A 50198-nucleotide genomic window follows, 5' to 3' on the forward strand; every position below is an offset into this window, starting at 1 on the left:
GCAATTTCACGCTGTTCTGGTTCGGGCGGCTGACCGCGACGTTCGCGGTGCAGATCGTCTCGGTCGCGGTCGGCTGGCAGGTGTACGACATCACCCGCGATCCCTGGGACCTCGGCCTCGTCGGGCTGATCCAGTTCCTGCCCGCGATCGCGCTGGTGCTGTTCACGGGCCAGGTGGCGGATCGCTTCCCGCGCCGCCTCATCATGGCGGTCTGCGTCGCGGTCGAGGCGGTGGGAGCGCTTGCCTTGGTGGCCGTCGCGCTGATGGAGACGCCCTCGGTCGGGTTGATCTTCTGCGTGCTGTTCCTGTTCGGCGTCGCGCGCGCCTTCTTCTCCCCGGCGAGCTGGGCGATCGTGCCGAGCCTCGTGCCGCAGGCCGCGCTCGCCAACGCCATCACCTGGGGCTCGTCCGCCTGGCAGTTCGCCACGATCGTCGGCCCGGTGACGGGCGGCCTGCTCTATGGCCTCGGCGCGCCGGTCGCCTATGGCGGGGCGGCGGCGCTCTTGATGGCGTCCTGCGTCCTCAACCTCATGATCACCTCCCCGCACGTGCGACGGACCCTCGAGCGGAACTGGGACTCGCTCGCCGCCGGCTTCCGCTACGTGTTCACCGAGAAGGTGGTGCTCGGCGCGATCTCGCTCGATCTCTTCGCCGTGCTGCTCGGCGGCGCCTATGCGCTGATGCCGGCCGTCGCGCGCGACGTGCTCGACGTCGGCCCCTGGGGGCTCGGCATGATGCGCGCCGCGCCCGGGATCGGCGCGATCGCGGTCGCGGCGCTGCTCTCCGTGCGGCCCATCACCGATCGCGCCGGCCACATCATGTTCGTGTGCGTGGGCCTGTTCGGGCTCTCGGCGGTGGTGTTCGGCCTGTCGCAGACCGTGTGGCTCTCGATCGCCTCGCTCGTGGTCATGGGCGGGGCCGACATGGTGAGCGTCACGATCCGCGAGACCCTCATGCAGCTCTGGACGCCCGACGAGGTCCGCGGGCGGGTCAACGCCGTCAACATGATGTTCATCGGCGCCTCGAACGAGCTCGGCGAGTTCCGCGCCGGCGCGATGGCGTCGGTGATCGGGGTGATGCCCGCGATCATCTTCGGCGGCGTCGGCGCCATGGCGGTGGCGGGACTGTGGGCCTGGATGTTCCCGCAGTTGCGGACCGCGCGGTCGCTGGAGAAGCGCGAGGGGTAAGGGCCCGCTTGCCCTCCGGGCTCCGGCGCGCCAAACCCTGCGGCGAGCTTCCGCAGAACAAGAGAGCGCTCCGAGATGACCGACCTGCCGACCGAGATGACCTATGTGAGCGCCTCCGGCGACGGCGGGCCCGAGGTGCTGGGGACGGCGAGGGGCCCGGTTCCGACGCCCGGCGACGGCGAGGTGCTGATCGAGGTCGCGGCCGCGGGCGTCAACCGGCCGGACGTCATGCAGCGCAAGGGCATGTATCCGCCGCCGCCCGGCGCCTCGTCGATCCTCGGCCTCGAGGTGGCGGGCAGGATCGTCGCCGTCGGCAAGGACGTGAAGGGCTTTGTGGTCGGCGATCAGGTCTGCGCGCTGCTGACGGGCGGCGGCTACGCCGAATACGCGGTGGCCCCGGCCGAGACCTGCCTCGCCTTTCCGAAGGGTCTCACGGCGGTCGAGGCGGCGGCGGTTCCCGAAACCTTCTTCACCGTCTGGGCCAACGTCTTCGACCGCGCCGGCCTGAAAGCGGGCCAGAGCTTCCTCGTCCATGGCGGCACGTCGGGGATCGGCTCGACCGCGATCCAGCTCGCGGTCGCGCGCGGCGCGACGGCCTACGCCACCGCAGGCGGACCCGAGAAGGTCGCGTTCTGCGAAAAGCTCGGTGCTGCGCGTGGGATTGATTATCGGTCCGAGGACTTTCAGGCGGTTCTGAAGGAGGAGACCGGCGGCAAGGGCGTCAACGTCATCCTCGACATGGTGGGCGGCGAATATACGGGCAAGAACGTCAAGAGCCTCGCGCCCGAAGGCGTGCTGGTGCAGATCGCCTTCATGCAGGGGCCGAAGGTGCAGATCGACCTCACCCCCATCATGCTGAAGCGCCTCACCGTCACCGGCTCGACGCTGCGCGCGCGCCCCGTCGCCGACAAGAAGCGGCTCGCCGAAGCGCTGCAGCGCGAGGTGTGGCCACTGATCGAGGCGGGCAAGGCCAAGCCCGTCGTGCACGCGACCTTCCCGCTGGAGAAGGCCTCCGAGGCGCACGCGCTCATGGAGGAGAGCTCCCATATGGGCAAGATCGTGCTGACGACTGGCAAGGGCTGAGCGGGCTTTCTTGCGCGCCTGAACCGCCGCCCACATGCCCGCGCCTTCGCGCGGGCATCCACGACTTGGTCGTTCGGCGCCGCGCTCTGTGACCAAATCGTGGATACCCGGCTTCGCCGGGCATGACGGCGCAGGTTCAAGCGCCATCTCACGGTCCCGCGCCTGAGATGGCGGCGCCCGCTGTTCAAAATTTCATCTAGCGCAGATGTCTAGAATTTATATCGTCGCCCGGTGAGGCGGCTTGGTAAGGCGCGTCTCTGTCCGGAGCCTCGCCTTGACCGTCTTCACCGCAGCAGCCGTGCAGTTCGAGCCGACCATGTTCGAGAAGGAGCGCAACGTCACGCGCCTGCTCGACCTCGTGCGCGAGGCCGCGGACAAGGGCGCCAAGCTGATCGTGACCCCCGAAATGGGGACCACCGGCTATTGCTGGTTCGACCGCGACGAGGTCTCCACCCAGGTCGAGACCATTCCGGGCGCGACCACCGACCGCTTCGCCGCGCTCGCCAAGGAGCTCGGGCTCCACATCGTCGTCGGCATGCCGGAGGTCGAGCCGGCCACCGGGCTCTACTACAACTCCGCGGCGCTCATCGGTCCGGAGGGGCTGGTGGGAAAACACCGCAAGTCCCACCCCTACATCTCCGAGCCCAAATGGGCGGCGCCCGGCGATCTCGGCCATCAGGTTTTCGAGACCGAGCTCGGCCGCATCGCGCTCCTGATCTGCATGGACATCCATTTCGTCGAGACCGCGAGGCTCGTGGCGCTCGGCGGCGCGGACGTGATCTGCCATGTGTCGAACTGGCTCTCCGAGCGCACGCCCGCGCCCTACTGGATCAGCCGGGCGTTCGAAAACTCCTGCTACCTGATCGAGAGCAACCGCCGGGGTCTGGAGCGCACCGTCCAGTTTTCCGGCGGCAGCTGCGTGATCGAGCCCGACGGCGCGATCGCCGCGGTGATCGACGGCGGCGACGGCGTGATCACGGCCGAGATCGACACCGACCGCGCGCGTGAGCGCGTGGTGCTCGGCGAGCCGACCTTCGCGCAGCGCCGCCCGGATCTCTACCGCGAGCTTCCCACCGGACAGTCCGGCTGGAATCCGCTCGACTTCTTCAGCCTCTACGGCCACCGTCCGCTGCCGGCGGGCAGGCGCTCGAAGATCGCGGCGGCGCAGTTCGCGCCGAGCTCGAACGTCGCGGCGAACCTCGTGAGGATCGCCGAATTCGCGGGAGAGGCGGCGGCCGAAGGCGCTGCGCTGGTCGTGTTCCCGGAGCTCGCCGTCACAGGTCTCGAGGATCCGGCCTCGCGCGCGGAAGGTCTTTCGGGCGTGTCCGTCACGCGCCTGCTGGCGCTCGCCTCGAAACTCAAGATCCACATCGTGGCGGGGCTCGCCGAGCAGGACGGCGAAAAGATCTACAACTCCGCGGTTCTCGTCGGGCCCGAGGGCTTCGTCGGGTCGTACCGAAAGATCCATCTCGCGAGCCGCGACCGCGGCTGGGCGAGCGCGGGCGACAGCTGGAAGGTCTTCGACCTGCCGCTTGGCCGCGTCGGCCTGCTGATCGGCCACGATGCGCTGTTCCCGGAGGCCGGACGCATCCTGGCGCTGCGCGGCTGCGACGCGATCGCGGTTCCGGCGGCGATCGGGGGCCAGTTCAGCTTCGGGCACGCCGGCACCGACGTCGCCCAGAACTTTCCGATCCCGACCGGCGCGGACCCGTTCCACTGGCACCACTTCCGGGCGCGGGCGGGCGAGAACAACGTGGTGCTGGCTTTCGCCAACGTGCTCGACGAGGACGCCGGCTATCCGGGCAAGAGCGGCGTGTTCGGGCCGGAAACCTTCGTGTTCCCGCGCACCGAAGCGATCGTGTTCGAAGGGGAGGGGGTGGCGGTGTCGGAGATCGACACCTCGAACCTCGACACGCCCTATCCGACGAACCCGATCCGCCGGAAGGATCTCGTGACGATGCGGCTGCCGCACCATTACGTCCCGCTCGCCGTCGAGGCCGGCAACGAGCAGGCGGCGGCGGTCGCCTGAGGGGGGCGACTTCCCGAGTCATAGAGCCGCGACGCGGACCGCCTCCCTCCCCCTTGTGGGGAGGGTAAGGGTGGGGGTGGCTCAGAATTGGTCGCCACGGTTCAGCGTCGAGCGGCGTCGCCGTCTTCGCCCTTTCCGAAACACCCCCACCCCCGACCCCTCCCCACAAGGGGAGGAGAGACGGCCTCAGGCGATGCCGTCGATGGTGCCGTCTTCGAGCAGCTTGATGTTGGCGGAGGCCGGCACCTTTGGCAGGCCCGGCATCGTCATGATCTCGCCGCACACCACCACGACGAAGCCCGCGCCTGCCGAGAGCCGCACCTCGCGGATCGGCAGCGTGTGGCCTGTCGGCGCGCCGAAGGCGGTCGGGTCGGCCGAGAACGAGTTCTGGGTCTTGGCGATGCAGACCGGGAACTTGCCGTAGCCGGCCTCTTCCCATTCCTTCAGCTGCTTCTTGACCGAAGCCGGGGCCGTGACCTTGTCGGCGCGATAGATCTCCTTGGCGATCTTCTCGACCTTCTCGAGCAGCGGCAGGTCCTCGTCGTAGAGCGGCTTGAAGTTCGAGGGTTCTTCGCCTGCGATCTTGACGACCGCGCGCGCAAGGTCTTCCGCGCCCTTCGCGCCGTCCGCCCAATGCTTGCAGACCACGGCCTCGACGCCGAAGTCCTCGCGCACAGCCTTCTGCAGCGTGTCGATCTCGGCGTCGGTGTCGGCGAAGAAGTGGTTGATGCCGACCACGACCGGCACGCCGAACTTCTTCACGTTCTCGATGTGGCGGCCGAGATTGACGAGTCCGGCCTTCAGCGCCTGGACGTTCTCGGTCTTGAGGTCGTTCTTGGCCATGCCGCCGTGCATCTTGAGCGCGCGGACGGTCGCGACGATCACCACGACGTCGGGCGAGAGGCCCGAGAAGCGGCACTTGATGTCCATGAACTTCTCGGCGCCGAGATCCGCGCCGAAGCCGGCCTCGGTCACGGTCCAGTCCGCGAGCTTCATGGCGGTCTTGGTCGCGATGACCGAGTTGCAGCCATGCGCGATGTTGGCGAAGGGCCCGCCATGGATGAACACCGGCGAGCCGTCGATCGACTGCACGATGTTGGGGCGCAGCGCGTCGCGCAGCAGCACGCCGAGCGAGCCTTGGGCGTCGACGTCCTTGGCGGTGATCGGCTTCTTGTCCGGCGTGTAGGCCACGACGATGCGGCCGATGCGCTCCTCGAGATCCTTCAGGTCGTTCGCGAGGCAGAAGATCGCCATGATCTCGGACGCGACCGTGATGTCGAAGCCGGCCTCGCGCGTGTAGCCGTTGGTCGGCGCCCCGCAGCCCGAGATGATCGAGCGCAGCGTGCGGTCGTTCATGTCGAGCACGCGGCGGAACACGATGCGGCGCGGGTCGATGTTGAGCGGGTTGCCCCAGTAGAGCGAGTTGTCGACGAGCGCGGCCAGCAGGTTGTTGGCGCTGGTGATGGCGTGGAAGTCGCCGGTGAAGTGCAGGTTGATCTGCTCCATCGGGATGACCTGCGCCTTGCCGCCGCCGGCCGCGCCGCCCTTCACGCCGAACACCGGCCCGAGCGAGGGCTCGCGCAGGCACATGATGGCGTTCTCGCCGATGTGGTTGAGCGCGTCGCCGAGGCCCACCGTCGTGGTGGTCTTGCCCTCGCCCGCGGGCGTCGGCGAGATCGCGGTGACGAGCACGAGCTTGGCGTTCTTCTTCGCCGGCAGCTCGGCGATGAAGCGGTCGTCGACTTTCGCGATGTGCTTGCCGTGAAGGTGAAGCGCGTCTTCCGGAATTCCGGCCTTGGCGGCGATCTCGGCGATGGGCTTCAGGGTCGCCGCGCGGGCGATCTCGATGTCGGTCGGCATGGTGCGCGGGCCTCCGGCGGCGGGAAACGGGGTCCGGCCCATCGGCCGGGCGGCCGTTTTGCCGCGTCGGAGGCGGCTCAGCAACCCGAAGGCGACCGGCTAGAGGCTTCTCGCGACGAAGGTATTAAGGGCGCGCCGGAACCGTGCGAGGCTCAGCGAAGGCCCGCGGCCGCGCCGAAAAACTGGCTGGCGGCGACGACCACGATCCCGTCGAGGCAAGAAAGAGCGAGCGCGAGCAACGGCGTCAGCGCGGCGACGGTGGCGGCGGCGCGACGGGTTCCGAACCCGGTCCGGAAGTGAGCTGCGCGGCGTGCGATCGCGGCCATGGATGCGGCTCCGGTTGCAGGGCGGCGACGCGCGAAGGCGGCCGCCGGCTCGTGGCCAGAGGCTGCCTCGCAAATCTTAGCGAAAGATGACCGCGGCCAGGGCCGCGGCCACCGTCAGTCGCCCGTACGGGCCGAGGACATGCCGTTGCGCTGGGAGATCTGGCCCGCGGTCTGGCTGAAGCTCTCGGCGGTGTCGCCGATCGCGAGCGTCGGCTCGCAGCGCGGCGTGCAGGAGAAGCTTTCGCGCTTCGCCCCGCGCTGCACCACCATCGTGCCGTCGTTCGCGCGGCGAACGTTGACGATGGTTTCGCTCAGCACGGCGCCGGCGCCGTCGAGCAGCATGATGTTGGTCGACCCGAAGCTCTTGCCCGTCACGATCATCACGCCGTTCTTCTGCGTGGTGGCGTCGGCGATCAGCGGGTTGCCGATGACGACCGTCGCGACGCCGGCCGGCGCCCGCACCACGCTCGCGCGGTCGACGGCCACTTCGAGCGAACCCGGCTCGGGGGCTTCGACCGCCTTTGCAGGCGTAAGTAGTAATACGGACAGGACGGCTGCGGACCAGACCGAAGTCCTGAGCAACGTGGCCATAGCGTCGATCCCTAACATTCGATGCCCGCATCAAAGCCGATTTGGGTGAACGAATGCCTAAGATCAGCTTCGTGGATGCTGGGGCCCGCGCCGGAGTCGGTCTCAGCCTGACCGCGGAGGCGGATCGACCATCGGCGTCCGACGACTGACCGCCCCCACGGGCAGATGGCGACCGAGATGACGCGATGATTTAATTGGAATTAATCATAATGAACTTGGCAAGAATGCTTTAACCGTGAAAGTCATGAATTTAAATCACATACGAGTTGCTTTCGGCATTAACCTAATCGCAAGGCGGCGGGGGTAGATTGCACTCGTTCCCGGTGGACCGACGACGACAGAAGGACACGGGACAAGTGCTGTCGCAAACCTCTGTGAACCTGGAGTTCCACCATGATCAAGGCTTTCGTCAAGAACGAGTCCGGCGCCACCGCGATCGAGTACGGCCTGATCGCCGTCGGCATCGCAATCGCGATCATCACCGTCGTTAAGGGCATCGGCACCAGCCTCAACAGCGCCTTCACCAAGGTCAACAGCAACCTGCAGTGATCCGCGTCCCCGCAAGGGGCCGGCCTTCACGCAGATCCTGACGCCTCGTCAGGCCGCTGGACAAAAGGACCGTCGCTTCCCCTGGGAGCGACGGTCTTTGTCGTTTGTGGCCCCCGCGTTTGCGCTTTCTTAGCGCCTGCCGGTCAATGCTTCGCGCTCGATGCGTCCAGCAACGTCGGACTTCAGCCATGCTTGAAATCTTCGTCGTCGCGGTGATCCCGGCCCTCATCGTCACCGCGGCGGTCTCCGACCTGATGACGATGACGATCCCCAACCGCCTCGTGCTCGCGCTGGTGGCGGCCTTCGCCGTCGCGGCGCCGCTGTCGGGCATGGCGGCCGGGGAGCTCGTCTCCCATCTCGGCGCGGCGTTTCTCGTGCTTGTGATCGGCTTCGCGCTCTTCGCTCCGGGCTGGATCGGCGGCGGCGACGCCAAGCTTGCGGCCGCGATCGCGCTCTGGCTCGGCTTCGAGCCGCTGCTCGCCTGGTTCGTGTCCTTCGCGATGCTCGGCGGCGCGCTCACCCTCGGCATGCTCTACTACAGAGAGCGCCCGCTGCATCCCGCGCTCGGCGGCGTCAGCTGGCTCGCGCGGCTCCATCACCCAAAATGCGGCGTGCCCTACGGGATCGCGCTGTCGGCCGGCACGCTCGCGCTGTGGACGGACACCTCCTGGTTCTCGGCGTTGAGCTGAGCCGACGGGCAAGTTTTCGTCAATCGCTTACAATAACGATTTGTTAGAGACGCTTGTCGAGACGACGTTAACCATGAATTGACGTTTCAGTGGTCCTCTTTGCGAGACGGTTCAGGCCAGGTTTGCAGGCCTCGACGCTCGGGGGACTAAATGAAAGCGGCTCAGCTCGTGGTTCTGGGTATCGCGCTGACGGCGGGAGCCGGCGCGGCGATGCTCGCCGGCGGCTCGAACGAAGAGCAGCCCGCTCCGGTCGTCGAAGCGCGTAACCCCAACATGGTCGACGTTCTGGTCGCGGCCAAGGACATCGAGCTCGGCGGCGCCGTGAGCGCCGACGACCTGCGCTGGCAGGCCTGGCCGCGCGACGCCGCGAACGCCGTGTTCGTGCAGCGCGACGCCGCGCCGGAAGCGGTCCAGAACACCGCCGGATCGATCGCCCGTTCGCCCTTCGTGGCCGGCGAGCCGATCCGCCCCGACAAGCTCATCAAGGGGACGGGCTCGGGCTACATGGCCGCGATCCTGCCGTCCGGCATGCGCGCCATCTCGATCGAGATCTCGCCCGAGACCGGCGCCGGCGGCTTCATCCTGCCGAACGACCGCGTCGACGTGCTGCTGACCCGCAAGGTCGCGGGCCGCAACGGCCGCGACGAGAGCTTCACCGAGACGCTCGGTGAAAACATCCGCATTCTCGCCATCGACCAGACGGTCGAGGACAAGGACGGCGCGAAGGTCGTGGTCGGCAAGACCGCGACGCTCGAGCTCTCGCCGGCCCAGGCCGAGCGCATCTCCCTGAGCCGCCAGCAGGGCGTCATCGCCCTCGCGCTGCGCTCCCTCGTCGATTCCGGCCCGACCGCCGTCGACCCGAACGACGCCACGCCCCGCAAGCGCGGCGACACGGTCACCGTCGTGCGCTTCGGCGTGCCGAGCCAGGGCGGGCAGTGAGCATGGCCCTCAACGAACGTTCTCTTTCGCGGAAAGGCTTCGCGATGACCGACCACCACCGTCGCGGCTTCAGGGACGCGCTCGGGCGGACCCTGCGGGCCGCCCTCGTCGCGACCACCGCGCTCGCGGTCGCCGCGCCCGTTCCGGCCTTCGCCGCCGACCCCGCCTATCTGGCCGCCGACGGCGCGGGCCAGGACGGCGGCCGGGTCGAGCTCGGCATCGGAAAGTCCTACGTCGTCACGCTGCCGCGCGACGCCAAGGAAGTCTTCGTGGCCGATCCCGCGGTCGCCAACGCCGTCGTCCGGTCGGCCCGCAAGGCCTATCTGATCGGCGCCGGCCCCGGCCAGACCGACGTGAAGTTCCTCGACGAGAACGGCCGCGAGATCGCCTCCTACGAGGTCTCGGTGTCGCGCGACGTCGGCTCGATCCGCTCCTCGATCGCCCGCTCGATCGACGGCGGCCAGGTCCGGGTCGAGGGCGTGGGCGACGGCGTCGTGGTCACGGGCTCGGTGAAGTCCGCCCAGGAAGCCCAGACCGCCATCGACATCGCCGCCGGCTACATGGCCGATCCGAAGAAGGTCGTGAACGCGCTCAAGATCGAAGGCCAGGACCAGGTTCTCCTGCGGGTCAAGGTCGTCGAGATGAAGCGCGAGATCATCAAGCAGCTCGGCATCGACTACGGCTTCAACGGCGTCGCGGCCGGCGGCGTGAAGTTCCTCGGCAACGAGGTGATGAACCAGGGCAAGAAGCTCGCCTCGTCGTTCCCCTTCGGCGCCAACAACTCCTCGCCCGGCGGCAATCTGCTCGCGACGGTGGGCCTTGGCGGCGGCACGCTCTCGGCGCGCCTTCAGGCGATGGAGCGCGCGGGCGTCGTGCGCACGCTCGCCGAGCCGAACCTCACCGCGATTTCGGGCGAGAGCGCCAAGTTCCTCGCCGGCGGCCAGTATCCGTTCCCCGGCCCCTGCACGATCGACGACAGCGGCCGATGCACCCGCACGGTCGAGTTCAAGGACTACGGCGTCGGCCTGAACTTCACGCCTGTCGTGCTCTCTAGCGGCCGCATCAGCCTCAAGGTCGCGACCGAAGTCAGCGAGCTCGACGCCGCCAACGGCATCCAGGACAACGGCCTCATCATCCCGGGCCTGCAGGTCCGCCGCGCCAACTCCACCGTCGAGGTGCCCTCGGGCGGCTCAATCGCGATGGCCGGCCTCATCCAGCAGCAGACCAAGCGCTCGCTCGCCGGCTGGCCCGGCCTGACGAAGCTGCCGGTGCTCGGCGCGCTGTTCCGCTCGAACGACTACCTCAAGAGCGAGACCGAGCTCGTCATCCTCGTCACGCCGTATCTCGCCAAGGCGACCTCGGCCGACAAGCTCGCAAGCCCCGACGACGGCTTCGCGGAGCCGTCCGAACCCTCGGCGGTCTTCCTCGGACGTCTGAACCGCCTCTACGGCGTCCCCGGCCAGATCGACCCGCACACGGTCGGTCGTCGGGCCGGCTTCATCATCGATTGACGCGCGCACCGAACGGAGTTCCGAAGATGACCTCGCATCGTCGCCCGTCCTCGCCGCGCCTCGGCCTCGCGGCCCTCGCCTGCGGCGCAGGCCTCGCGCTCGGCGGCTGCCACGCCGAACGGATCGTGGCGGACAGCTACCCCACCACGGTCGCCCAACGCCACCCGATCGTGCTCGCGGAAGGCTCCACCCGTCTCGACCTGCCGGTCGGCGCGGGCGCCCAGGGCCTCACCTCGCGCCAGAAAGAAGACGTCCGCGCCTTCGCGGCGGACTGGCGCAAGAACGGCCGCGGCCCGATCGGCATGATGGCTCCTGCCGGCGCCTTCGGCGCGACGGCGGTGCGCTCGGCGCTCGCCTCGGCGGGCGTCCCCGCGACCCAGATCGTCAGCCAGCGCTACACGCCGGCCGGGCCCGAGGAGATCGGGCTCGTCAAGCTCGGCTACGTCAAGCTCAAGGCGCAGGTGAGCCACGCCTGCGGCCTCTGGCCCGACGACCTCGGCTCCGGCGGCGGCGACCTCTACGGCGCGACCGAGAACCGCGAATACTGGAATTTCGGCTGCGCCAACCAGCAGAACCTCGCCGCCCAGGTCGCCGATCCCGAAGACATCGCGCGCCCCCGCGCCGAAGCGCCGATCTACGCGGCCCGCCGCCAGACCATCATCGAGAAGCATCGCGAAGGCGGCGACACCACGACCGGCTACCGCCAGGCGGACGCGGTCGTCAGCGACGTCGCGAAGGAGTGAGGGGCATGAAGGATCTGCTTGGCGGCCAGACGCCGCCCTCCGCCCAGCCGGCGGCCGACACCGTGATCGCGCCGCTGCCGCGCGTGTCCATCCAGGCGTTCTGCGAGACGCCCGAGATCGCCCGCCTCGTCGAGCAGGCGACCTCGGACCGCCGCATGGAGAAGGCGCACGTCAAGGTCCAGATGGGCGGCGGCCTCGCGGCCTCCGAGGCCTACAAGACCGCGCCGACCCCCAACGTCATCATCATCGAGGGCGACAATCACCGCGAGCGTCTGCTCGAGACCCTCGACCGTCTCGCCTCGGTCTGCGACAGCGACACCAAGGTCGTGGTCATCGGCCAGGTCAACGACGTGCTGCTCTATCGCGAGCTGATGCGTCTCGGGATTTCCGACTATCTCGTCCCGCCGCTCGGCGTCGTCGATCTCGTCCGGGCGCTCTCGGAGATCTTCCACGCGCCCGGCGCGAACCCGGTCGGCCGCAACATCGCCTTCGTGGGCGCCAAGGGCGGCGTCGGCGCCTCGACGATCGCGCACAACGTCTCCTGGGCGATCGCGCGGCAGCTCAAGATCGACAGCGTCGTGGTCGATCTCGACCTCGCTTTCGGCACCGCGGGCCTCAACTTCAACCAGGACCCGCCCCAGGGGGTCGCAGAGATCGTGTTCGCGCCCGACCGCGTCGACGCGGCGGTGGTGGACCGCCTGCTGTCGAAATGCACCGAGCAGCTGTCGCTGCTCGCCGCGCCCGCGACGCTCGACCGGGTCTACGACTTCCACGAGGACGTCTACGACCCGCTGATCGACATCCTGCGCGCCAACGTCCCCTGCGCGGTGCTCGACGTGCCGCATGTGTGGACCGCCTGGTCCAAGCGCGCCCTGATCGCCGCCGACGAGGTGGTGATCGCCGCGACCCCGGACCTTGCGAATCTGCGCAACGCCAAGAACCTGATCGACCTGCTGAAGATCGCCCGTCCCAACGACAGCGCGCCGAAGCTCGTGCTGAACCAGGTCGGCGTTCCCAAGCGCGCCGAGATCAAGCCGGCCGACTTCGCCAAGGCGCTCGACCTTGAGCCGTCGGCCGTCATCCCGTTCGATCCGCAGCTCTTCGGCACGGCCGCGAACAACGGCCAGATGGCCGCGGAGACCTCGCCCTCTCACAAGATCAACGAGATCTTCCTCGACCTCGCCAAGCGCCTCACCGGCAAGAGCGAGGCGAAGCGTTCGCGCAAGAACCTGCTCGAGCCGCTGATGGCGAAGATTCCGTGGAAGAAGGCCGGCTGAGCCGGCGACGACAGGACGCGACCTCATGTTCGGAAAACGCGGATCGACGATCACGCCGGCCGGCGCGGGCCTAGGACGCAGCGCGACCGCGAGCGGCGACTTCGGAGCGCCGCTCGTGAGCGTCGCTCCGGCCCCCGTTCTCGCCGCGGCCGAGGCGCGCCCCGCGCCGCCTCAGCCGAACGAGAACCGTCGCAACGACGACTACTTCCAGACCAAGAGCCGGATCTTCGGCGCGCTGATCGAGGCCATCGACCTCGCCCAGCTCGCCCGTCTCGACGTCGAGAGCGCGCGCGAAGAAATCCGCGACATCGTCAACGAGATCATCGCGATCCGTAACGTCGTGATGTCGATCGCCGAGCAGGAAGAGCTGCTCGAGGACATCTGCAACGACGTCCTCGGCTACGGCCCGCTGGAGCCGCTGCTCGCCCGCGACGACATCGCCGACATCATGGTCAACGGCGCCGAGCGGACCTTCATCGAAGTCTCGGGCAAGGTGCAGACCACCCATGTCCGTTTCCGCGACAACGCCCAGCTCTTGAACATCTGCCAGCGGATCGTGAGTCAGGTCGGCCGCCGCGTCGACGAAGCCTCGCCGATCTGCGACGCGCGTCTTCCGGACGGCTCGCGCGTCAACGTCATCGTGAGCCCGCTCGCGCTCGACGGCCCGACGCTCACCATTCGTAAGTTCAAGAAGGACAAGCTGACCCTCGACCAGCTGGTGCGCTTCGGCTCGATCAGCCCGGAGGGCGCGGACATCCTGAAGATCATCGGGCGCGTCCGCTGCAACGTGCTGATCTCCGGCGGCACGGGCTCGGGCAAGACGACGCTCCTGAACTGCCTGACGCGCTACATCGACGAGGACGAGCGCATCATCACCTGCGAGGACGCCGCCGAGCTCCAGCTGCAGCAGCCGCATGTGGTGCGTCTCGAAACCCGCCCTCCGAACCTCGAGGGCGAAGGCATGGTCACCATGCGCGACCTCGTGAAGAACTGCCTGCGCATGCGTCCCGAGCGGATCATCGTGGGCGAGGTGCGCGGACCGGAGGCCTTCGACCTCCTGCAGGCGATGAACACGGGCCATGACGGCTCGATGGGAACGCTGCACGCCAACTCCCCGCGCGAAGCGCTCTCGCGTCTGGAGTCGATGATCACGATGGGCGGCTTCTCGCTGCCTTCGAAGACGATCCGCGAGATGATCTGCACCTCGGTCGACGTCATCGTGCAGGCCTCGCGCCTTCGCGACGGCTCGCGCCGCATCACCCACGTCACCGAGGTGATGGGGATGGAAGGCGACGTGATCATCACCCAGGACATCGTGCTCTACGACATCCTCGGCGAGGACGCGAACAAGCGGCTCCTCGGCCGCCACCGCTCCACCGGCATCGGACGTCCGCGGTTCTGGGAGCGCGCGCGCTACTTCGGCGAGGAGACTCGCCTCGCCGCCGCCATCGACGCGATGGACGTCGAAACCTCCAGGGTCGCCTGAGGAGCCGTGCGATGATCGATCTCGGCGGAAAGCTTCCGATCGTCCTGCTCGCCACGGTCGCGGCGGGCGGCGCGGCCTACGCGCTGATCTATCCCTACCTGTCGGGCGCGGCGCGGGTCGAGCAGCGCCAGAAGATGGTGGGAATGGACCGCCGCCGCGCCGTCAGCGAGGCCGCGCAGGAGACCCTGCGTCGCGGACAGGTTTCGGAGAGCCTGAAGGCGCTTGACGACCGCCAGAAGCGCATCAACCGGCCGACCCTCCAGATGCGGATCGCCCAGGCCGGGCTGCAATGGAGCAACGAGAAGTTCTACATCGTGAGCGCGATCATCGCCGCGGTCTTCGGCGTGGGCGCCTTCGTCGGCACCCAGGATCCGCGGGTCGCGGGCCTCGCGGCCTTCGTCGGCGGCCTCGGCGCTCCGCGCTGGCTGCTGGGCTTCCTCAAGAAGCGCCGCATCGCCAAGTTTCTCACGGGGCTCCCGGACGGCGTCGAGATCATCCTGCGCGGCCTGAAGGCGGGCCTGCCGCTCGGCGACTGCATGCGCGTCGTCGCCAACGAGACGCAGGAGCCGGTGAAGACCGAGTTCCGCAAGATCATCGAGGAGCAGACCGTCGGCATCCCGCTCGCGGAGGCGGTGGGCAAGCTCTACGAGCGCATGCCGGTCGCCGAGGCGAACTTCTTCGCCATCGTGATCGCGATCCAGTCGAAGGCCGGCGGCAGCCTGTCTGACGCGCTCGGCAACCTCGCCAAGGTTCTGCGCGACCGCAAGAAGATCAAGCAGAAGATCGCCTCGCTCTCGATGGAGGCGAAGGCGTCCGCCTCGATCATCGGCGCGCTGCCCATCATCACCATCGGCGTCATCTCGATGACGAGCCCGGACTACATGAACCAGATGTTCTCGACCGACATCGGCCGGTTCATGCTGGCCGGCTCCGCGGCCTGGATGCTGTGCGGCGTGCTGGTGATGAAGAAGATGATCAGCTTCGACTACTGACGGCGAAGCAGGACGACGAAGCGTACGGGGAAGGCGAGGGACCGTGTTCCAGCAGATCATCTCGATGGTGAACGATCCGCGCGCGCTCGCCGGCTTGCTCGCGGCCGTCGCCGCGATGGCGACGGTGATCAGCCTCGGCATGCCGCTGCTCGCCACCGACCCGCTCGCGCGGCGCATGAAGGCGGTGGCGACCGAGCGCTCCCGCATCCGGGCGCGCGAACGCGAGCGCCTCGCCCGCGGCGCCAAGGGGCTGAAGCTCGAGCCGCGCGCCTACATGCAGAGCGTCGTCTCGCAGTTCAACCTGTCCAAGCACCTCGGCACCGAAGACGCCAAGGAGCGCCTGCAGATGGCCGGCTATCGCGGTCCGGGCGCGATGACCACCTTCCTGTTCTTCCGCCTCGTCGCGCCGATCGGCTTCATCATCATCGGCAGCTTCTATCTGTTCGTGGTCGACGATTTCGGCCTCGATCCGATGATGCGCGCCGGCGCGATCGTCGGCATCGCGCTGCTCGGCGTGAAGGCCCCGGAGCTGTTCCTCAAGAACCAGACGTCGAAGCGCCAGCAGTCGATCCGCAAGGCGTTCCCGGACGCGCTCGACCTGATGCTGATCTGCGTCGAGTCCGGCATGTCGATCGAGGCGGCGTTCCGCAAGGTCGCGGACGAGATCGGATCGCAGTCGGTCGTGCTCGCCGAAGAGCTGACGCTGACGATGGCCGAGATGTCCTACCTGCAGGACCGTCGTCTGGCCTATGAGAACTTCGGCAAGCGCACCGACCTCGACTCCGTGAAGTCGGTCGCGACCGCGCTCATCCAGGCCGACAAATACGGCACGCCGGTCGCCCAGGCGCTCCGGACGCTCAGCCAGGACAGCCGCGACACCCGCATGGCCGAGGCCGAGAAGAAGGCCGCGGCGCTGCCGCCCAAGCTCACCGTGCCGATGATCGTGTTCTTCCTGCCGGTGATCTTCGTCGTGATCCTCGGCCCGGCCTACATCACCGTCATGGCGGTGAAGTAAGGCGGCCACGCCGTCGTCCCGGACGGCCGCAGGCCGATCCGGGATCGTCTTCCGAGACAGACGCCGCCGGCGGACCTCAATCGGTCGCCGGCATCGTCTCGCCCGGCTCGATGTCGGGCTCGGCCGGCGCGGTCGGCTGGTGCGTGAAGCCCTCGATGTCGCCGATCGGCTTGGCGTCGCGCTTGATGTCGATCGGGCTCGTCACATAGGCGGTCATGAGCTCGGCGAGCGAGCGCAGCGCATGCATGTGGATGCGCTCGTAGCCATGGGACGCGTCGACCCCGAAGGTCGCGAGCGCCGTGCGCACGTCCGCTCCCGCCTCGATGGCGGAGGCCGAATCCGAGCGGTAGTAGCGGAACACGTCGCGCTGGTGGCGGATGTCGTTCTCGCGCGCGAGCCGGATCAGCTCGTGGGTGAGATGGTAGTCGAACGGACCGGTCTGGTCGGCCATCGCGATGGTCACGCCGAACTCGTCGGAGTTCTGGCCCGGAGCCGTGGTGCCGTTGTCGATCGTCACCATGGCGGCGACGTCGTGCGGCAGAACGGCGGCGGCCCCGACCCCGACCTCTTCGGCGATCGACAGCACGAACCATGTGTCGACCGGCGGCTTCTTGCCCGACTCAACGATCGCCTTCAGCGCCGTCAGCAGGATCGCGACGCCGGCCTTGTCGTCGAGGTGGCGCGAGACGATGAAGCCGTTGTCGAGAAACTCGGCCTGGGTGTCGATCGCCACCACGTCGCCGACATGGAAGCCGAGGCGCTGCAGGTCCGCGACGTCGCGCACAAGCGCGTCGACGCGCAGCTCGACGTGCTGCCAGCCGGTCGGCTGGCTGTCGATCTCGTCGTTGTAGGTGTGGCCCGAGGCCTTGAGCGGCAAAATCGAGCCGCGATAGGCGCCGGCCTCGGTGAAGATCGTGACGCGCGCGCCTTCGGCGAAGCGCGCCGACCAGTTGCCGATCGGCACGAGCTCGAGCCGGCCGTTGGACTTGAGCAGCTTCACCTGCGCGCCGAGCGTGTCGAGATGGGCGATGAGCGCGCGGCTCGGATCCTTCACCCGACCTTTAAGCTTCGCGCGGATCGCGCCGCGGCGGGTGACCTCGGGCTCGACGCCGAGCCTGACGAGCTCGTCCACCACCGCATGGGTGATGGTGTCGGTGAAGCCCGTGGGGCTCGGGATCTTGAGCAGTCCCTTGAGCTGCTCGGCGAGGTAGTCGATGTCGACGTCGAGACGCGGCATGGATCACCGATCCGGTTTGGGAGGGCTGAGTCGGCGGGCGGCCTCCATAACATGGATCGGCCGACGGTCCGCCCCCGGCAGGGTTGAATGAGGATTTAAGCTTTGCTGCGCGTGCGAAGCATGACTGGCATGCCAGAACGGCCGTTCAGTTCGGGCATTTGGCATGCCAGATTGTCGTCATCGAACGACGCGGGCTGCTTTAGCGCCCAGACTGAAAGGACATCGCCATGACCGCCGCCGTGCTCAAGGTCGTCTCCGCGCCCTTCTCGCTGAGCTTCTTCTCTCGCTTCTTCTCGGAGTTCGAGGCCTTCTTCGAGGAGCAGGGCCGCGCTCTGCATCGCGCCCATCGCGACTATCCCTTCGGCCTCTGATTTTCGTACCTGCGTAATCTTCCCTGACTTCAGGCCGCCCCTCGGGGCGGCCTTTTTCTTTGTGCTGCGCTGCGTCACTCATCCGAGGCCGACGCGCCGCACGGCGGCGGGCATCGACAGCGGGAACAGCAAGTCGATGAACCGCTCGGCGGTCGGCTGCGGCTCGTGGTTGGCGAGGCCCGGGCGCTCGTTGCACTCGATGAAGGCGTAGTCCGGCCCGCGCGGCGACGTCACCATGAAGTCGATACCGCAGACCGGGATGTCGATCGCCCGCGCGCATTTCACCGCCGCCTCGACGAGCGCGGGATGCACCTCGCCGGTGACGTCGTGAATGGTGCCGCCGGTGTGCAGGTTCGCGGTCTTGCGGACCATGATCACCTTGTTCTCCGGCGCGACGTCGTCCATCGCGTAGCCGGCCTTGGCGACGCACTTCTCCGTCTGCCCGTCCATCGGGATCGAGCTTTCGCCGCCCGTCGCCGCCTGCCGGCGCTTCGACTGCTTCTCGATCAGCTCGCGGATCGTGGTCTTGCCGTCGCCGATGACGTGAGCGGGGCGGCGGATGGCGGCCGCCACCAGCTTGAAGTCGATGACGATGATGCGGAGGTCCTCGCCCTCGACCATCTGCTCGACCACGACGCGGTCGCAGAACGCTTTGGCGTCCTCGATCGCGGCCTCGAGATCCTCAATCGTGTCGAGCCCGACCGTGATGCCGCGGCCCTGTTCGCCGCGGGCGGGCTTCACGACGACCGCGCCGTGCTTTTCGAGGAAGGCCTCCAAAGCCTCGCGGTCGCCGGCCTCGATCTGGTCCGGGGCCACGACGCCGGCCTTCGCAACCGCGCGGCGGGTCACCGCCTTGTCGTCGCAGATCGACATCGCGATGCCGGTGGTGAGCTCCGACAGGCTCTCGCGGCACACCAGCGACCGGCCGCCATGGGTCAGGCGGAAGAAGCCGCCCTCGGCGTCCGTGACCTCGACGCCGATGCCGCGGCGGCGCGCCTCGTCCACGATGATCTTGGCGTAGGGGTTCAGCCCGTCGACGCCGGGCTCGCCGACGAACAGGCGCTCGTTGATGTAGTTCCGGCGCTTGATCGAGAAGGTGTAGCGGCGCTCGAAGCCGAGCTTCTCATAGAGGCCGATGGCGAGCTCGTTGTCGTGCATGACGGACAAGTCCATGAAGGCCGCGCCGCGCTCCTTGAACAGCTCCGCGAGGCTTCGCACCAGCATCTCGCCGACGCCCGGATGGCGCGACTGCGGATCGACCGCGAGGCACCAGAGCGACGAGCCTTTCTCGGTGTCGTCGAACGCCAGCACATGGTCGACGCCCGTGACCACGCCGACGATCTCATGGGTGCGCACGTCCTGCGCGACGAGATGCACGAGCGTGTCGTCGTCGCGGTGGCGTTCGTAGAAGTCGGGCCGCGCCGAGACCATGTGGCGCGCCGAGTAGATCCGGCTGATCGCCTCGATGTCCTGCGCGTCCGAAAGCCGGCGCACATGGACCGCGCGGTTGTCGCGGTCGGACGGTTCGTAAGCGCCGAGATCGAGCCGGAACATGTGGCTCGGATCGAGGAAAAGCTCGAGCGGCGCCTGGGCGATCAGCACATGCGGGTCGTTGACGTAGCAGGCGATGTCGCGTTGGTCCGGACCCTCCTCGCGCAGCGCCTCGGCCAGCACCTTGGGGTCGGCGAAGGTCTGCGCGAATAGGAGGCGGCCCCAGCCGCAATCCACGGTCACGTCGGGCCGCATCGCGGTCGGGCGCGCGGGGGAGTCCGCCCCTGCAGTGTCGCTCTCGGCGAGGGCTGCTGACATCGGTCGGGCCTTTCTCATATTTCCAGTTCGACTCGCAGCGCCGGAGGCGCCGAACGCGCTCAGACGCCGTGCGTCTGCAGCCAGACCTCCAGCAACGCGCATTGCCAGAGTTCCGATCCCCTGAGCGGCGTGATGTGCTCGGCGGGGTTCTCGAACAGCTTGTCGAGATATTCGGGCCGGAACAGGCCGCGCTCGCGGGCTTTTTGCGAACCGAGCGCGTCGCGCACCATCTCGAGCGTCTGGCCCTCGAGATATTTCAGGCCCGGCACCGGGAAGTAGCCCTTCGGCCGATCGACGATCTCCTTCGGCACGATGTGGCGCGCGAGATCCTTCAGAACGCCCTTGCCGCCGTCGGCGAGCTTGTGCTCGCCGGGGATGCGGGCCGCGAGCTCGACCAGTTCGTGGTCGAGGAACGGCACGCGGGCCTCGAGCGAATGCGCCATGGTCATGTTGTCGACGCGCTTCACCGGGTCGTCGACCAGCATGACGGTCGAGTCGAGGCGCAGCGCCTTGTCGACAGCGTCGTCCGCGCCGGCCATGGCGAAGTGCTCCTCGACGAAGGCGCGCGCATGGTCGGCGCCGCCGTAAGCGTCGCTGACATGGCTGAGATAGGTCGCATGGTCGCGGTCGAAGAACGCCTTGGCGTAGTCGTCGACCGGCGCGTTCGAGGCGTTGACCTTCGGATACCAATGATAGCCGGCGAAAATCTCGTCGGCGCCCTGGCCCGACTGCACGACGGTGACGTGCTTCCGCACCTCTTCCGACAGCAGGTAGAAGGCCACGCAGTCGTGGCTCACCATCGGCTCGGACATCGCCTGGATCGCGCCCGGAAGCGCGTCGAGCATCCGGCGCTCCTCGATCATGATCTTGTGGTGCGAGGTCTTGAACTTGTCGACGATGATGTCGGAGTACTTGAACTCGTCGCCTTCCTCGCCGCCGCGCGCCTCGAAGCCGATCGAGAAAGTCTCGATCTTCTCGTGGCCGAGCTCGGCCAGCAGCGCCACGACGACCGACGAGTCGACGCCGCCCGAAAGCAGCACGCCGACAGGCACGTCCGCCACCATGCGGCGCTTCACGGCGGTGCGCAGCGAGGCGTGCACCTCCTCGCGCCAGTCGTCGAAGGTCTTGCCGATGTCGGCGGCGGTCCGCTCGTAGGAGACCTGCCAGTAGACCTCCTCCTTGGTGCGGCCGTCCGGCTCCCAGATCTTGAGCGTCGCGGGCGGCAGCTTGCGCACGCCCGCAAGGATCGTGCGCGGCGCCGGAACCACTGAATGGAACGACATGTAGGCGTTGAGCGCCGCGGGATCGATCGAGGTGTCGACGCCGCCCGCCGCGAGCAGCGAGGGCAGCGAGGACGAGAACCGGAGCCGCCCGTTGCCTTCAGACACATAGAGCGGCTTGATGCCGAGCCGGTCGCGGATGAGGATCACGCGGCCGGTGTCGCGCTCGTGGATCGCGATCGCGAACATGCCGAAGAGCTTCTTCGGAAGCTCGGTTCCCCAGGCGTGCCAGCCCTTGACGATGACTTCCGTGTCGCCGTCGGAGAAGAAGCGGTAGCCCTTCTGCTCGAGCTCGGCGCGCAGCTCCTTGTGATTGTAGATGCAGCCGTTGAACACGATGGTGAGCCCGAGCGTCGGGTCGACCATCGGCTGCTCGGCCTTTTCGGACAGATCGATGATCTTCAGCCGGCGATGGCCGAACGCGACCCGTCCGCGCGAGACGACGCCGTCGCCGTCGGGCCCGCGAGGCACCATGCAGCCAGACATCGCCGCCACCGCCTCGACCGAGGCCGGCTGCCCCAGGAAGGTCGCTTCACCACAGATTCCGCACATGTTTTGAGATCGTCCAGTTTCGCCTTGTGCGCTGCAACCTATGGCGCGAATGAGCGAAATCGAGTCTTGGAACGCCAAGAGGCACGCTGAAAGAACGGGCGCCGGCCTAGGAAAGAGAGGCGGGAGCGCTCGCCGTTCCTTCTCCCGTTTACGGGAGAAGGTAAGGATGAGGGGATTTGGCGCTGCAGTTTCAGAAAGACGCCCGTCCGCGCGGACGGGCGCTCCGGTCTGGCCTCTGCGCTGACCCCCTCACCCTTACCCTCTCCCGCCCGCGGGAGAGGGGGCGGAGACGCCGCGCCTCACCTCAGCGGGTAGGCGGCCTCCATCACGTAAGGGCCTCCGCCGACGGAATCGCGCGACGAATAGATCACGAACTGGTCGGCGCGGAACGTCAGCCCGGGAGGGCCTCCCCGCAATCCGAGATAGTCCGCGACCGCCCGCGGGGAGGCGTCGCGCAGCCGCGCGAGCGTGACATGCGGCGCGAACTTGCGCTTTTCCGACGGCAGTCCCGCGCGCCGCATCAGCCGCTCGTGCTCGGCCTGCAGCTCGACGATGGCGGGGGAGGGCGCGATGCGCGCGATCAGCGCGCGCGGCCGGTCGCCGCCGAAGGCGTCGAGCCCCTCGATCGTCACCTCGAAGGGCGCGCGCCGCACCTGCCCCAACAGATAGGCGGCCTCCTGCGCGACCTCCTCCTCGATGTCGCCGAGGAAGCGCAGGGTGACGTGATAGTTCTCGACGTCGATCCAGCGCGCGCCCGAAAGCCCGCCGCGATAGGTCGCGAGCGCCTGCGCCACGTCTTCGGGAACCTCGAGGGCGGTGAACAGCCGCGGCACGCGTGACGCTCCTTCTGGCCTTATGGGCAGGTGTTGGGGCGGGCGGCGTGGATCGCGTCGACCCGCGCCTCGATCTCGGCGCTCCACCGCCTGTCGAAGGCCGCGAGATCCTGGTCGAGCTGCTCCATCGTGGTCGCGCCGATGATCACGGAGGTCACGAAAGGACGCGTCGCGGCGAAACGCAAGGCGAGATCGCCAGGGCTCCAGCCGATCTCCCCAGCAAGATCGAGATAGGCCCCGATCGCCTCCTCGGCGCCCGGCCCCTCGTAGCGCTGCAGCCGGTCGAACAGCTTCTTGCGCGAGCCGTCCGGCAGCGCGCCGTTCCGATACTTGCCTGTCAGATAGCCCTGCGCGAGCGGCGAATAGGCCAGCAGACCGACGTCCTCGCGCAGCGCGACTTCGGCGAGTGCGGTCTCGAATGTGCGGTTGACGAGGTTGTAGCCGTTCTGGATCGAGGCCACGCGCGGGCCGCGGCCGGCGTCGCTCTCGGCCAGAAAGCGCATCGTCCCCCAGGCGCTCTCGTTCGAGAGGCCCACATGCCGGATCTTGCCCTCGGCGACGAACTCCTGGAGCGCCTCCAGAGTCTCGCCGATCGGTACCTCGTCGGGCGCCGGCGCGACGGTCCTGAACGTGACCGGGTTCGCGCCGAACTGGCTGACCTCCCGGTCCGGCCAGTGCAGTTGGTAGAGGTCGATATAGTCGGTCTGGAGCCTCCTCAGGCTCTTCTCGACCGCTTCTCGAAGCTGCCCGCGCGAGAGGCGCGCGCCTTTGCCGTCGTCGCGGAACTGGGGCATCGCGGTCCGGCCCACCGCCTTGGTCGCGACCACGACCTTGTCGCGCCCGCCGCGGCTCTTGAGCCATGTGCCGATGGTCTCCTCGGTGCGCCCCTGCGTCTCGGGCTTCGGCGGGATCGGATAGAGCTCGGCGGCGTCGAGGAAGTTGACGCCCGCGTCCTTCGCCCGGTCCATCTGGGCGTGGCCTTCGGCTTCGGTGTTCTGCTCGCCGAACGTCATCGTGCCGAGGCAGACAAGGCTAACGTCGAGCCCCGTGCGGCCGAGCTTGCGCATTTCCATGGGTGAACGTCCTTTCGAAGTGGACGGAGAAGGCCCCGTCGTCGTCCCGGCGGGTGAGCCGGGACGCGTCGCCTGCGGCGAGACCGGGCATTCTGCGTCGTCGCGTTTGTGGGTCCCGGCTCTGCGGTCGCGATGACGGTCTGAGCGTCTTCCGTGAAAGCTGCGGGCGTTCTGGATTCAGCTGCGGCCGGCCTCGATCTTGTCGAGGAACTCCTCGACCTTCGGCAGCATGCCGGCCACGATCACGTCGACGCCCTTCGGGTTGGGGTGGATGCCGTCGGTCTGGTTCAGCGAGCGGTCGCCCGCGACGCCCTCGAGGAAGAACGGGTAGAGCGTCAGCCCGCGCTCGCTTGCGAGATCCGTGTAGATCTTCTCGAACGATTTTCCGTAGTCCAGTCCGAGGTTCGGCGCGGCCCGCATGCCGGCGAGCATCACCGAAATCTTGCGCGCCTGAAGTCGGTCGAGGATGCGGGTCAGCGCGGCGCGCGTCGTCTTCGGGTCGACGCCGCGCAGCATGTCGTTGGCGCCGAGCGAAAGGATCACGCCTTGCGTGCCCTCGGGGACTGACCAGTCCACCCGGTCCGCCCCGCCGCTCGCGGTGTCGCCGGACACGCCTGCGTTCGAGATCGCGACGTCCCGTCCCTTGGCCTTGAGCGCGGCCGCGAGCTTGACCGGAAAGGCGTCCGCCGGGCCGACGCCGTAGCCCGCCGTCAGGCTGTCACCGAAGGCCACGAGCTTGATCGGCTGGGCTGCGGAGGAAGCCTCGGAGATCATCACGCCTGCGAGAGCGAACGCCATTCCTGCCGCCACCATCCGCCGCGACGGTTGGAACGCCGCAATCGCGTCGCTATCTGCGCCGATGTTGCGCCGCGATACACCGGCGTTCTTAAGGACATGGATCAACGGCTTCATGACGGCGATCGAACTCCGTGACGTCAACGTCGCGCTGGGCTCCGGCCCCGCCCGCGTCCACATCCTCAAGGGCGTGAGCCTCTCGATCGAGAAGGGCGAGGCCGTCGGCCTCGTCGGCCCCTCTGGGTCGGGAAAGTCCACGCTGTTGATGGTGCTCGCGGGGCTGGAGCGGCCGGACTCCGGCGCGGTGACGGTGCTGGGCGAGAACGTCGCCGTCCTCGGCGAAGACGCGCTGGCGCGCTTTCGCGGCCGGAACATAGGGGTCGTGTTCCAGGCCTTCCACCTCATCCCGACCATGACGGCGCTCGAGAACGTCGCGGTGCCGCTCGAGCTCGCCGGCGAGCCGGACGCGTTCGAGCGGGCGGAGGCCGAGCTGCGGGCGGTCGGCCTCGCCGAGCGGCTGCACCATCATCCGGCCCAGATGTCGGGCGGCGAGCAGCAGCGCGTGGCGCTCGCCCGCGCGCTGTCGAACCGGCCCGAAATCCTCGTGGCCGACGAGCCGACGGGCAATCTCGACGAGACGACCGGCAAGCAGATCGCCGACCTTCTCTTCGCCAAGACAGCCGAGCGCGGCGCGACGCTGGTGCTCGTCACCCATGATCCCGCGCTCGCCGCACGCTGCGGCCGCGTGGTGCGGCTGCGCTCGGGCCGGATCGAGACCGTGACGGACGCCGCCGCGTGACCAACCTCCCGCATGCCGAGGCGGCGGGTTCGGCCCGTCGCGCCGCGTCCGTCAGCAATCCCGGAAAGCTCGCCGTCATCCTGCGGCTCGCCGCGCGCGAGCTGCGCGGCGGCGCAAAGGGCTTCGTCGTCTTCCTGATGTGCCTCGCGCTCGGCGTCGCGGCGATCGCGGGCGTCGGCTCGCTCGCGCGCGGCCTCACCGAGGGGATGGCGCGCGAAGGCCGCACGATTCTCGGCGGCGACGCCTCGTTCTCTGTGCATCACCAGGAGGCGACCCCGCCACAGCGCGCGCTGCTCGAGTCCAAGGGCCGGGTTTCGGAAGTGGCGACGCTGCGCGCCATGGCGCGCGCCGCCTCGGGCGACGCGACCCTGGTCGAGCTCAAGGCCGTCGACCGCGCCTGGCCGCTGGTCGGCGCGGCGACGATCGAACCTGCGATCCCGCTCTCCGACGCGCTTTCCGAGAGGGACGGACGCTTCGGCGCGGCGGTCGATCCGGCCGTGCTCACCCGCTTCGGCCTCAAGATCGGCGACCGCCTCACCGTCGGCACGAGCGAGTTCGACATCCGCGCGACGCTGACGCGCGAACCCGACAAGCTCTCCGAGGGCATCGGCTTCGGGCCGCGCATGATCGTGTCGGACGAGGCGCTGAAGCGCTCCGGCCTCGTGCAGCCCGGGAGCCTCGTGCGCTATTCCTACCGCGTCGCGCTGCCGCCCTCCGCCGACGCCGACGCCGCGACCCGCGCGCTCGTGACGGACGTCGAAAAACAGGCGCCGGAAGCCGGCTTCTCCACCCGCAGCCGCTTCAACGCCGCCCCGCAGCTCGAGCGCAACATCGGGCGCTTCACCGAGTTCCTGACGATCGTCGGCCTTGCCGCGCTCGTGGTCGGCGGGGTCGGCGTCGCGAACGCCGTCGCGGCCTTTGTCGAGCGCAAGCGCGCCACCATCGCCATCATGAAGAGCGTCGGCGCTTCGGGCCGCACGGTCTTCCTCATCCATCTCGTCGAGGTGTCCGCGATCGCGCTCGTCGGCATCGCCATGGGCCTCGCGGTCGGCGCGGCCATACCCTTTGCGGCCGTCGCGGCGCTCGAGACCGTGCTGCCGCTGCCGATCGAGGCCTCGGTCTATCCGCGCGAACTGCTGCTTGCGCTTGCTTACGGCGCCCTGACCGCGCTCGCCTTCGCGGTGTGGCCGCTCGGGCGCGCGCACGACGTGCCGGTCGCGGCGCTCTTCCGCGACGCCGTCGCGCCGGAGCGGCGCTATCCGCGGCCGATCTACGTGATCGCGACCGCGGCGCTCGCCATCGCGCTCGGCTGGCTCGCGATCGCGGCCTCCTATGACCAGCGCATCGCCCAGACCTTCGTCGTCGCGACCGCGGCGACGTTCCTGGCGCTCCGGCTCGTCGCCTCCGGCATCATGCGGCTCGCCGCCTGGGCGCCGCGGCCGAAGCGCACCGAGCTTCGCCTCGCGCTCGCCAATGTCCACCGTCCGGGCGCGCTGACGCCATCGGTCGTGCTGTCGCTTGGCCTCGGCCTCGTGCTGCTCGTGACGCTGACCCTGATCGACGCCTCGATCCGCCAGCAGCTCACGCGCGAACTGCCGCAACGCGCGCCCGCGTTCTTCTTCCTCGACATCCCCGGCTCCGAGAAGGACGCCTTCGCGAAGCTCGTCCAGCAGAAGGAGCCGGACGCCAAGCTCGACATGGTGCCGATGCTGCGCGGATCGTTCTCGACCATTCGGGGCGAGCCGCTGTCGGAACAGAAGGTCGATCCGGAATATCGCTGGGCGCTGCGCGGCGATCGCGGCGTCACCTTCGCCGAGGAGATTCCGGAGGGCTCGCGCATCGTCGAGGGCGATTGGTGGCCGAAGGACTACGCCGGCGAGCCGCTCGTCTCCTTCGACCAGCGCCTCGGCAAGGCGCTCGGGCTGAAGATCGGCGACGAGGTCGGGGTCAACATCCTCGGCCGGGTCATCACCGCCAAGGTCGCGAACTTCCGCGAGATCGACTGGGAGACGCTCGGCATCAACTTCTTCATGGTGTTCTCGCCGAACGCCTTCCGCGGCGCGCCCTACATGAACCTCGCCACGGTGACGTTCCCGGACGGCGCGTCGGACGCGCGCGAGTTCGAGTTGCTGCGCGACGCCACCAAGGCCCACGCCTCGATCACCGCGATCCGCGTGAAGGACGCGTTGACGACCGTCTCGGCAGTCGTCGAGAACCTCGCTTTCGCCATCCGGGTGGCGAGCGGCGTCACGCTGCTCGCAAGCGTCATGGTGCTCGCTGGCGCGCTGGCGGCCGGCCATCGCAGACGGGTCTATGAGGCGGTGGTGCTGAAGACGCTCGGCGCGACGCGCGGCCGGCTGATCGCGGCGTTTGCGGCCGAATATGCGATCCTGGGCGCGGTGACGGCGGTCTTCGGACTTGTGGTCGGGTCGCTCGCCGCCTGGGGCGTCACCACGCAGATCATGAAGGTGACGTTCGTGTTCGATCCCGCGGGCGCGGCGATCATCTCCGCCGGCGCGCTCGCCGCGACCATCGCGATCGGCCTGATCGGGACATGGCGCGTGCTCGGCGAAAAGCCGGCGCGGCACCTCAGGAGCCTGTGACGCAGAGGCGTCGAAGCCGTCCCGGACCAGCCTTTCGGCGGTCCGGGACGTCGCCTCATGCGGGCATCAGCTCAGGTATCCAAGCAACCACAAGATGAGGATGATCGGGAGCGGGATACCGATAAGCCATAAGAGACCGCCCTTAAGCATCGTCGCCTCCTAACGGACCCAATGGGGAGTCAACCCGGCCCGTTAGGACATAGTTCCGCTTTTCCGAATGTTTGGCGCTAAGACTTTCGTCAGATCTGGTCGCGCTGATCGGTAATAAGACGGGCGCCTCGCTGGAAGGTCATGAAGTCCCAGACCCACTTGAAGGCGACCGCGATGCGGTTGCGGGCTCCGATCAGGAAGTAGATGTGCGCCACGCACCACACGAGCCAGGCGGTGAAACCGGTTAGGTTCATGTAGGGCATCTTGATCACGGCAGATCGCCGGCCGATCGTGGCGACGTCTCCTTGGTGGCGGTAGTGGAATGCTGGCGGCGGCACCGCGCCGCGGACCCGCGAGGCGATGACGTCGGCCACGTAGGCGCCCATCTGCTTCGCCGCGGGGGCGACGCCGGGGACGTCCTGTCCGTCGGGCCGCTTGGCCGTCGCGGTGTCGCCGACGACGAAGATGTTCTCGTGGCCCGGCACCGTCAGATTCGGTTGGACGATGACCCGGCCCGCGCGGTCGGTCTCCGCGCCGAGCCAGCGGCCGGCCGGCGAGGCGATGACGCCGGCGGCCCAGATCACGGTGGCGGCGTCGAGGCGGCCGTTGGCGAGATCGACGCCCTTGTCGTCCACATGGGTCACGCGGGTGTCGGTCATCACCTCGACGCCCATCTTCTCGAGCGAGCGGCGGGTGTAGTCGGTGAGCGCCTCGGGGAAGGCCGGCAGCACGCGGGGGCCGGCCTCGATCAGGATGACGCGGGCGGTGCGCGGGTCGATGTGGCGGAATTCGCTCGGCATCACCTGCCGCGCCACCTCGATGATCGCGCCGGCGAGCTCGACGCCGGTCGGACCTGCGCCCACGATCGCGAAGGTGAGGAGGCTCTCGCGCTCGGCGGGATTCTCCGACAGCTCGGCGCGCTCGAAAGCCATCAGCAGGCGGCGGCGGATGATCGTGGCGTCCTCGATGCGCTTGAGGCCGGGTGCCGACTTCTCCCAGTCGTCATTGCCGAAATAGGAGTGGCGCGCGCCGGTCGCGAGGATGAGCTCGTCGAATTCGAAGGTCCCGGTGTCGGCCACCACCTTGCGGCCCTCGACGTCGATCGCGGTCACGTCCCCGAGCAGCACTCGGGCGTTCTTCTGGCGGCGCAGGACGTGGCGGATCGGCCAGGCGATATCGGCGGGCGACAGCTCGGCGGTCGCCACCTGATAGAGCAGGGGCTGGAAGCAGTGGTAGTTGTGGCGGTCTAGAACCGTGACGTCGACATCCGCCTTGGCGAGCTTGGTCGCGGCCGTAAGGCCTGCGAAACCGCCGCCCACGATGACGACTTTTCGGCGGGCGGACGTGGTCGCTTCGACTGCCATGATGTTTAGTTCTCCTGAACGCGCGAGCGCTCCATATCAGATTTTGTGCAGTGCAGCGTCATGCCAATCCGTCCAATGCGTCCTGCGCGGCGCGCAGGGCGGGGCGAAAAGCGCGAGCCTCGAGGTTTGCATTCGCGCCTGGCTTCGCCCATCTGTGGCGCGGCGCTTGGAAAGCATCCGCGCGCGCGACACGACGGAGACTTTATGACGATGCTCGCCGGGGACACGCCCGCCGCCAATCCGGCCGACGGCCTGATCGTCGCCACCACCACGCAGACCTTCATGACCGACGTGGTGCAGGCCTCTGTGCAGACTCCTGTTCTCGTCGACTTCTGGGCGCCCTGGTGCGGACCGTGCCGCACCCTGACGCCTGTGCTCGAAAAGGTGGTGAAGGCGGCCGGCGGCAAGGTCAAGCTCGCCACCATGAACATCGACGAGCACCCGCAGATCGCGGGGCAGCTCGGCATCCAGTCGATCCCGGCGGTGATCTGCTTCCAGCGTGGCCAGCCGATCGACGGCTTCATGGGCGCGCTGCCGGAGGCGCAGGTCCAGGCCTTCGTCGAGCGCATGCTGGGCGAGGCGCTGCCTGACGAGGCCGGCGACGTCCGCGCCGAAGCCGAGGGCGCGCTTGAGGCCGGCGACGCCGCCGGCGCAGCCGAAATCTTCATGGCGCTGCTCGCCGAGGATCCGGAAGACGTCGGCGCGCTCGCCGGCCTCGCCCGCGCCCGCGTCGCGCTCGGCGACCTGCAGGGCGCCAAGGAGACGCTCGAATCCGCGCCTGCGGGCGATGCCGCGGTCGCGGCCGTGAAGGCCCAGATCGATCTCGCCGAGCGCGCAGCCGCCGTCGGCGACCTCGCGCCGCTCGAGGCCAAGGTCGCGGCCGACCCCGCCGACCACCAGTCCCGCTTCGACCTCGCTGTCGGGCTTGCGGCCGCGGGCCTCAAGAGGGAGGCGGTCGAGCACCTGCTCGACATCGTCAAGCGCGACCGCGCCTGGAACGACGACGGCGCCCGCAAGGAGCTCGTGAAGCTGTTCGAGGCCTGGGGCTTTAAGGACGAGAACACGGTATTTGGCCGCAAGCGGCTGTCGTCGCTGCTGTTCGCCTGATAGGCTCGTCCCGGCGATGGCTTCGAACGTCACCTATCACAAGGCCGAGGATCTGCCGGAGGTCATTCCGGTGTTCCCGCTGCGCGCCGCGCTCCTGCTGCCGCGGGGCGAGATGCCGCTCAACATCTTCGAGCCGCGCTATCTCGCGATGATCGAGGACGCCATCCGCGGCGACCGGATCATCGGCATGATCCAGCCCGATCCCGAGACCGACGACGACGATCGGCCCGACCTTGTGCGCATCGGATGCGCGGGGCGGCTCACCGCCTTTGGAGAGACCGGAGACGGCCGCTATCTCGTGACGCTGACCGGCGTCTCGCGGTTCCGCATCGTCGAGGAGCTCGGCGTCGGCACGCCCTATCGGCAGGTGAAGGCGAACTTCGCCGAGTTCGCGCTCGATCTCGCGCCCGGCGAGGGCCAGGACGAGGTCGACCGCGAGGCGCTGCTCAAGACCTTGAAGGACTATCTGACGGCCAACAGCCTTGAGGCCGACTGGGACGGCATCCGCCGCGCGCCGAACGAGGCGCTCGTCAACGCGCTCGCGATGATGAGCCCGTTTGGTCCACGCGAGAAGCAAGCCCTGCTCGAGGCCGCCGACCTGAAATCCCGCGCCGAGATCCTGGTCGCCGTGACCGAGATGGATCTCGCCCGCGCCCGTGGAGATGCGAGCTCGTCCCTGCAATGACCGACGTGACCGACCGCCGTTCCGACAGGCAGATCGACCCCAAGCTGCTCGAGATCCTGGTTTGCCCGCTGACCAAGGCGACGCTGAGCTATGACGCCGAACGGCAGGAGCTGATCTCCCGGCCCGCCAAGCTCGCTTATCCGATCCGCGACGGCATTCCGATCATGCTGCCGGACGAGGCCCGCGCGATCGAGGGCTGACGAAGCCAGAGCGCGACGTCTCGTCGCCCGGTGGCGCGATCGCCGGAACCGCCGCAGCCGTCATCCCGGGTTTGACCCGGGATCCAGAACCGACGCCCTCCGAGGGGTGGCTGGAGCCGTCCCGGATCATCCCGGCTCTTCGGTTGGGATGGCGCGCCGCTAACGTCCCGTCGCCGCCCCGACGATCCTGGCCTTGAGACCCGGCGCCCGGTCGACCAGCCCCATTCCGACGTCCCGCAGCGTGCGCGTCGCGGAGCTTGAGAACAGGCGGTAGAGTCCGTCGGTCGCCGCGCCGAGGCTCGCGGCCTCGAACCGGCGGGCGCGCTCGTAGGGCGCGAGCGAAGCATCGGAGCCGATGTCGTCGCCGCGCCGCGCGGCCTCCGCCACGACCCTCGCCAACGCCGCGACGTCGCGCAGCGCGAGATTGAAGCCTTGTCCGGCGAGCGGATGCACCACGTGCCCGGCGTCGCCCACGAGCGCGACGCGGGTTCCCACGAAGCTGCGCGCCAGCAGGAAGCGCAGCGGGAAGGCGCCGCGGGCGCCCGCAAGCCTGATCGCCCCATAGTCGGGCCCCGCGCGCCTCTCGACCTCGGCGAGGAAGGCCGCGTCGTCGGCCGCCGCCATCGTCGCGGCGGTCTCGCGGCGCTCGCTCCAGACCAGAGACGACCGGCCCTCGTCGAGCGGCAGCATGGCGAAGGGGCCGCCGGGCAGGAAGTGCTGCACGGCGACGCCGCCATGCGGGCCGTCGTGGCTCAACGTCGCGACGAGCGCGGTCTGGTCATAGGCGAAGGCGTGGGTCGCGATCCGCGCGGAGGCGCGAACGAGGGAGCGGGCGCCGTCTGCGGCGACGAGGAGCCGCGCCGAGACGTTCTCCCCCGACGACAGGACGAGCGTCAGCCGGCCCGGACCCGCATGAAAGCCGTCGATCGCTTCGGCGCGGAGCGGGATCTCGCCGTCGTCGGCCGCGGCGCGCAGGCGCGCGCGCAGTTCCGCGTCGAAGACCATATGGGCGAAGGGCTCGTCGCGTCCGGCGTCGTCGAGCTCCAGGAAGGTCGGGCGCAGCGCGTCCTCGAGCCGGCTGTCGGTGATGCGCAGGCCTGAGACCGGAAAGGCGGTCTCCGGCCAGCCGCCGATGTCCTGCAGAAGCCGTCGACCGTCCGCCGCGATCATCGAGGCGCGCGCATCGGCCGGTCCGGATCGGGCGAGGCCGGGATCGAACACGCCGATGCGCAGCGAAGGCCCGAGCGCGCGTCGCAGCGCGAGCGCCGTCACGAACCCCGTCGGTCCGGCGCCTGCGACGGCGACGTCGAGAATGGGAGAGGGGGGCGGCGCGACGCGTGTCATCGGGCGCGACCCTAGCACGGGATCAATGGTCGTCGCGGCCTCTCAGCCCTCGCGGCTGCGTCCGCATTTCCACGACTTGATCGTCCATTCGGGATGGTCGGATCCCCATTCGGCGATGATGGGCGAGCCCTGCACCAGGCACGCCGTCGCCGAGCCGTTGAAGTCGATCCGCTCGTCCTTGCAGCGGGTGGGCTCCGCCTGGAGGCAGACGGTGAGAACGAGGGTGAGCATGGGGCGGAAAACCTCGGAAAGCGCGATCTGACGTCCATAACGCCGCGCGCCGCCGCCCGGATCCATTTCGCCGCCGACCGAACGTTCGGCTTGACGGCGGCGGTCCCGCGTCGATGCTGGCCCGGCCGATCCACATCAGAAGGCGCCAACGCCCGATGTCCGCCGTCGACGACCTGCTGCGCATCCTCGATCTCGAGCCTCTCGAGGTGAATCTCTTCCGCGGACAGTCGCCCCAGACGGGCTGGCAGAGGGTTTTCGGCGGGCAGGTGGTGGGCCAGGCGCTGGTGGCGGCGACCCGCACGGTCGAGGGACGGTTTCCGCACTCGCTGCACGGCTACTTCATGCGGCCCGGCGATCCCGCGGCCCCGATCATCTATGAGGTCGACCGCATCCGCGACGGGCGCAGCTTCGTCACGCGCCGCGTCAACGGCATCCAGCACGGGCAGGCGATCTTCTCGATGGCGGCCTCGTTCCATCTCGACGAGGAGGGCTACGCCCACCAGATGGACGCGCCGGACGTGCCTCGGCCCGATCAGCTCCCGAGCGAGAAGGTGCTCAAGGAGCAGATGATGCCGACCATGCCGCAGGCGATCCGAAGCTATTTCGAGCGCGAGCGGCCGATCGAGCTCCGGCACTGCGACCCGATGCGCTATGTCGACGGCAAGCCGCGCCCGCCCGAGCAGAGCGTCTGGATCCGCGCCACCGCGCCGCTGCCGGACGATCCGGCCATCCATCAATGCGTGCTGGCCTACGCCTCCGACATGACGCTGCTGGACGCCGCGCTCGTGGCGCACGGCTCGACGGTGTTCTCCGGCGAGATCCAGGCCGCGAGCCTCGACCACGCGCTCTGGTTCCACCGACCGTTCCGCGCCGACGAGTGGCTGCTCTACACTCAGGACAGCCCCTTTGCGGGCGGCGCCCGCGGCTTCACCCGCGGGCGGATCTACACCGAGGCGGGCGAGCTCGTGGCCTCGGTCGCGCAGGAAGGGTTGATCCGGCGGCGTCGCAAAGACTGACGCACGCCGTGGTTTTCGTGCGCCGCCGACGCTCGCCATCCGAGCGTCGAGCCGCGCCGCTCGCCCTGAACAAAACCCGTGCATGCACGTTTTCTGCGCAAGTTCCAAACGTCGCCCCACGACGTCCACATTTGATGCACGAAAATTAGCCAATAAGATCAGAAATTGATCAGCTCCCCGGCGCAGCGCCTGCCGCTGTCGGCGCCAGTTTCTTAAGCACCCCTAGAATCAAGCGCTTGTCGCCCGCGGCAGGAGTTGGCACGCGACTTGAATTCCGGGGGCCGGCGAGGCGCTCCGGACGGGTTTTGTCCGTAGGCCCCGACATCGTCACCACTCGATCGCTCCCGCGGCTTCTCGTCCGTCAGGGAAGCGGCGGTCCAACGGGGAACGCGACGCATGAAATTTGTGATGGCCATCATCAAGCCGTTCAAGCTGGACGAGGTGCGCGACGCCCTCACCGGCATCGGCGTCCACGGCCTGACGGTCACCGAGGTCAAGGGCTACGGCCGCCAGAAGGGACACACCGAGATCTATCGCGGCGCCGAATACGCCGTGAGCTTCCTGCCGAAGCTCAAGATCGAGGTCGCGGTCGCCGCCGGCTCCGTCGACAAGGTCGTCGAGGCGATCGCCGCGGCCGCCAAGACCGGCCAGATCGGCGACGGCAAGATCTTCGTCTACTCGATCGACCAGGCGGTGCGCATCCGCACCGGCGAGACCGACACCGACGCGCTGTAAGGCGCCGACCCCAAGCGCCTTCAACCATTTCGATCTCTTCGGGAGCACCTTGATGAAACTGAGTTCCGTACTTCGCTGGGGAGCGCCGGCGCTCGCCGTCGGCCTGATGGCCGCCGGCGCCGCCTTCGCGCAGGACGCCGCGGCGCCCGCCGCCGAAGCCGCCGCGCCGGCCGCCGCCGCGGCCACCGTCAATAAGGGCGACGTGACCTGGATGATGACCGCTGCGGTCCTCGTCTTGCTGATGACCGTCCCGGGCCTCGCGCTGTTCTACGGCGGCCTGGTGCGCGCCAAGAACATGCTGTCGATCCTGATGCAGGTGTCGACCATCGCCTGCGTGATGATGCTGGTGTGGGTCGTCTACGGCTACAGCCTCGCCTTCTCGGGCGGCAACGCCTTCATCGGCGACCTGTCCAAGATGTTCCTGATGGGCGTCACCACCGAGTCGCTGTCCGACACCTTCTCGGCCGACGTGAAGATCCCCGAATTCGCCTTCATCGCCTTCCAGATGACCTTCGCGGCCATCACCCCGGCGCTGATCATCGGCGGCTTCGCGGAGCGCATCAAGTTCTCGGCCGCCATCGTGTTCGCGGTGCTCTGGGCCACCTTCGTGTACTTCCCGATCGCCCACATGGTCTGGGCGTCCAACGGCCTGATCTTCGGCTGGGGCGCGCTCGACTTCGCCGGCGGCACGGTTGTTCACATCAACTCGGGCGTCGCGGCGCTGGTCGGCGCGCTCGTGCTCGGCAAGCGCATCGGCTACGGCAAGGACATCCTCGCCCCGCACAACCTGCCGATGACCCTCATCGGCGCCGGCCTCCTGTGGGTCGGCTGGTTCGGCTTCAACGCCGGCTCCAACCTCGAAGCCAACGCCACCACCACCCTCGCGGTCCTCAACACCTTCGTCGCGACCGCCGCGGCCGGCGTGGCGTGGATGCTCGTGGAGTGGGCTTCCAAGGGCAAGCCGAGCATGCTGGGCCTCGCCTCCGGCATGGTCGCGGGCCTCGTCGCCATCACCCCGGCGGCCGGCGTGTCCGGTCCGATGGGCGCGATCGTGCTCGGCCTCGTGGCCGGCGTCGTCTGCTACCTGTTCTGCACCAGCGTGAAGAACGCGCTCGGCTATGACGACAGCCTCGACGTGTTCGGCATCCACGGCGTCGGCGGCATCATCGGCGCGATCGGCACCGGCATCGTCGTGAGCCCGGCTCTCGGCGGCATGGGCGTCAAGGACTACGAGATGGTCGGCCAGGTCATCACCCAGATCAAGGCGATCGGCGTCACGATCGTCTGGACCGGCGTGGTGAGCTTCATCCTGTACAAGATCATCGACGTGGTCATCGGCCTGCGCGTCACCGAGGAAGCCGAGCGCGAAGGCCTCGACCTCACCTCGCACGGCGAGCGCGCCTACCACTCCTGAGCCGTCGACGCGGTCCCTCGCGGACCGCGCCGAGCTCTCCGAAAGCAAGCGAAGGCCCCGGCGACCCCGGGGCCTTTTCGCGTTCATGAGTTCGGCTCGAAAACGAGGCGACGCTGTTCGGACGATCAATTTCCGATCACGGGGCCGTGGGAGGTAAGCGCCCCTTAACCGTCTTTGGCTAACGTCTAAAGGAAGACCGGCCCGCATGACGGGCCAAAAACCTAGGACAGGTTGGCGTAACGGATGCGGCACGAAGGCGGACAGAATCGCGCGGACTTCGACGCGCGTCCTACGCCTGCAGGCCGCCCCGCATCCGGGAGATCTCGATGACCATGCGCGCGCTCCGCTCCCGTCCGCGCGGCTTCCAGACCGTGAGCCTGCTGCCCGACGGACTGCGCGCGGTTCTGATCCGCCGCGCCGTGGAGTTCGGCGGCCTCTCGCTGGTCGGAATCGCTGCGCTCGCCGGCGTCGCGCTCGCCACCTGGTCGGCGCAGGATCCGAGCTTCAGCCACGCCACCGACGGAAAGATCCACAATCTTCTCGGCGCGGCCGGCGCCGTGCTCGCCGATCTGCTCACCCAGGCCTTCGGTCTCGCCGCCGCGGCCTTCGTGCTCCCGATCGGCGTCTGGGGCTGGCGCCTCATGACGCAGCGGCCGGTCGAGCAGGAAAAGGTGAAGCTGATCTCCTGGCTGCTCGCCTGCGCTCTGTTCGCCGGCGTCGCGGGCCTCGTTCCCGCGCCCCCGAGCTGGCCGCTGCCGGCGGGCCTCGGCGGCGTGCTCGGCGACCTCTTCGCCGTGACCGCCGACGCGACCGGCGTCGAAGGCGTCCTGCGGGTCATCGCGGGAGGCGTTCTCTCCTGCGCCGGGCTCGTCGCCTTCGCGCTCGCGCTCGGCCTCGTCGCGCCGAGCGACCGCGACGCGCGCGCCCATCTCGCCGAACGCCGCGAGCCCGACCGCGCCCGCACGGCCGCCCCCCGCAAGCCCGAGGCGAAGCGCGAGCCGGAAGACGACTATTACGAAGAGGACGAGGACGACGGCCGGCTTGTCTCGCTCGGCATGGTGTCGCACTGGGCGCTGTCGGCGAAAAGCGCGGTCATCCGCATGATGGCGCGCCGCGCCGGCCGCGACGCCTATGACGAGAGCTCGCTCTCCGACATCCTCGCCCGCGCGAGCCGCGAACCCGACGACTTCTCTGACGGCCGCGGCCGCCGGGAGCCCGACTTCCGCGACGCCGACGACGTCGGCCTCGACGGCTCGCCGGTGCTGCGCGCCACGCGCTCGACCGGCGTCCTCGGCGGCGCGCCCCAGCAGCTCGCCGCCGGCGCGGCCCGGATCGCGCGCCCCGTCGGCGCGCTGCGTCCCGGCAAGCGCGCGGTGCGCGAACAGCAGCCCGACATCTTCGACCGCGACGTCTACGAACTGCCGCCGCTCGCGCTCCTCGCCGAGGCCAAGGGCGGGCAGGCCCCGGCCGTCAGCCAGGAGGCGCTCGAGCAGAACGCCCGCCTGCTCGAGAGCGTGCTCGAGGACTACGGCGTCCGAGGCAAGATCGTGAACGTGCGCCCGGGCCCGGTCGTCACGCTCTATGAGCTCGAGCCCGCGCCCGGCATCAAGTCGAGCCGCGTCATCGGTCTCGCGGACGACATCGCCCGCTCGATGAGCGCGGTCGCGGCCCGCGTCGCGGTCATCCCCGGGCGCAACGCCATCGGCATCGAGCTGCCGAACGCCAAGCGCGAGACCGTGTACCTGCGCGAGCTCTTGGCCTCGGCCGATTTCGAGAAAGCCAAGATGCGCCTGCCGCTCTGCCTCGGAAAGACCATCGGCGGCGAGCCGGTGATCGCTGAGCTCGCGCGCATGCCGCACCTGCTCATCGCCGGCACCACCGGCTCGGGCAAGTCGGTCGCGATCAACACCATGATCCTGAGCCTGCTTTATCGGCTGAAGCCCGAAGAGTGCCGCCTGATCATGATCGATCCGAAGATGCTGGAGCTCTCCGTCTATGACGGCATCCCGCATCTGCTGACCCCCGTCGTGACGGACCCCAAGAAGGCCGTGACGGCGCTGAAATGGGCGGTCCGCGAGATGGAGGACCGCTATCGCAAGATGTCGAAGCTCGGCGTGCGCAACATCGACGGCTTCAACGCCCGCGCCGAACAGGCGCTCGCCAAGGGCGAGGCCGTCACCCGCACGGTCCAGACCGGCTTCTGCAAGGAGACCGGCGAGGCGATCTACGAGCAGGAGGTGATGGAGATCGGGAAGCTGCCCTACATCGTCGTGATCGTCGACGAGATGGCGGACCTGATGCTCGTCGCCGGCAAGGAGATCGAGGGCGCGATCCAGAGGCTCGCGCAAATGGCGCGAGCGGCGGGCATCCACATCGTGATGGCGACGCAGCGCCCCTCAGTCGACGTCATCACCGGCACCATCAAGGCCAATTTCCCGACCCGCATCTCCTTCCAGGTGACGTCCAAGATCGACAGCCGAACGATCCTCGGCGAGATGGGGGCCGAGCAGCTCCTCGGCCAGGGCGACATGCTGCACATGGCCGGCGGCGGCCGCATCTCCCGCGTCCACGGCCCGTTCTGCTCGGACGGCGAGGTCGAGGCGGTGGTGGCCCATCTGAAGGCGCAAGGGCAGCCCGACTATCTCGACGCGGTCACGGCCGACGAGGACGAGGACGGCGGCGCCGACGGCGCGGTGTTCGACAAGGGCGCGTTCGGCGAAGAGGGCGGCGACGTCTACGACCAGGCGGTCGCCGTGGTTCTGCGCGACAAGAAGTGCTCGACCTCCTACATCCAGCGCCGCCTGCAGATCGGCTACAACCGCGCGGCCTCGCTGGTCGAACGGATGGAGAAGGAGGGCGTGGTGGGCCCCGCCAACCACGCCGGCAAGCGCGAGATCCTGCTCGAAACGGCCGACGCGGACGACGACGCGGCGTGAGAGCTGCGGGCGGCGGGCGGGAGAAGCCTCCGCCCGAAACCTGAAATCGCCACGATGGCGCACTATCTGCCCCATCCTGACAGACGGACGGACCTCGCGCCCCAGCACATGACCGCCAAACGCCTTCTCGCCGGCCTCTCGGCCGCCGCCCTCCTCTTCGTCGCCGCGCCGGCCTCGGCCCAGTCGTGGTTCGGCGGCCCGAACGATCCGCCCGCGCCGAACGCGCAGCCGGTGGCGGCCGGCAAGGGCGTGCCGCCCGGACAGCTCGATCCGGCCCAGCGCGCCACGCTCCAGCGGGTGAACGCCTATTTCAACTCGCTGACCAACGTGACGGCGAATTTCGAGCAGACCGGCCCGGACGGCTCGCGCGCGGTCGGCAAGCTCTATTTGTCGCGCCCCGGCAAGATCCGCTTCCAGTACGCCCCGCCGAGCCCGCTCGAGATCGTGGCGGACGGTAGCCAGGTGTCGGTGAAGAACCGCAAGCTCGCGACCCAGGAGCTCTGGCCGCTGAGCCAGACGCCGCTGCGCTTCCTGCTCGCCGAGAACATCGATCTCACCAAGAACACGAGCGTGCTCGGCGTCTACCAGGAGCCCGACCTCGTCTCGGTCGTGCTCGAGGAGAAGAACGCCATCGGCGGGCGGGCGCAGATCCAGCTGATGTTCTCGGGCAAGAACTACGAGCTCCGTCAGTGGACCGTCACGGACGCGCAGGGCATGGACACCTCGGTGGTTCTGACCGACGTCGCGCAGCAGGCCAAGCTCGACGACAACCTGTTCCGCATCGTCCAGCAGGGCCGCCGCGTGTCGCCCGGCGGGCGTCCGTAACGGGCTCTTAAGGGCGTCGCCGCAAGCTTCGATTGCAGTAAGTAGATTCACGTAGACGTGCGCTTGACGTTCGTCTTCGGAAGGGCCATCTCGGGATCGAGCGAGGCGCACAAGCCTGGGGGGCACTGCGTTCCCCCCGTCGCAGCCCCTGGGCGCGTCTCGTTTCCGCCGCTCCTCCGATCGGCGGGAGCGCCAAGCGCGCGAGACGCCCGGCTCACCCCCCGAGGGCCGGGCGTCTTTTATTTTGGGTCCCCGAAGCTCCATCTCGCCGTCGCGCCTGCGCAAAGCGCGGGTATCCACGACTTCGGCGGGCGTGAACGGTCAAAGTCGTGGATGCCCGAGACAAGCTCGGGCATGAGGAAGGCGACCCCGCGCCTTCCGGACCTCCGCCCCATGCCGCTTCGCCTCGCCACCTGGAACATCAATTCCGTGCGTCTGCGCATCGGGCTCGTGAGGAAGCTCGTCGACGAGCATTCGCCCGACGTCCTGTGCCTGCAGGAGACCAAGTGCCCGGACGACTCGTTCCCGATGAACGAGGTCAAGAAGCTCGGCTACGCCCATGTCGCGATGCACGGCCAGAAGGGCTACCACGGCGTCGCGACCTTCTCGCGCTATCCGTTCGTGACGACCGCCAAGGAGCGCTGGGCCGACAAGGACGACGCCCGCCACCTCGCCACGACCTTCGCCTCAGGGCCGCTCGAGGGCGTCACGGTGCACAATTTCTATGTGCCGGCCGGCGGCGACGAGCCTGACGCCGCGATCAATCCGAAATTCGCCCACAAGCTCCAGTTCGTGCGCGAGCTCGAGCAGTGGTCCGAGCGCATCTCGGAGACGGGCAAGCGCATCATGGTGGGCGACCTCAACATCGCGCCCCATGAGAGCGACGTCTGGAGCCACAAGCAGCTGCTCAAGATCGTCAGCCACACGCCGATCGAGACCGAGGGGCTGGACGCCGTGCTGCGCGCCGGCCGCTGGGTGGACGCGGTGCGCCGGCACGTTCCCCATCCCGAAAAGCTCTATTCGTGGTGGAGCTATCGCGCCGCCGACTGGGAGGCCTCGGACCGCGGGCGGCGGCTCGACCACATCTGGACGAGCGCCGACGTCGCCGAGCGCACGACAGGCGTCGAGACGCTGCGCGACGCCCGCGGCTGGGAGCGCCCGTCCGACCACGTGCCGGTGATTTTGACGGTGGGGTGAGAGGACGGCCGCGGCGTCTGCCTCCTCCTCCACCATCGCTGGCGCGATGGTCCCCCTCCTCCGCTTCGCAGAGGAGGATCAAGAGGAGCGTTGCAGTTCGTGCGCGGATCCTCCCCTGCGCGTAGCGCGGGGGAGGGGGACCATGCGGAGCATGGTGGAGGGGGCTGGCGCGCCGCTCAGCGCGAGGGCGCCCTGACCCTCAGGCGTATTTGCCGTGGCAGTGCTTGTATTTCTTGCCCGAGCCGCAGGGGCATTCGGCGTTGCGGGGCGTGTTCGCCCAGGTGGCCGGGTCATTCGGGTCGACGGCAGCCGACGCCTGGAAGCTCCCGCGCGCCGAAGCCGCCTCGAAGGCCGCGACCGCGTCGGCGAGCGCCATTTCGTTCTCGCCGGTGGTCGGATCCTGGTGGATCGCCTGCATCTCGGGCAGGTCGTCGTCGGCGAGCGGGGGCGGGGCCTGCACCAGCTCGACGCGCATCAGCTGCGCGGTCACGGTCTCGCGGAGCTTGGCGAGCATCGCCTGGAACAGCTCGAACGCCTCGGACTTGTACTCGTTCAGCGGGTCGCGCTGGGCGTAGCCGCGCAGGCCGATCACCTGGCGCAGATGATCGAGCGTCGCCAGATGCTCGCGCCAGAGATGATCGAGCGTCTGCAGCAGCACCGCCTTCTCGATCTGGTTGGTGATGTCCGGCCCGAACCGCTCGGCGCGCTCGGCGGCCGCGGCGTCCGCGGCCTTCATCAGGCGCTCGCGGATTTCCTCGTCGGCGATGCCCTCTTCGGCGGCCCACTCGACGACGGGCAGGTCGAGATTGAGGATCTCGCGCACGTCTTCCTGCAGCTCGGCCGTGTTCCACTGCTCCGGATAGGCGTTCTCCGGGATGTGACGGGAGACTATGTCGTCGATGACGTCATGACGCATCTCGGCGATCGGGTCCGAGATCGAGTCGGCGCGCAGGAAGTCGAGCCGCTGCTCGAACACCGCCTTGCGCTGGTCGTTCATGACGTTGTCGTACTTCAGCAGATTCTTGCGGATGTCGAAGTTGCGCGCCTCGACCTTCTTCTGCGCCTTTTCGAGCGCCTTGTTCACCCACGGATGGATGATCGCCTCGCCGTCCTGGATGCCGAGCTTCTGCAGCATGCCGTCGATGCGCTCGGAGCCGAAGATGCGCATCAGGTCGTCCTGAAGCGACAGGAAGAAGTGGCTGCGGCCGGGGTCGCCCTGGCGGCCGGAGCGGCCGCGCAGCTGGTTGTCGATGCGCCGGCTCTCGTGGCGCTCGGTGCCGACCACGAACAGGCCGCCGGCCTCCTTGGCGATCGCCTTCTTTTCCGCGATCTCGGCCTTGATGGCCTCGATGCGGGCCTGGCGCTCTGGACCTTCCTCGATCCCCTCGAGTTCGCGCTCGATGCGCATCTCGAGGTTGCCGCCGAGCTGGATGTCGGTGCCGCGGCCGGCCATGTTGGTCGCGATCGTGACCGCGCCCGGGAAGCCGGCGTCGGCGACGATGTGCGCCTCCTGCTCGTGGTAGCGCGCGTTCAGCACCTGATGCGGGATCTTGGCCTTGGTGAGCGCGTCGGAGAGCTGCTCGGACTTCTCGATCGAGGTGGTGCCGACGAGAATCGGCTGCTGGCGCGACTGGCAGTCGCGGATCAGCTCGATGATCGCGTTCTCCTTCTCGCGCGTCGTCCGGTAGACCTCGTCGTCGTCGTCCTTGCGGGCGACCGGCAGGTTGGTCGGGATCTCGATGACCTCGAGTCCGTAGATGTCGAGCAGCTCGTCGGCCTCGGTCATGGCCGTGCCGGTCATGCCGGAGAGCTTGTGGTACATGCGGAAATAGTTCTGGAAGGTGATCGAGGCGAGCGTCTGGTTCTCGGGCTGGATCTTCACCCGCTCCTTGGCCTCGAGCGCCTGGTGCAGGCCTTCCGAGTAGCGCCGGCCCGGCATCATGCGGCCGGTGAACTCGTCGATGATGACGACGTCCTCGCCGCGGACGATGTAGTCCTTGTCCTTCTGGAACAGCTTGTGGGCGCGCAGCGCCTGATTGACGTGGTGGACCACCGTGACGTTCTCGACGTCATAGAGGTTGTCGCCCTTCAGCAGCCCGGCCTCCTCGAGCATGCGCTCGATGTGCTCGTTGCCGGCCTCGGTGAGCGTGGCGGTGCGCTGCTTCTCGTCGACCTCGTAGTCGTCCGGCACGAGATGGGGCACGAAATCGTCGACCGCGAGATAGAGGTCCGAACGGTCCTCCATCGGGCCGGAGATGATCAGCGGCGTGCGGGCCTCGTCGACCAGGATGGAGTCGACCTCGTCCACGATCGCGTAGGCGTGGCCGCGCTGGACCATGGCGCGGACGTCGTACTTCATGTTGTCGCGCAGATAGTCGAAGCCGAGCTCGTTGTTGGTCGCGTAGGTGACGTCGCAGGCGTAGGCGTCGCGGCGCTCGTCGTCGTCCATGCCGTGGACGATCACGCCGACCGACAGGCCGAGGAAGCCGTGGACGCGGCCCATCCAGCCCGAGTCGCGCTGGGCGAGGTAGTCGTTGACGGTGACGACGTGCACGCCCTTGCCGTCGAGCGCGTTGAGATAGGTGGCGAGCGTCGCGACGAGCGTCTTGCCCTCGCCGGTCTTCATCTCGGCGATGCGGCCTTCGTGCAGCGTGATGCCGCCCATCATCTGGACGTCGAAATGGCGCTGGCCGAGCACGCGCTTGCCGGCCTCGCGGACCGTGGCGAAGGCGGGCACCAGAAGCTCGTCGAGCGTCTTGCCGGCCGCAAGCTGCTCGCGGAACTCGGAAGTGCGCGCGCGCAGCTGTTCGTCGGTGAGCGCCGAGACCTCGGGCTCGAGCGCGTTGATGGCCGCGACGCGCGCGCGCATCGCCTTGATCATGCGCTCGTTGGATGAGCCGAACAGACGTCGGGCGAGACCGCCGAACATGAGGCTGAACCTTTCTCGATGGACCGGAATTCGCGCGGGGAAAGCCCTGGCTTCCCGGCCACGCGCGCTTCTAACGGCGCTAAAAACCCCGAAATCCGTTCGATTTTGAGGCGCTTTTCGCCGCCCTGAAACCAGCGCACGAGATAAGAGTGGGCCGCAGGCTTGTCAATCCGAGGCGTTTCGGACAGTGTCCCGCCCCCTCAGGCCGCAATCACGGCGCGAAAGGTTAGAGTTTCATGGCAATTTACGACCTGAAGAACTCCCGGCCCCTGAGCCTCGGGATCGCGATCGTCGCAGGTCTCGGCCTTTCGTCGGCCGCTTTCGCCCAGACTCCGCCGCCCGCCGCGGCCGCCGCGGAGGCGCCCGCCAAGCCAGAGGCCAAGCTCGATCCCTCGACCGTGCTCGCCAGGATCGACGGCGCGGAGATCACCGCGGGCGACGTCGAGGTCGCGAGCGAGGACCTGCAGCAGTCGATGTCGTCCATGTCCGAGGACCAGCGCCGCGACTACGCGCTCAACTACCTGATCGACCTCAAGCTCGCGGCCAAGAAGGCCGAGGCCGACAAGCTCGGCGACAGCCCCGAGTTCAAGAAGCGCGTCGCCTATCTTCAGGAGCGCGCCCTGATGGAGGAGCTGCTCCAGAAGGAGGCCAAGGCCGCCGTCACCGAGGACCGGCTGCGCAAGCTCTACGACGACACCGCCAAGAACCTGAAGCCCGAGGAAGAGGTGCGCGCGCGCCATATCCTCGTGAAGACCGAGGACGAGGCCAAGAAGGTCGAGGAGCGGCTCGCCAAAGGCGAGGACTTCGCCAAGATCGCCAACGACGTCTCGACCGATCCGGGCTCCGGCAAGCAGGGCGGCGACCTCGGCTTCTTCGGCCGCGGCCAGATGGTGCCGGCCTTCGAGGAGGCCGCTTTCAAGCTCGAGCCCGGCAAGGTCTCCGCGCCGATCAAGACCCAGTTCGGCTTCCACGTCATCAAGCTCGAGGAAAAGCGCACCCGTCCGGTGCCGCCGTTCGAGCAGGTGCGCCCGCAGATCGAGAACTACGTGGTGCGCACCGCCCAGCAGGACCTCGTGCTGAAGCTGCGCCAGGACGCCAAGGTCGAGCGCACCGAAGCCGGCAAGCCGTCCGCTCCGCCCGTGCCGCTGCCGGGCGCCGAAGCCCCCGCGGGCGGCGCCACCTCGGCCCCTCCGCAGTAAGCCTCGCCGTCTGAGAGGGGAGCGCCTGCCCCCTCCACCATGCTCCGCATGGTCCCCCTCCCCCGTCCTGCGGACAGGGGAGGATCGGCCCACGGCGGCCCGCGCTTCTTTCTGATCCTCCTCTGCGTTAGCGGAGGAGGGGACCACCCGAAGGGTGGTGGAGGAGGCCGGCGCGACGCTTCGCGGAAGCGCAAGATGCGATCTCCACTCTCCGCCGCGATGGCGAGGGGTAAAATCGCAACGCGCTCGGCGATCCGCGGCGTTGCCCATCTTGCGAGCCGCCCGCCTTTCGCGCTACGACCAAGGTCGGAAGCCGCGCCGCCTCCGCGGGCTTTCGCAATCCCGCGTTTTTCGGCCTCCGCGTTTCTTAGCCCCATGACCCAAGAGCTCTTCCGCCGTCCCACGCGCCGCGGCGCGCTCTCGCTCGCCGGCGCGGCCGCGTTGGCGACGCTCGGAACGGGCCGCCTGGCCGCCCAGCAGCCGGCGCCCTCAAGCTTCGGCTTCGACGACGTGCTGCGCCGCGCGCGCGACCTCGCCTCGCGGCCTTACGATCCGGCCTTCCGCGAATTGCCGGAAGAGCTGCAGAAGCTCACCTTCGACCAGTATCGCGACATCCGCTTCCGGCCCGAAAAGGCGCTGCTCTCGCAGGGCGGCGGTCCGTTCCGGATGCAGATGTTCCATCCGGGCTTTCTCTATCGGCGCCCCGTGGTCGTGAACGTCGTGCGCGACGGCAATTCGCAGCCCGTTCCGTTCTCCGCCTCGCTGTTCGACTACGGCCAGAACAAGTTCCAGAAGCAGCTGCCGGTCGATCTCGGCTTCGCGGGCTTCCGCCTGCATTTTCCGCTCAACGAACCCAAGGTGCTGGACGAGCTCGTCTCCTTCGTGGGCGCGAGCTATTTCCGCGTGCTCGGCCGCGGACAGGTCTATGGCATCTCGGCGCGCGGGATCGCGGTCAATTGCGGCGGCCCGGGCCCGGAGGAATTTCCGATCTTCCGCGAGTTCTGGATCGAGGCCCCGGCGCCCAACGCTGAGCGCGTCACGGTCTACGCGCTGCTCGACGGGCCTTCGCTCGCGGGCGCGTTCCGCTTCACGATCTATCCCGACGCCGAGACGGTCACGGACGTCTTCGCCACGCTGATCCCCCGCACGGCGATCGCAAAGCTCGGGATCGCGCCGCTGACCTCGATGTTCTTCTACGCCGAGAACCAGCGCCGCCACTTCTCGGACTTCCGCCCCGAGCTGCACGACAGCGACGGCCTCGCGCTCCAGACCGGCGGCGGCGAATGGGTGTGGCGCCCGCTCAGGAACCCGAAGACGCCGCAGATCTCGTCTTTCTGGGACAAGAACCCGAAGGGCTTCGGGCTCATGCAGCGCGACCGGCTGTTCGAGCACTATCAGGATCTCGACCTCGCCTATCAGCTGCGTCCGAGCTACTTCGTCGAGCCGCACGGCGACTGGGGCGAGGGCCATGTCGAGCTCGTCGAGCTTCCGACCGACGACGAGACCAACGACAACATCGTGGCGTTCTGGACGCCCTCCGCGCCGGTCGAGGCGGGGCGCGAGCTCTCCTTCGGCTACCGGCTGCGCTCGATGTCGCTCGACTCGCGGCTTCACCCCGGCGGGCGGGCGGTCAACACCTATCCGACCCGCGCCGCCGCGCTCGGCTCGGCCGAGCCCGTGCCCCCGGGCATGCAGCGCTTCATCGTCGATTTCTCAGGCGGCGACCTCGCCTATTATCTCGGCGATCCCTCGCGCGTGCAGGTCATGCCCTCGACCTCTTCGGGCGCGATCAGCCGGACCTTCGTCACGCCGAACGCCAAGATCGGCGGTTTCCGCGTCGCGATCGACGTCCAGGCCGACACCGGCCGCACCATGGAGCTGCGCGCCTTCCTCAAGGCCGACGGCCGCACGCTGACCGAGACCTGGACGTTTCCCTACGCGCCGGAGAATGCGGGGTAGGGCCGCGCGACGCCTGCCGCCTCCTTCTCCCGCGTGCGGGAGAAGGGAACGAGGGCGCGTCGCTCACCCCCGCGCGACCGCCACGCCTTTGATCATCGCGTGCACCACCTTGCCCGGCGCAAGGCCGAGCTCGTCGATCGAGCGGCGGGTGAGCTCCGACTTCAGCACCGCGCCGCCGACGTCGACGGTGACGGAGGCGTAAGGCCCCGCGCCGCGCTTCACGCCGCGGATCACGCCCGGCAGCACGTTGCGCACCGAGGTCCGCGAGGGCGGGTCGAGCGACAAAGCGACGTCGCGGGCGAGCAGGCGCACCCGCGCCGCGTCGCCCACAGCGCCGAGGACGCCCGGCGCCCAGATCCGATGGGCGCCGAGCGCAAGGCCCGTCAGCTCGAAGCGCTCGTCGATCTCGGCGATCGCCGCCTCGACCGTCACGCCGTCGAGAAAGCGGTCGCCGGCGCTCGACAGCCCGGCCGCTGCGATCGCCGCCTCGACGGGACCGGAGGCGGTCACGCGGCCGGCGTCCAGCACCACGAGGTTTTCAGCAAGCCGCCGCGCCTCTTCGAGCGCGTGCGTGACATAGACCACCGGGATCTCGGCGCCGGCCACGATGGTTTCGAGGAACGGCATGATCTCGGCCTTGCGCTCGGAGTCGAGCGCTGCGAGCGGCTCGTCGAACAGCAGCGCGCGGGGCCCGGAGAGCAGCGCGCGCCCGATCGCGACCCGCTGGCGCTCGCCGCCCGAGAGCGAACGGGGACGGCGCGACAGCAGGTGCGAGACGCCGAGCGTCTCGACCACGAGGTCGAAATCCGGCGAGGCCGCCCCGCGGCGCTTGCGGCCGAACATCAGGTTGGATTTGACGGAAAGATGCGGGAACAGCCGGCTGTCCTGGAACACGCAGCCCACCCGACGCTTCGGCGGCGCGAGATTGATGCGGCGGCCAGCGTCGTAGAGCGTCGTTCCGTCGAGCGCGATGCGGCCATCGTCCGGGCGATTGAGGCCGACGATCGCGTCGACAAGCGTCGATTTGCCGGCTCCTGACCGGCCGAGCACCGCGGTGACGCCCGAAGGGGCCTCGATCGCGACGTCGAGCGAGAAGTCGCCGACGTTGCGGCGGATATCGACGGAAAGGGTCATTGCGCGCGCCTTCGCGCGGAACAGCGAGGGCGGAGGCGCGACGTCTCCGTCCCCTCCCCCTTGCGGGGAGGGTAAGGGTGGGGGTGGTTCAGAATGGACCGCCAACGTTGCGCGTCGAGCGACGTCGCGGGCGTCGCCCTTTCCGGAGCCACCCCCACCCCCGACCCCTCCCCGCAAGGGGGAGGGGGGAAGGGCGCACATTTCAGTCGAACTGCCCTCATCCCGAGATCCGCGTCGAGAGCCGGCGGGCGAGGATCTCGGACGCCACCAGCGCCGCAAGCGAGAGCGCGATCGCGACCAGCACCAGCCGTCCCGCCGCCTCGTCGCCGCCCGGCGTCTGGGTCAGCGTATAGATCGCGGCCGGAAGCGTGCGGGTCTCGCCCGGAATGTTCGACACGAAGGTGATGGTGGCGCCGAACTCGCCGAGCGCCTTGGCGAAGGCCAGCACCAGCCCCGCCAGAACGCCGGGCAGGCTCAGGGGCAGCGTCACGGCGAGGAACACGCCGATGCGCCCCGCGCCGAGCGTTGAGGCCGCCTGTTCGAGGCGCCGGTCCACGGCCTCGATCGACAGGCGGATGGCCCGCACCATGAGCGGAAAGCCCATCACGCCCGCCGCGAGCGCCGCGCCCGTCCACTTGAACGAGAAGGAGAGGCCGCAGCAGTCGAGCAGCGGCTTGCCGAAGATCCCCTGCCGGCCGAAGGCGATCAGCAGCAGGTAGCCGGTGACGACGGGCGGCATCACCAAGGGAAGGTGCACCAGCCCGTCGAGCAGCGTCTTGCCCCAGAATTTCCCGCGCGCGAGCGCGAAGGCGATCACCACCGCGAAGGGCAGGCTTGCGAGCGTGCCGATGCTCGCGACCACGAGGCTGAGCCGGACGGCCACGAGGTCGTCCGGCTCGAGGCCCAGCGTTGCGGCGATCGCTTCCAGCGGATCAGTTCCCGGCGAGCACGGTGAAGCCGGCTGCCTCGAACACCGCCTTGGCCTTGGCCGAGGAGAGATACTTCAGGAAGGCGTCGGCGCTCGCGCTCGTGGCGCTCTTGAGCTTGGCCGCCGGGTAGACGATCGCCGGGTGGCTGTCGGCCGGGAAAGTGCCGACGATCTTCACGCCTTTGTCGGCGGCCGCATCCGTCTTGTACACGACGCCGAGCGGGGCCTCGCCGCGCGAGACGAGAGCCAGCGCCGCGCGCACGTTTTCTGCGCCCGCGACCTTGGCCGAGACTTGTGTCCACACGCCGAGCTTCTCGAGAGCGGCTTTGCCGTATTTGCCGGCCGGCACCGAGGCGACTTCGCCCATGGCCAGGCGACCGTCGCCGAGAAGGCCCGCGATGTCGACGCCGGGCTTCAGGTCGACGTCGCCCTTCGACCAGTCGGTCGCGGCGACGAGCACCAGCTTGTTGCCCAGGAGGTCGGAGCGGGAGGCCGGGTCGATCAGATCCTTCTGCGCGACATAGTCCATCCACGGCACGTCGGCCGAGATGAAGAGATCGGCGGGGGCCGCCTGCTCGATCTGCTTGGCGAGCGCGGAGGAGGCGGCGTAGCTCGACTTCACCTCGACGCCGGACTCCTTGGTCCAGTCCTTGGCGATCTGGTCGAGGGCGTTCTTCAGCGAGGCGGCGGCGAAGACGACCACGGGGGCCTTGGCGTCCTGCGCGACAGCGGCGAGCGGGGAAAGGGCGAGCGCGCCGGCGACGGCGATGCTCGTGAACAATCTGCGAGTGAAGGACATGGCGCGATACGTCTCCGCGCCGCGAGTCGGCCCCGCGGCTTTTGTCGGCTGGACGTCGCGCCCGGCCTCCATCGAGGCGTCGAGATCGGCGACGAGCGGATGACCGCCGTCAGCGGCGGAGGAACGCCGCGGAAAATGCCCGAGCGCAGGCCTGCGGGCAAGGTGGGATGCAAGGGATTTGAGGAGACGAGACGTCAAACGCGACGCGCTCGTCGTCCCCCGGCTCGTCCGGGGGATCCACGCCGGATCATCGTCCGCCGAGCTCCCCGGAAAAGCGGACGCCCCGGACAGGCCGGGGCATGACGACGCTAGGCCCGAGACAGGTCGGGCGCGGCGTTAGCGCCGCAGTCCCGGCGCCTCACTTCTCGACGAAGGCCTTTTCGATGACGAAGTGGCCTTGTTCGCCGTGGTTTCCTT

42 protein-coding genes (1 of these 42 only partly in view) are annotated in these 50198 nt (G+C 68.7%); 26 read left to right on the forward strand and 16 right to left on the reverse strand.

The window, feature by feature from the left end; all coding sequences use genetic code 11:
- The 3 genes from ACFOWB_RS11040 to ACFOWB_RS11050 all read left to right on the forward strand — a co-directional run.
- Positions 1-1187: the 3' portion of an MFS transporter gene (locus ACFOWB_RS11040; protein WP_378147262.1), read on the forward strand. It extends 70 nt beyond the left edge of the window; the window shows 1187 of its 1257 coding nt (coding positions 71-1257); its start codon lies beyond the left edge, outside the window; the stop codon is at positions 1185-1187.
- A 75-nt stretch (positions 1188-1262) separates the two neighbouring features.
- On the forward strand, positions 1263-2270 hold the full coding sequence (locus ACFOWB_RS11045; protein WP_378147264.1) for an NAD(P)H-quinone oxidoreductase: 1008 nt from the start codon (positions 1263-1265) through the stop codon (positions 2268-2270).
- 274 nt (positions 2271-2544) lie between these two features.
- Positions 2545-4299, forward strand: a complete 1755-nt coding sequence (locus tag ACFOWB_RS11050) for a nitrilase-related carbon-nitrogen hydrolase (RefSeq protein WP_378147266.1) — start codon at positions 2545-2547, stop codon at positions 4297-4299.
- A 186-nt stretch (positions 4300-4485) separates the two neighbouring features.
- Here ACFOWB_RS11050 and ACFOWB_RS11055 read toward each other — a convergent pair whose 3' ends face one another.
- The 3 genes from ACFOWB_RS11055 to ACFOWB_RS11065 all read right to left on the reverse strand — a co-directional run bounded on the left by ACFOWB_RS11055 (position 4486) and on the right by ACFOWB_RS11065 (position 7076).
- Positions 4486-6159, reverse strand: a complete 1674-nt coding sequence (locus tag ACFOWB_RS11055) for a formate--tetrahydrofolate ligase (protein WP_378147268.1) — start codon at positions 6157-6159, stop codon at positions 4486-4488.
- Between the two features lie 152 nt (positions 6160-6311).
- Positions 6312-6485, reverse strand: coding sequence for a hypothetical protein (locus tag ACFOWB_RS11060; RefSeq protein ID WP_261404884.1), 174 nt, complete (start codon positions 6483-6485; stop codon positions 6312-6314).
- Positions 6486-6599: 114 nt separating this feature from the next.
- Positions 6600-7076 carry a pilus assembly protein N-terminal domain-containing protein gene (locus ACFOWB_RS11065; RefSeq protein WP_378147271.1) on the reverse strand — a complete coding sequence of 159 codons (477 nt, stop codon included), beginning with the start codon at positions 7074-7076 and terminating at the stop codon, positions 6600-6602.
- A 393-nt stretch (positions 7077-7469) separates the two neighbouring features.
- Here ACFOWB_RS11065 and ACFOWB_RS11070 point away from each other — a divergent pair, with 393 nt between their 5' ends.
- The 9 genes from ACFOWB_RS11070 (at position 7470) to ACFOWB_RS11110 (ending at position 16277) form a co-directional block, all read left to right on the forward strand.
- On the forward strand, positions 7470-7625 hold the full coding sequence (locus ACFOWB_RS11070) for a Flp family type IVb pilin (protein WP_261404882.1): 156 nt from the start codon (positions 7470-7472) through the stop codon (positions 7623-7625).
- A gap of 188 nt (positions 7626-7813) precedes the next feature.
- Positions 7814-8314, forward strand: a complete 501-nt coding sequence (locus ACFOWB_RS11075) for an A24 family peptidase (RefSeq protein WP_261404881.1) — start codon at positions 7814-7816, stop codon at positions 8312-8314.
- A gap of 150 nt (positions 8315-8464) precedes the next feature.
- Entirely contained in the window at positions 8465-9253 is a 789-nt protein-coding gene (gene cpaB, locus ACFOWB_RS11080) for a Flp pilus assembly protein CpaB (protein WP_261404880.1), read from the forward strand.
- A 44-nt stretch (positions 9254-9297) separates the two neighbouring features.
- Positions 9298-10764 carry a type II and III secretion system protein family protein gene (locus tag ACFOWB_RS11085; protein ID WP_378147274.1) on the forward strand — a complete coding sequence of 489 codons (1467 nt, stop codon included), beginning with the start codon at positions 9298-9300 and terminating at the stop codon, positions 10762-10764.
- Positions 10765-10790: 26 nt separating this feature from the next.
- The gene (locus tag ACFOWB_RS11090; RefSeq protein ID WP_378147277.1) at positions 10791-11507 is read left to right on the forward strand and encodes a CpaD family pilus assembly protein; all 717 of its coding nucleotides are present in this window, start codon (positions 10791-10793) and stop codon (positions 11505-11507) included.
- A 5-nt stretch (positions 11508-11512) separates the two neighbouring features.
- On the forward strand, positions 11513-12784 hold the full coding sequence (locus tag ACFOWB_RS11095; protein WP_378147279.1) for an AAA family ATPase: 1272 nt from the start codon (positions 11513-11515) through the stop codon (positions 12782-12784).
- Between the two features lie 25 nt (positions 12785-12809).
- A complete protein-coding gene (locus ACFOWB_RS11100; RefSeq protein WP_378147281.1) occupies positions 12810-14270 on the forward strand; it encodes a CpaF family protein in 1461 nt (486 codons plus the stop codon).
- Positions 14271-14281: 11 nt separating this feature from the next.
- Positions 14282-15262 (forward strand): type II secretion system F family protein, encoded by a 981-nt coding sequence (locus ACFOWB_RS11105; protein WP_261404877.1) that lies wholly within the window; start codon positions 14282-14284, stop codon positions 15260-15262.
- Between the two features lie 43 nt (positions 15263-15305).
- Positions 15306-16277: a type II secretion system F family protein gene (locus ACFOWB_RS11110; RefSeq protein ID WP_378147283.1), complete on the forward strand. Its 972-nt coding sequence runs from the start codon at positions 15306-15308 to the stop codon at positions 16275-16277.
- A gap of 76 nt (positions 16278-16353) precedes the next feature.
- Here ACFOWB_RS11110 and ACFOWB_RS11115 read toward each other — a convergent pair whose 3' ends face one another.
- Positions 16354-17514, reverse strand: a complete 1161-nt coding sequence (locus ACFOWB_RS11115; protein WP_378147285.1) for an osmoprotectant NAGGN system M42 family peptidase — start codon at positions 17512-17514, stop codon at positions 16354-16356.
- 227 nt (positions 17515-17741) lie between these two features.
- Between ACFOWB_RS11115 and ACFOWB_RS11120 the strand changes: the two genes are divergently transcribed.
- Complete coding sequence (locus ACFOWB_RS11120; protein ID WP_261404876.1) at positions 17742-17885, forward strand: hypothetical protein; 144 nt, start codon at positions 17742-17744, stop codon at positions 17883-17885.
- 78 nt (positions 17886-17963) lie between these two features.
- On the opposite strand, the gene ngg is transcribed toward ACFOWB_RS11120, so the two are convergent.
- From ngg to ACFOWB_RS11145, 5 genes are all read right to left on the reverse strand, one after another.
- Positions 17964-19631 (reverse strand): N-acetylglutaminylglutamine synthetase, encoded by a 1668-nt coding sequence (gene ngg, locus ACFOWB_RS11125; RefSeq protein ID WP_261405693.1) that lies wholly within the window; start codon positions 19629-19631, stop codon positions 17964-17966.
- A gap of 122 nt (positions 19632-19753) precedes the next feature.
- Entirely contained in the window at positions 19754-21526 is a 1773-nt protein-coding gene (locus ACFOWB_RS11130; protein ID WP_261404875.1) for an N-acetylglutaminylglutamine amidotransferase, read from the reverse strand.
- Between the two features lie 299 nt (positions 21527-21825).
- Positions 21826-22359 carry an RNA 2',3'-cyclic phosphodiesterase gene (gene thpR / locus ACFOWB_RS11135; protein WP_261404874.1) on the reverse strand — a complete coding sequence of 178 codons (534 nt, stop codon included), beginning with the start codon at positions 22357-22359 and terminating at the stop codon, positions 21826-21828.
- 20 nt (positions 22360-22379) lie between these two features.
- Positions 22380-23432 carry an aldo/keto reductase gene (locus tag ACFOWB_RS11140; RefSeq protein WP_378147290.1) on the reverse strand — a complete coding sequence of 351 codons (1053 nt, stop codon included), beginning with the start codon at positions 23430-23432 and terminating at the stop codon, positions 22380-22382.
- Between the two features lie 177 nt (positions 23433-23609).
- Complete coding sequence (locus ACFOWB_RS11145; protein ID WP_261404873.1) at positions 23610-24230, reverse strand: arylesterase; 621 nt, start codon at positions 24228-24230, stop codon at positions 23610-23612.
- A gap of 112 nt (positions 24231-24342) precedes the next feature.
- Between ACFOWB_RS11145 and ACFOWB_RS11150 the strand changes: the two genes are divergently transcribed.
- Entirely contained in the window at positions 24343-25026 is a 684-nt protein-coding gene (locus tag ACFOWB_RS11150) for an ABC transporter ATP-binding protein (RefSeq protein ID WP_261404872.1), read from the forward strand.
- The gene (locus ACFOWB_RS11155) at positions 25023-27629 is read left to right on the forward strand and encodes an ABC transporter permease (RefSeq protein ID WP_378147293.1); all 2607 of its coding nucleotides are present in this window, start codon (positions 25023-25025) and stop codon (positions 27627-27629) included. The genes ACFOWB_RS11150 and ACFOWB_RS11155 overlap by 4 nt, the downstream gene beginning before the upstream one ends.
- Before the next feature lie 239 nt (positions 27630-27868).
- Here the strand turns inward: ACFOWB_RS11155 and ACFOWB_RS11160 are convergent, their stop codons facing one another.
- Positions 27869-29143 (reverse strand): NAD(P)/FAD-dependent oxidoreductase, encoded by a 1275-nt coding sequence (locus ACFOWB_RS11160; protein ID WP_378147295.1) that lies wholly within the window; start codon positions 29141-29143, stop codon positions 27869-27871.
- A gap of 204 nt (positions 29144-29347) precedes the next feature.
- On the opposite strand from ACFOWB_RS11160, the gene trxA reads away from it, so the two are divergent.
- From trxA to ACFOWB_RS11175, 3 genes are read left to right on the forward strand one after another with little or no spacing between them, the layout of a single operon-like run.
- Complete coding sequence (gene trxA, locus ACFOWB_RS11165; protein WP_261404870.1) at positions 29348-30250, forward strand: thioredoxin; 903 nt, start codon at positions 29348-29350, stop codon at positions 30248-30250.
- Between the two features lie 16 nt (positions 30251-30266).
- Positions 30267-30935: an LON peptidase substrate-binding domain-containing protein gene (locus ACFOWB_RS11170; RefSeq protein ID WP_261404869.1), complete on the forward strand. Its 669-nt coding sequence runs from the start codon at positions 30267-30269 to the stop codon at positions 30933-30935.
- The gene (locus ACFOWB_RS11175; protein ID WP_261404868.1) at positions 30932-31135 is read left to right on the forward strand and encodes a Trm112 family protein; all 204 of its coding nucleotides are present in this window, start codon (positions 30932-30934) and stop codon (positions 31133-31135) included. Before ACFOWB_RS11170 ends, ACFOWB_RS11175 begins: the two co-directional genes overlap by 4 nt.
- 159 nt (positions 31136-31294) lie before the next feature.
- Here the strand turns inward: ACFOWB_RS11175 and ACFOWB_RS11180 are convergent, their stop codons facing one another.
- Positions 31295-32479 carry an FAD-dependent monooxygenase gene (locus tag ACFOWB_RS11180; RefSeq protein ID WP_261404867.1) on the reverse strand — a complete coding sequence of 395 codons (1185 nt, stop codon included), beginning with the start codon at positions 32477-32479 and terminating at the stop codon, positions 31295-31297.
- A gap of 42 nt (positions 32480-32521) precedes the next feature.
- The gene (locus tag ACFOWB_RS11185) at positions 32522-32710 is read right to left on the reverse strand and encodes a hypothetical protein (RefSeq protein WP_378147299.1); all 189 of its coding nucleotides are present in this window, start codon (positions 32708-32710) and stop codon (positions 32522-32524) included.
- A 155-nt stretch (positions 32711-32865) separates the two neighbouring features.
- On the opposite strand from ACFOWB_RS11185, the gene tesB reads away from it, so the two are divergent.
- The 6 genes from tesB to xth all read left to right on the forward strand — a co-directional run bounded on the left by tesB (position 32866) and on the right by xth (position 40833).
- Complete coding sequence (tesB, locus tag ACFOWB_RS11190) at positions 32866-33726, forward strand: acyl-CoA thioesterase II (RefSeq protein ID WP_378147302.1); 861 nt, start codon at positions 32866-32868, stop codon at positions 33724-33726.
- Between the two features lie 396 nt (positions 33727-34122).
- Positions 34123-34461 carry a P-II family nitrogen regulator gene (locus ACFOWB_RS11195; protein WP_378147304.1) on the forward strand — a complete coding sequence of 113 codons (339 nt, stop codon included), beginning with the start codon at positions 34123-34125 and terminating at the stop codon, positions 34459-34461.
- Positions 34462-34513: 52 nt separating this feature from the next.
- Positions 34514-35875, forward strand: a complete 1362-nt coding sequence (locus ACFOWB_RS11200) for an ammonium transporter (RefSeq protein WP_378147306.1) — start codon at positions 34514-34516, stop codon at positions 35873-35875.
- Between the two features lie 332 nt (positions 35876-36207).
- Positions 36208-38811: a DNA translocase FtsK gene (locus ACFOWB_RS11205; protein WP_261405690.1), complete on the forward strand. Its 2604-nt coding sequence runs from the start codon at positions 36208-36210 to the stop codon at positions 38809-38811.
- Between the two features lie 108 nt (positions 38812-38919).
- Positions 38920-39636: an outer-membrane lipoprotein carrier protein LolA gene (locus tag ACFOWB_RS11210; RefSeq protein ID WP_378147308.1), complete on the forward strand. Its 717-nt coding sequence runs from the start codon at positions 38920-38922 to the stop codon at positions 39634-39636.
- Positions 39637-40029: 393 nt separating this feature from the next.
- Positions 40030-40833, forward strand: coding sequence for an exodeoxyribonuclease III (gene xth, locus ACFOWB_RS11215; protein WP_261404864.1), 804 nt, complete (start codon positions 40030-40032; stop codon positions 40831-40833).
- A gap of 199 nt (positions 40834-41032) precedes the next feature.
- Here the strand turns inward: xth and secA are convergent, their stop codons facing one another.
- Positions 41033-43762, reverse strand: a complete 2730-nt coding sequence (gene secA, locus ACFOWB_RS11220; protein WP_261404863.1) for a preprotein translocase subunit SecA — start codon at positions 43760-43762, stop codon at positions 41033-41035.
- 236 nt (positions 43763-43998) lie between these two features.
- On the opposite strand from secA, the gene ACFOWB_RS11225 reads away from it, so the two are divergent.
- Together ACFOWB_RS11225 and ACFOWB_RS11230 are read left to right on the forward strand one after the other, a co-directional pair.
- Positions 43999-44961: a peptidylprolyl isomerase gene (locus ACFOWB_RS11225; protein ID WP_261404862.1), complete on the forward strand. Its 963-nt coding sequence runs from the start codon at positions 43999-44001 to the stop codon at positions 44959-44961.
- A 375-nt stretch (positions 44962-45336) separates the two neighbouring features.
- Positions 45337-46920 carry a glucan biosynthesis protein gene (locus tag ACFOWB_RS11230; protein ID WP_378147312.1) on the forward strand — a complete coding sequence of 528 codons (1584 nt, stop codon included), beginning with the start codon at positions 45337-45339 and terminating at the stop codon, positions 46918-46920.
- 63 nt (positions 46921-46983) lie between these two features.
- Here ACFOWB_RS11230 and modC read toward each other — a convergent pair whose 3' ends face one another.
- The 3 genes from modC to modA form a co-directional block, all read right to left on the reverse strand.
- The gene (modC, locus tag ACFOWB_RS11235; RefSeq protein ID WP_261404861.1) at positions 46984-48054 is read right to left on the reverse strand and encodes a molybdenum ABC transporter ATP-binding protein; all 1071 of its coding nucleotides are present in this window, start codon (positions 48052-48054) and stop codon (positions 46984-46986) included.
- Between the two features lie 217 nt (positions 48055-48271).
- Positions 48272-48973, reverse strand: coding sequence for a molybdate ABC transporter permease subunit (gene modB, locus ACFOWB_RS11240; RefSeq protein WP_261405689.1), 702 nt, complete (start codon positions 48971-48973; stop codon positions 48272-48274).
- Between the two features lie 13 nt (positions 48974-48986).
- A complete protein-coding gene (gene modA / locus ACFOWB_RS11245; RefSeq protein ID WP_261404860.1) occupies positions 48987-49781 on the reverse strand; it encodes a molybdate ABC transporter substrate-binding protein in 795 nt (264 codons plus the stop codon).
- Between the last annotated feature and the right edge of the window lie 417 nt (positions 49782-50198).

The sequence above is a fragment of the Chenggangzhangella methanolivorans genome (assembly GCF_042648545.1).
Classification (GTDB): Bacteria; Pseudomonadota; Alphaproteobacteria; order Rhizobiales; family Methylopilaceae; genus Methylopila; species Methylopila methanolivorans.

Coding starts and splice junctions, on each gene's coding strand:
- ACFOWB_RS11045 (WP_378147264.1), top strand. CDS start 1,263: ATGACCGACCTGCCGACCGAGATGACCTATGTGAGCGCCTCCGGCGAC.
- ACFOWB_RS11055 (WP_378147268.1), bottom strand. CDS start 6,159: ATGCCGACCGACATCGAGATCGCCCGCGCGGCGACCCTGAAGCCCATC.
- ACFOWB_RS11060 (WP_261404884.1), bottom strand. CDS start 6,485: ATGGCCGCGATCGCACGCCGCGCAGCTCACTTCCGGACCGGGTTCGGA.
- ACFOWB_RS11065 (WP_378147271.1), bottom strand. CDS start 7,076: ATGGCCACGTTGCTCAGGACTTCGGTCTGGTCCGCAGCCGTCCTGTCC.
- ACFOWB_RS11070 (WP_261404882.1), top strand. CDS start 7,470: ATGATCAAGGCTTTCGTCAAGAACGAGTCCGGCGCCACCGCGATCGAG.
- ACFOWB_RS11075 (WP_261404881.1), top strand. CDS start 7,814: ATGCTTGAAATCTTCGTCGTCGCGGTGATCCCGGCCCTCATCGTCACC.
- cpaB (WP_261404880.1), top strand. CDS start 8,465: ATGAAAGCGGCTCAGCTCGTGGTTCTGGGTATCGCGCTGACGGCGGGA.
- ACFOWB_RS11085 (WP_378147274.1), top strand. CDS start 9,298: ATGACCGACCACCACCGTCGCGGCTTCAGGGACGCGCTCGGGCGGACC.
- ACFOWB_RS11090 (WP_378147277.1), top strand. CDS start 10,791: ATGACCTCGCATCGTCGCCCGTCCTCGCCGCGCCTCGGCCTCGCGGCC.
- ACFOWB_RS11095 (WP_378147279.1), top strand. CDS start 11,513: ATGAAGGATCTGCTTGGCGGCCAGACGCCGCCCTCCGCCCAGCCGGCG.
- ACFOWB_RS11100 (WP_378147281.1), top strand. CDS start 12,810: ATGTTCGGAAAACGCGGATCGACGATCACGCCGGCCGGCGCGGGCCTA.
- ACFOWB_RS11105 (WP_261404877.1), top strand. CDS start 14,282: ATGATCGATCTCGGCGGAAAGCTTCCGATCGTCCTGCTCGCCACGGTC.
- ACFOWB_RS11115 (WP_378147285.1), bottom strand. CDS start 17,514: ATGCCGCGTCTCGACGTCGACATCGACTACCTCGCCGAGCAGCTCAAG.
- ACFOWB_RS11120 (WP_261404876.1), top strand. CDS start 17,742: ATGACCGCCGCCGTGCTCAAGGTCGTCTCCGCGCCCTTCTCGCTGAGC.
- ngg (WP_261405693.1), bottom strand. CDS start 19,631: ATGCGGCCCGACGTGACCGTGGATTGCGGCTGGGGCCGCCTCCTATTC.
- ACFOWB_RS11130 (WP_261404875.1), bottom strand. CDS start 21,526: ATGTGCGGAATCTGTGGTGAAGCGACCTTCCTGGGGCAGCCGGCCTCG.
- ACFOWB_RS11140 (WP_378147290.1), bottom strand. CDS start 23,432: ATGGAAATGCGCAAGCTCGGCCGCACGGGGCTCGACGTTAGCCTTGTC.
- ACFOWB_RS11145 (WP_261404873.1), bottom strand. CDS start 24,230: ATGGCGTTCGCTCTCGCAGGCGTGATGATCTCCGAGGCTTCCTCCGCA.
- ACFOWB_RS11150 (WP_261404872.1), top strand. CDS start 24,343: ATGACGGCGATCGAACTCCGTGACGTCAACGTCGCGCTGGGCTCCGGC.
- ACFOWB_RS11160 (WP_378147295.1), bottom strand. CDS start 29,143: ATGGCAGTCGAAGCGACCACGTCCGCCCGCCGAAAAGTCGTCATCGTG.
- trxA (WP_261404870.1), top strand. CDS start 29,348: ATGACGATGCTCGCCGGGGACACGCCCGCCGCCAATCCGGCCGACGGC.
- ACFOWB_RS11170 (WP_261404869.1), top strand. CDS start 30,267: ATGGCTTCGAACGTCACCTATCACAAGGCCGAGGATCTGCCGGAGGTC.
- ACFOWB_RS11175 (WP_261404868.1), top strand. CDS start 30,932: ATGACCGACGTGACCGACCGCCGTTCCGACAGGCAGATCGACCCCAAG.
- ACFOWB_RS11180 (WP_261404867.1), bottom strand. CDS start 32,479: ATGACACGCGTCGCGCCGCCCCCCTCTCCCATTCTCGACGTCGCCGTC.
- ACFOWB_RS11185 (WP_378147299.1), bottom strand. CDS start 32,710: ATGCTCACCCTCGTTCTCACCGTCTGCCTCCAGGCGGAGCCCACCCGC.
- tesB (WP_378147302.1), top strand. CDS start 32,866: ATGTCCGCCGTCGACGACCTGCTGCGCATCCTCGATCTCGAGCCTCTC.
- ACFOWB_RS11195 (WP_378147304.1), top strand. CDS start 34,123: ATGAAATTTGTGATGGCCATCATCAAGCCGTTCAAGCTGGACGAGGTG.
- ACFOWB_RS11200 (WP_378147306.1), top strand. CDS start 34,514: ATGAAACTGAGTTCCGTACTTCGCTGGGGAGCGCCGGCGCTCGCCGTC.
- ACFOWB_RS11205 (WP_261405690.1), top strand. CDS start 36,208: ATGCGCGCGCTCCGCTCCCGTCCGCGCGGCTTCCAGACCGTGAGCCTG.
- ACFOWB_RS11210 (WP_378147308.1), top strand. CDS start 38,920: ATGACCGCCAAACGCCTTCTCGCCGGCCTCTCGGCCGCCGCCCTCCTC.
- xth (WP_261404864.1), top strand. CDS start 40,030: ATGCCGCTTCGCCTCGCCACCTGGAACATCAATTCCGTGCGTCTGCGC.
- secA (WP_261404863.1), bottom strand. CDS start 43,762: ATGTTCGGCGGTCTCGCCCGACGTCTGTTCGGCTCATCCAACGAGCGC.
- ACFOWB_RS11225 (WP_261404862.1), top strand. CDS start 43,999: ATGGCAATTTACGACCTGAAGAACTCCCGGCCCCTGAGCCTCGGGATC.
- ACFOWB_RS11230 (WP_378147312.1), top strand. CDS start 45,337: ATGACCCAAGAGCTCTTCCGCCGTCCCACGCGCCGCGGCGCGCTCTCG.
- modC (WP_261404861.1), bottom strand. CDS start 48,054: ATGACCCTTTCCGTCGATATCCGCCGCAACGTCGGCGACTTCTCGCTC.
- modA (WP_261404860.1), bottom strand. CDS start 49,781: ATGTCCTTCACTCGCAGATTGTTCACGAGCATCGCCGTCGCCGGCGCG.